The sequence below is a fragment of the Chitinophaga sp. 01L420 genome, from assembly GCF_056399985.1.
In genome coordinates, this window is the sequence record NZ_JBFTSK010000057.1 from 1 (window position 1) to 53,087 (window position 53,087).

Annotated in this window: 41 protein-coding genes and 1 pseudogene; 27 read left to right on the forward strand and 15 right to left on the reverse strand. The window is 43.5% G+C overall.

Going from position 1 to position 53,087, the window contains the following annotated elements; all coding sequences use genetic code 11:
* Window positions 1-24: 24 nt before the first annotated feature.
* The 5 genes and pseudogenes from AC1DP6_RS32425 to AC1DP6_RS32445 all read left to right on the forward strand — a co-directional run.
* A pseudogene (locus AC1DP6_RS32425) lies at window positions 25-153 on the forward strand (DUF4974 domain-containing protein); the annotation flags it as partial.
* Between the two features lie 142 nt (window positions 154-295).
* Entirely contained in the window at window positions 296-3,700 is a 3,405-nt protein-coding gene (locus AC1DP6_RS32430) for a SusC/RagA family TonB-linked outer membrane protein (protein WP_477058577.1), read from the forward strand.
* 10 nt (window positions 3,701-3,710) lie between these two features.
* Window positions 3,711-5,660 (forward strand): RagB/SusD family nutrient uptake outer membrane protein, encoded by a 1,950-nt coding sequence (locus AC1DP6_RS32435; protein ID WP_477058578.1) that lies wholly within the window; start codon window positions 3,711-3,713, stop codon window positions 5,658-5,660.
* 20 nt (window positions 5,661-5,680) lie between these two features.
* Entirely contained in the window at window positions 5,681-6,844 is a 1,164-nt protein-coding gene (locus AC1DP6_RS32440) for a BT_3987 domain-containing protein (protein ID WP_477058579.1), read from the forward strand.
* A gap of 47 nt (window positions 6,845-6,891) precedes the next feature.
* Window positions 6,892-9,573, forward strand: coding sequence for a GH116 family glycosyl hydrolase (locus tag AC1DP6_RS32445; protein ID WP_477058580.1), 2,682 nt, complete (start codon window positions 6,892-6,894; stop codon window positions 9,571-9,573).
* Between the two features lie 104 nt (window positions 9,574-9,677).
* On the opposite strand, the gene AC1DP6_RS32450 is transcribed toward AC1DP6_RS32445, so the two are convergent.
* Window positions 9,678-10,574 carry a DMT family transporter gene (locus AC1DP6_RS32450; RefSeq protein ID WP_477058581.1) on the reverse strand — a complete coding sequence of 299 codons (897 nt, stop codon included), beginning with the start codon at window positions 10,572-10,574 and terminating at the stop codon, window positions 9,678-9,680.
* Window positions 10,575-10,677: 103 nt separating this feature from the next.
* Here AC1DP6_RS32450 and AC1DP6_RS32455 point away from each other — a divergent pair, with 103 nt between their 5' ends.
* The 3 genes from AC1DP6_RS32455 (at window position 10,678) to AC1DP6_RS32465 (ending at window position 13,595) form a co-directional block, all read left to right on the forward strand.
* The gene (locus AC1DP6_RS32455; RefSeq protein WP_477058582.1) at window positions 10,678-12,090 is read left to right on the forward strand and encodes an aminotransferase-like domain-containing protein; all 1,413 of its coding nucleotides are present in this window, start codon (window positions 10,678-10,680) and stop codon (window positions 12,088-12,090) included.
* 56 nt (window positions 12,091-12,146) lie between these two features.
* Window positions 12,147-12,686: a dihydrofolate reductase family protein gene (locus AC1DP6_RS32460; RefSeq protein WP_477058583.1), complete on the forward strand. Its 540-nt coding sequence runs from the start codon at window positions 12,147-12,149 to the stop codon at window positions 12,684-12,686.
* A 99-nt stretch (window positions 12,687-12,785) separates the two neighbouring features.
* Complete coding sequence (locus AC1DP6_RS32465) at window positions 12,786-13,595, forward strand: DUF4274 domain-containing protein (protein ID WP_477058584.1); 810 nt, start codon at window positions 12,786-12,788, stop codon at window positions 13,593-13,595.
* A gap of 13 nt (window positions 13,596-13,608) precedes the next feature.
* On the opposite strand, the gene AC1DP6_RS32470 is transcribed toward AC1DP6_RS32465, so the two are convergent.
* Complete coding sequence (locus AC1DP6_RS32470; RefSeq protein WP_477058585.1) at window positions 13,609-14,109, reverse strand: GNAT family N-acetyltransferase; 501 nt, start codon at window positions 14,107-14,109, stop codon at window positions 13,609-13,611.
* 179 nt (window positions 14,110-14,288) lie between these two features.
* Between AC1DP6_RS32470 and AC1DP6_RS32475 the strand changes: the two genes are divergently transcribed.
* The gene (locus AC1DP6_RS32475) at window positions 14,289-14,933 is read left to right on the forward strand and encodes an ankyrin repeat domain-containing protein (protein ID WP_477058586.1); all 645 of its coding nucleotides are present in this window, start codon (window positions 14,289-14,291) and stop codon (window positions 14,931-14,933) included.
* Here AC1DP6_RS32475 and AC1DP6_RS32480 read toward each other — a convergent pair.
* Window positions 14,930-16,180, reverse strand: coding sequence for an MFS transporter (locus AC1DP6_RS32480; protein ID WP_477058587.1), 1,251 nt, complete (start codon window positions 16,178-16,180; stop codon window positions 14,930-14,932). The two genes, AC1DP6_RS32475 and AC1DP6_RS32480, sit on opposite strands and share 4 nt — an antisense overlap.
* A 164-nt stretch (window positions 16,181-16,344) precedes the next feature.
* Between AC1DP6_RS32480 and AC1DP6_RS32485 the strand changes: the two genes are divergently transcribed.
* Both AC1DP6_RS32485 and AC1DP6_RS32490 read left to right on the forward strand, forming a co-directional pair.
* Complete coding sequence (locus AC1DP6_RS32485; protein ID WP_477058588.1) at window positions 16,345-16,950, forward strand: helix-turn-helix domain-containing protein; 606 nt, start codon at window positions 16,345-16,347, stop codon at window positions 16,948-16,950.
* A 68-nt stretch (window positions 16,951-17,018) separates the two neighbouring features.
* Window positions 17,019-17,912, forward strand: a complete 894-nt coding sequence (locus AC1DP6_RS32490) for an alkaline phosphatase family protein (protein WP_477058589.1) — start codon at window positions 17,019-17,021, stop codon at window positions 17,910-17,912.
* Between the two features lie 123 nt (window positions 17,913-18,035).
* Here AC1DP6_RS32490 and AC1DP6_RS32495 read toward each other — a convergent pair whose 3' ends face one another.
* The 3 genes from AC1DP6_RS32495 to AC1DP6_RS32505 all read right to left on the reverse strand — a co-directional run bounded on the left by AC1DP6_RS32495 (window position 18,036) and on the right by AC1DP6_RS32505 (window position 20,004).
* Window positions 18,036-19,163, reverse strand: coding sequence for a zinc-binding dehydrogenase (locus AC1DP6_RS32495; protein ID WP_477058590.1), 1,128 nt, complete (start codon window positions 19,161-19,163; stop codon window positions 18,036-18,038).
* Window positions 19,164-19,593: 430 nt separating this feature from the next.
* Window positions 19,594-19,797, reverse strand: a complete 204-nt coding sequence (locus AC1DP6_RS32500) for a class I lanthipeptide (protein WP_477058591.1) — start codon at window positions 19,795-19,797, stop codon at window positions 19,594-19,596.
* A 57-nt stretch (window positions 19,798-19,854) separates the two neighbouring features.
* Entirely contained in the window at window positions 19,855-20,004 is a 150-nt protein-coding gene (locus AC1DP6_RS32505; RefSeq protein ID WP_477058592.1) for a hypothetical protein, read from the reverse strand.
* Between the two features lie 387 nt (window positions 20,005-20,391).
* Between AC1DP6_RS32505 and AC1DP6_RS32510 the strand changes: the two genes are divergently transcribed.
* From AC1DP6_RS32510 to AC1DP6_RS32525, 4 genes are all read left to right on the forward strand, one after another.
* Window positions 20,392-21,186: an SDR family oxidoreductase gene (locus AC1DP6_RS32510; protein ID WP_477058593.1), complete on the forward strand. Its 795-nt coding sequence runs from the start codon at window positions 20,392-20,394 to the stop codon at window positions 21,184-21,186.
* A 17-nt stretch (window positions 21,187-21,203) separates the two neighbouring features.
* A complete protein-coding gene (locus AC1DP6_RS32515) occupies window positions 21,204-22,118 on the forward strand; it encodes a helix-turn-helix domain-containing protein (RefSeq protein WP_477058594.1) in 915 nt (304 codons plus the stop codon).
* 228 nt (window positions 22,119-22,346) lie between these two features.
* Window positions 22,347-24,716 carry an ABC transporter permease gene (locus AC1DP6_RS32520; RefSeq protein WP_477058595.1) on the forward strand — a complete coding sequence of 790 codons (2,370 nt, stop codon included), beginning with the start codon at window positions 22,347-22,349 and terminating at the stop codon, window positions 24,714-24,716.
* A gap of 184 nt (window positions 24,717-24,900) precedes the next feature.
* Window positions 24,901-25,467 (forward strand): DUF4256 domain-containing protein, encoded by a 567-nt coding sequence (locus AC1DP6_RS32525; RefSeq protein WP_477058596.1) that lies wholly within the window; start codon window positions 24,901-24,903, stop codon window positions 25,465-25,467.
* Between the two features lie 37 nt (window positions 25,468-25,504).
* On the opposite strand, the gene AC1DP6_RS32530 is transcribed toward AC1DP6_RS32525, so the two are convergent.
* From AC1DP6_RS32530 to AC1DP6_RS32565, 8 genes are all read right to left on the reverse strand, one after another.
* A complete protein-coding gene (locus AC1DP6_RS32530) occupies window positions 25,505-26,182 on the reverse strand; it encodes an ABC transporter ATP-binding protein (protein WP_477058597.1) in 678 nt (225 codons plus the stop codon).
* 3 nt (window positions 26,183-26,185) lie between these two features.
* Window positions 26,186-27,448, reverse strand: coding sequence for an ABC transporter permease (locus AC1DP6_RS32535; protein WP_477058598.1), 1,263 nt, complete (start codon window positions 27,446-27,448; stop codon window positions 26,186-26,188).
* Window positions 27,449-27,451: 3 nt separating this feature from the next.
* Window positions 27,452-28,543: an efflux RND transporter periplasmic adaptor subunit gene (locus tag AC1DP6_RS32540; RefSeq protein ID WP_477058599.1), complete on the reverse strand. Its 1,092-nt coding sequence runs from the start codon at window positions 28,541-28,543 to the stop codon at window positions 27,452-27,454.
* Window positions 28,544-28,549: 6 nt separating this feature from the next.
* The gene (locus AC1DP6_RS32545; RefSeq protein WP_477058600.1) at window positions 28,550-29,872 is read right to left on the reverse strand and encodes a TolC family protein; all 1,323 of its coding nucleotides are present in this window, start codon (window positions 29,870-29,872) and stop codon (window positions 28,550-28,552) included.
* A gap of 87 nt (window positions 29,873-29,959) precedes the next feature.
* Complete coding sequence (locus AC1DP6_RS32550) at window positions 29,960-30,727, reverse strand: ABC transporter permease (RefSeq protein ID WP_477058601.1); 768 nt, start codon at window positions 30,725-30,727, stop codon at window positions 29,960-29,962.
* Entirely contained in the window at window positions 30,728-31,513 is a 786-nt protein-coding gene (locus AC1DP6_RS32555) for an ABC transporter ATP-binding protein (RefSeq protein WP_477058602.1), read from the reverse strand. It abuts the gene before it with no gap.
* Complete coding sequence (locus tag AC1DP6_RS32560) at window positions 31,510-32,415, reverse strand: pentapeptide repeat-containing protein (protein WP_477058603.1); 906 nt, start codon at window positions 32,413-32,415, stop codon at window positions 31,510-31,512. The genes AC1DP6_RS32555 and AC1DP6_RS32560 overlap by 4 nt, the downstream gene beginning before the upstream one ends.
* A gap of 233 nt (window positions 32,416-32,648) precedes the next feature.
* Window positions 32,649-33,953, reverse strand: a complete 1,305-nt coding sequence (locus tag AC1DP6_RS32565) for a DUF3108 domain-containing protein (RefSeq protein WP_477058604.1) — start codon at window positions 33,951-33,953, stop codon at window positions 32,649-32,651.
* A gap of 229 nt (window positions 33,954-34,182) precedes the next feature.
* Here AC1DP6_RS32565 and AC1DP6_RS32570 point away from each other — a divergent pair, with 229 nt between their 5' ends.
* From AC1DP6_RS32570 to AC1DP6_RS32620, 11 genes are all read left to right on the forward strand, one after another.
* Entirely contained in the window at window positions 34,183-34,755 is a 573-nt protein-coding gene (locus AC1DP6_RS32570) for a DUF6273 domain-containing protein (RefSeq protein ID WP_477058605.1), read from the forward strand.
* 78 nt (window positions 34,756-34,833) lie between these two features.
* Window positions 34,834-35,337 carry a DinB family protein gene (locus tag AC1DP6_RS32575; protein ID WP_477058606.1) on the forward strand — a complete coding sequence of 168 codons (504 nt, stop codon included), beginning with the start codon at window positions 34,834-34,836 and terminating at the stop codon, window positions 35,335-35,337.
* Window positions 35,338-35,359: 22 nt separating this feature from the next.
* Window positions 35,360-36,259 carry an AraC family transcriptional regulator gene (locus AC1DP6_RS32580; protein ID WP_477058607.1) on the forward strand — a complete coding sequence of 300 codons (900 nt, stop codon included), beginning with the start codon at window positions 35,360-35,362 and terminating at the stop codon, window positions 36,257-36,259.
* 781 nt (window positions 36,260-37,040) lie between these two features.
* Window positions 37,041-38,024 (forward strand): hypothetical protein, encoded by a 984-nt coding sequence (locus tag AC1DP6_RS32585; RefSeq protein ID WP_477058608.1) that lies wholly within the window; start codon window positions 37,041-37,043, stop codon window positions 38,022-38,024.
* Between the two features lie 633 nt (window positions 38,025-38,657).
* Window positions 38,658-39,485 carry a sigma-70 family RNA polymerase sigma factor gene (locus AC1DP6_RS32590; RefSeq protein WP_477058609.1) on the forward strand — a complete coding sequence of 276 codons (828 nt, stop codon included), beginning with the start codon at window positions 38,658-38,660 and terminating at the stop codon, window positions 39,483-39,485.
* Between the two features lie 82 nt (window positions 39,486-39,567).
* The gene (locus AC1DP6_RS32595; RefSeq protein WP_477058610.1) at window positions 39,568-41,886 is read left to right on the forward strand and encodes a DUF262 domain-containing protein; all 2,319 of its coding nucleotides are present in this window, start codon (window positions 39,568-39,570) and stop codon (window positions 41,884-41,886) included.
* 250 nt (window positions 41,887-42,136) lie between these two features.
* The gene (locus AC1DP6_RS32600) at window positions 42,137-43,009 is read left to right on the forward strand and encodes a hypothetical protein (RefSeq protein WP_477058611.1); all 873 of its coding nucleotides are present in this window, start codon (window positions 42,137-42,139) and stop codon (window positions 43,007-43,009) included.
* Window positions 43,010-43,217: 208 nt separating this feature from the next.
* Complete coding sequence (locus AC1DP6_RS32605) at window positions 43,218-44,087, forward strand: isocitrate lyase/PEP mutase family protein (protein ID WP_477058612.1); 870 nt, start codon at window positions 43,218-43,220, stop codon at window positions 44,085-44,087.
* Window positions 44,088-44,301: 214 nt separating this feature from the next.
* Window positions 44,302-44,634: a PadR family transcriptional regulator gene (locus tag AC1DP6_RS32610; RefSeq protein WP_477058613.1), complete on the forward strand. Its 333-nt coding sequence runs from the start codon at window positions 44,302-44,304 to the stop codon at window positions 44,632-44,634.
* A 1-nt stretch (window position 44,635) separates the two neighbouring features.
* A complete protein-coding gene (locus AC1DP6_RS32615) occupies window positions 44,636-47,284 on the forward strand; it encodes an ABC transporter permease (RefSeq protein ID WP_477058614.1) in 2,649 nt (882 codons plus the stop codon).
* A gap of 49 nt (window positions 47,285-47,333) precedes the next feature.
* Window positions 47,334-48,236 carry an aminoglycoside 6-adenylyltransferase gene (locus tag AC1DP6_RS32620; protein ID WP_477058615.1) on the forward strand — a complete coding sequence of 301 codons (903 nt, stop codon included), beginning with the start codon at window positions 47,334-47,336 and terminating at the stop codon, window positions 48,234-48,236.
* Between the two features lie 161 nt (window positions 48,237-48,397).
* Here AC1DP6_RS32620 and AC1DP6_RS32625 read toward each other — a convergent pair whose 3' ends face one another.
* Window positions 48,398-51,547, reverse strand: a complete 3,150-nt coding sequence (locus tag AC1DP6_RS32625) for a TonB-dependent receptor (protein ID WP_477058616.1) — start codon at window positions 51,545-51,547, stop codon at window positions 48,398-48,400.
* A 359-nt stretch (window positions 51,548-51,906) separates the two neighbouring features.
* Here AC1DP6_RS32625 and AC1DP6_RS32630 point away from each other — a divergent pair, with 359 nt between their 5' ends.
* Window positions 51,907-52,812, forward strand: coding sequence for a hypothetical protein (locus tag AC1DP6_RS32630; protein WP_477058617.1), 906 nt, complete (start codon window positions 51,907-51,909; stop codon window positions 52,810-52,812).
* Window positions 52,813-53,087 lie beyond the last annotated feature (275 nt).

The window sequence follows — 53,087 nt, forward strand, 5'->3', positions numbered from 1 at the left end:
TTTTAGTGACATTTTAGTGACACGGTATTCCAGAATATACGCATCAACGGAACATTCTCAGATGAATCGATTCAGGAGATCATTCCTGCATTACAACAAACTATTCCATTTCATTATACAAGTTCGGGTAATAAAATTTATATCAGCCAATAGATCACTGCTGTAGGTAATCATACAGCGCAAAGACTAACATTTAAACTACAACAACTTTTCATAAAAGAGATATTGTGGACGTCATAACGTCCGCTGGTACCTGCTTTTGCCTGGAATCTTCATTTTATAAACCAAAATTTACATGAACGTGAAAAAATGCTGCAAGCTACTGCTGTATCTTACCATCATACTATGCCTGAGCCCATGCTTTGGGGCGTATTCACAACAGGTGAGCATTCCTGCGGGTAAAAAACCGATCCGGGAAGTACTTGAATACATTGAAAAAACCACCCCATACAGATTTCTTTATACGGAAGATCCGATGTTTGACCGGCTTGCTGCAAACTATGACGGTAAAGTTGCCGACATCTCCACCGTATTAACTGCCATCCTGAAAGAAACGGATATCTCCTTCCGTGTCAATTCAAATAAACTGGTAACACTCCACACACCTCGTTCTGCACTGCTGGCAGCAAGAGATACCACAGGAGCAAACATTACCATTTCAGGTAACATTGGCAATCTTCAGCAACAACCATTAAGCAGTGTCAGTATTTACCTGAAAGCAAATCCACTGGTGGGTACAGTTTCCGATAAGAATGGATACTTTATCCTCAGTAATATTCCACGGTATTCCACACTGGTAGTATCATCTGTCGGATATAAATCCCAGGAGATTGATATCAAAACAATCCCGAATGGTAGTCTACGCAAATTCCCCATTTTAATGGAATCAGAAAGTCTTACCAAAGACGAAGTTGTGGTAACAGCCATGGGCGTACAAAAGAAAGTCAGCGTGGTAGGCGCCATTACTACTGTCAATCCCAGCGAGCTAAAAGGACCTACCCGTTCTCTTACCACACAACTCGCGGGCAGAGTAGCAGGCGTCACATTCGTACAACAATCAGGACAGCCGGGGCAAGACGGCGCCTCATTCATCATCAGGGGCATCAACTCCGTTACCGGTAATACGGCGCCACTGATATTGATTGATGGGCTGAGGAGAAATATTGATGATGTAGATCCAAACGACATCGCAACTTTTTCGATATTGAAAGATGCATCCGCCACGGCGGTGTATGGACTGGAAGGATCCAACGGGATCATCGTCATCACTACTAAAACCGGTAAAATCGCCTCACGGCCAACCATCCGTGTTTCTGCTTCCCACTCCATTAACAACGCATCCTACAAACCTCAATGGATAGATGCACCGACCTATGCAAAGATGAAGAACGAGGCCCTTGTGGTACGGGGTAAGCGTCCCTATTATTCTGATGCAGAAATTGCAAAATTTTCTGACAGCGACATGGATTTCTATCCGAATGTAGACTGGTATAAAACCATGGTGAAGCAGAACAACCCCTCCACCAAAGCCAATTTTAACATCAGCGGTGGTGGCAACGCCGTAACATATTATATGTCTGGTGGCTTTTACAACGAGAAAGGCATGTTCAACAGTACAAGTGCATCTAATGCCAACTACAACCAGTTCAACTTCCGCTCTAACCTGAAAGCAGATCTTACCTCCACCACAACGCTGGGAATTGGATTCGATGGCCGGTACAACACCACCACAGAGCCCGGCCAGGGTGTAGACAGGTTGCTCGACATCATGAATATGATTAATCCCACACTATTCCCTGCAGAATATTCCAATGGTACTGCACCGGAAGAACCGATCGGGATTGTTAATCCATATTCACTGCTGAACAAAACCGGTTTCATTAAGCGGTACGCCAACTACATGTCTACCAACTTAAACCTGACACAGAAACTGGACTGGATTACCAAGGGACTATTTCTCAACGGCATTGCCTCTTTTACAAAAAGCAATTTCTACGCTCACCAATATATCAAAGACTATCAGCGTAACGCACCTGATTTTGCGAACAGCTACATGGGTTCCGGCAGAGATGAAAAAGGTAACCTCGTTACCATCAACAAAACGCCGGATCTCGATGATAAAATGCGCTTCAACTACATATCTCCCACCGGCAACCGGGTGATAGAACTGCAGGGTAGTCTGAATTATGTTCAAACATTTTTTAAAGACCTGTCTGTAACAGGCTTACTATTATACAAACAACGCGAATTTCTCACAGATGCTCCTGACGGAAGTGGCGCCACATTGCTGATCAATGCGCTGCCTGCACGTGAGCAATCTGTTGCAGGAAGATTGACATTAGGCTGGGCCAACAAATATTTCACAGATGTCAACTTCGGTGCCTCCGGCTCACAGATGTTTACACCGGATAAACGATGGTCTACTTTTCCCTCCATCGGATTTGGCTGGGTGCCTTCATCAGAAAAATTCTGGGGCAGCATTTCAGAAGTGGTGGACTTCCTCAAGTTCAGGGTATCGTATGGTACAGTAGGCGCTCCCGGCGCCGCCACCCGCTTCGGCTACATGGCTACCACGGGCCCTGTTCGTGGTTACACTTTCGGATTCGGACAGGCGGCCGGCAGCGGCACTTACATCCCGGGTGTAGGAGAATCGAGGCTGGAGCAATTGAACCTCACCTGGGAACGTAACCAGAAACTGAACTTAGGTGCGGAGATAGGTTTTTTCAGAGAAGTAAAACTGGTGATCGATGCCTACCAATATGTGAACAACGATCAGCTCATCGATCTTAACAGGTTGCCAGCTACACTGGGCCTGCCCGCCGCTCCAAAGGCTAACCTGGGTAGAACAAAATCCAGGGGTATTGACTTCGATCTTACCTATACCAAATCATGGAATAATTTCAAGATCAATTATATCAAAGGAATCATCAGCTACAATGCAAATACCATCCTGGAAAACGGACAACTGGATCCTAAAGTGGCCTACCAGAGCGGTATCGGTCTCGACTGGGGACGCGACCTGAATTATATCGCGTTAGGACTGTTTAAAGACCAGAAAGATATTGATAACAGTCCGGTGCAAACCTGGAATAAGGTGATGCCCGGCGACATCAAATACAAAGATATCGATGGTGATGGTGTGATCACACCTAACGACAGAATCTGGACCGGGAATATATATCCGAAATGGAGCTACTCGCTGGCCATTGACCTGCGATACAAAAAATGGACGTTTGCCACCCGCGTCATTGGCAAGTTAAACATGTACAGAAGCATCAGCGGAGGAAGAATTCCATTCAATCCCTATAACTCCGGAGGGAATGAAAATGGCGCCGTTTACATGGCAGCTGTCAAAAATCACTGGACACCAGCTTCTTATTCCGGTAATGCCGCTACTGAAAATTTTGATGCCACCTATCCACGACTGGGCTTCGGTACCGACAACCAGAACAACGCTCAAACTTCCACCTTCTGGTTAAGAGAAGCATCTTACCTCAGAATCGCAGATGCTGAATTAGGTTACAACTGGACACCCAGATCGAAAAAGTCACCGTTCAGAAGTATTTACTACTATGGAAGATGCGACAATGTGATCACCTTCTCCAAATTTAAGGACTGGAATCCCGAGCAATATTCGTCGTATGCCTATCCCTTAAAAAGAACCATATCACTGGGATTGGAAATTGGATTTGACCTTTAAAAAGACGTTCATGAAAAATAGTATATCAAAATTACTTGTAGTCCTGTTATTCCTCCTTCCATCTTTCAGTTGTCATTACCTGGAAGCAGATGAATATCTGCACGAAGTGAATAATCTCAACAATATCTGGACGCAGCGAATAGATATCCGTAAAGCCTGGGCAGCCTGTTATGGCAATATCCCCAACTATACCGATATGATTAATTCGTGGCCGTTTAATACCAACTACGATGAAGGCCATGCAGGATTGGATAATTACTCCAATCTCATTTTTGCCCAGGGCAAATTCAGTTCCGATAATCCTATCTATGGCTTCTGGGGAAGTTATTACAGAGCTATCCGAACCTGCAATCTTTTCCTGGAGAATTACCACAAAGCAAGCGACAAACTGCTGGTAACGGGCGAAGTGGAAGGATATGCCGCCGATGCCAGGTTCCTGCGCGCATTTTACTACTCGCAAATGCTGGAGTTATACGGGCCTTTTCCCATTGTCAGCAAAACAGTAGATTATTCCAACACAGAGCTGTTGCCCACTAACAGAAATACCGAGGAAGAATGTGTCAACTTCATTGTGTCAGAACTGGACTCCTGTATTAAATTGTTGCCGGTGAAAGAAGATGTGCTGACCTCTGAAATGGGCCGTCCCTCCCGTGAAGCAGCCATGGCCATCAAAGCCAGGGTATTGTTATGGGACGCCAGTCCACTGGTCAATGGTAACCCGGATTACAGCAACTTCAAGGATCCCAAAGGGAAAGCATACTTCTCTACTACTACTGACCCACTGAAATGGAAGAAAGCAGCTGATGCCGCCAAAGCAATTATTGACCTGGGAAAATTCGAGCTGTACACCGTTCCCGCCAACAGTGGTAATATTACCGTTCCTCTTGGCAACTTCCCCGGAAACAATGTAGCATGGCCTAATGGACCAGCCGGCATTGATCCCTATCGCTCCTTTAAAGGACTGTTTAGTGGTGGCAAATCATACTGGAATAAAGAAGCGATCTGGATGGTTAACTTACCCGACCAAACCTTCAATCTTTCTGTTCTTGGATTCCCCAGGAATTATAATAATGGCGAAGGTGCGCAGTACACAGCCAGGGTAGCCGCTACACAAAAACTGGTAGATGCCTTCTTCATGAACAACGGTGCTACTATTGATGAGGAAAACAGGAAATTGTATAACGACATCGGCGTTGCTGAAAGCGGTGATAATTTGTATATCACCGGGTCTGGCAAAGATGCCAATACCCCCATCATTACCGGCTTTAATCTGTCAAATACAAATGCGAAAGTGCCTAACCGCTGCCTGAACCGGGAAGCGCGTTTTTATGCTACCATCGGATTTATCGGACGCGGATACCAACAGAATAATGGCACCTTATACTACGCCGATTACAAAGCCAATGCACTGGATGGCTTCCTGCAATCAGACAGGCCTTCTACCCGATCCGGTTATCCGATCGTAAAATGGGTATCGGATGATGACCAGAAAGCAGGTGGCAGCTATGACAAACCTTATCATGTAGTACGTCTGGCTGAAATCTATCTTTCCTACGCAGAAGCACTGAACGAATTCACTCCCGGAGATGCAGATGTGATAAAATACCTGAACCTGGTAAGGTTCCGCGCCGGATTGCCAGGATATGCTCCTGCCAGCCGCGAAGTGATGCGGGAACGGATTAAACGGGAAAGGTATGTAGAACTTGCATTTGAAGCGAAACGGTATTTTGATTCACGCCGTTGGAAGGATGCAGGTAAAACAACCCGTGACTCCTGGGGCAATAGTCTGGGTATGAGCGGACTTGTTTACGGATGCAATTTTATGGCTGCAGATGGCAGCTTCTACGACAGGGCAGTAATCGATGGATATGTCTTCAGACCCAAAAACTATTTTTTACCCATTCCTTTCCAGGAGGTGGCAAACTATTGGGGTACACTTTCACAAAATCCGGGATGGTAGGTCATTTAAAATCAAATATCATGAAACGCAATTATAGTATATTTTTCATCACACTTGCTATTACAGCATTGGGCAGCTGCGGTAAACCAGACTACGAAAACAAAGAGTTCTACAGGCAGGAAGCCTACATCATTTCTGCTGCGTCCACATCCGCTACAGAAAGGGAAATATCCGATCTGCCGGCACATACCTTCGTAGATACTCTAAAGTATAAAAATGCCCAGTATGATTCAGATACCATCATTGACACAAAAACTTTTGTTGCACAGGTAAAATTCAAAGTGGGCATTGGCGGATCACTGCCTGCCTCCCAGGATTACCAGATTGTCGTTGATTTTGATCAGGAAATATTGGAAGACTATAATATCCTGAAAAATACAACGAAGAAGATTCCTGATCCTTCCGCCTTTACACCCAACATTCCTTATAACGAAAAAGAAAAAGGCTTTGTAGTCGATATCAAAAAAGGGACTTCTTCTGCCTCCCTGATTTTTGATGTACCCATCGAAAGAGCGAAAATGAAAGACTACGAGGACTTTGCCTTTCCGTTGAAGATAGTGCGCGCCGACAAGATACCACTGAGCAGACAATATACGCAGTTCATGATTGCAGGTCTCCTGGTTACACAAGACAAAACCGTTAACTGGTCAGGATTTCCAATTCCCAAAATCCCTATGGGAAGATACTTCTCTGTACAGCTGGCCAGCAATGTGGCAGAGAACAATCCGGATGGAAGAACCAGGAAATATAAATTCATTACACCGATGAGCATCACAGATGATCCCCTGCTCAAAGATAAATACATCATCTGGGGCACAAGTGCCTGGAGCTTTGAGGTGTTCGGTTTGCACGGCGCCGGCTGGATGTATAATGTGCTCAGTCTTGTTGACAAGGACTTCGGAATTTACAGGGTGGAACCTGTCCTCTCCGGTAACACCAACTTCCCCTCACAAACATTTGCGTATTCAACAGTGCAACAGGCAAGTGACGATAATTTTTATGATCCCCGGCTCAAAACGTTGACGGTTCATTATAAGAATGTAATCGGTCAGGACTATACAGATGTACTGACCTTTGAAAGCGCTGATTTCACACTGGATGTAGTACGTGGCGGACAATTCTCTCCGCTCAGCTGGGCCCAGGTAAAGAGTAAAGGATTTAATTACTGGCTACCTAAAGATTAATTACGAATGACGGAAGCCAATATGGATTCCGCTAATATTTATACATTATGGAAAGGAGGCAATTTATTCGCCAAACAGGTCTGGTGGCCGCGGGCATATTCAGTCTGCGGTTATCCGGGCTGGCCGGAGACAAGAAAACGTATTCCGGTGTACTGCTGCCACAACACAATATTCCGGCAGACAAGCAACTCGATCCCTCCTTGGTTCAGACCCTTTATGAACGCGGCCAGCCTACGTTATATACCAAGGCGAAGAATGAGCTGCGTTACATCGGTATGCCCGCAGGCGGATTGCATACCGGTACGGTGTACCTCGGCGGCGATGGCCGCTTATGGCTCTGGAGCATCTTCAACGATGAACGGGAAGGCATTGATCCGAAAACAGTTCTCTGGAATGATGGAGTTTCTGAAAGACAGATACACAACAGAGATGGCGCCAGCTACGTAGAGCCCGCACTGGCAGCCAATCACCGGGTGCTGGACCAGGGCTTTGCTATTCTCGTGGAAACCGGGGGTAAAACGCAGGTGCTTCAGCTGAAGGAAGATGATTGGGAAGAAGTGAGTTTTGAGGCCACCTATCCGGTAGCCACTGTGCGTTATCGTCACCACAGTTTTCCGGTGGAAGTAACGCTACGGGCAGGCGGCATTTTCATTCCACTGGATGCGGATAACAGCGGTATGCCTGCCACCGTATTCGATATCAGTATAAAGAATATTTCCGGACAACCCGTTGTTGCCGCGGTTGCTGGCTGGTTAGAAAACGGCGCCAGGAAAATCACTGCAAAAAAAGGCGAAGGCGAAAAGTTGAATACCGCATATAACGGCATAGGTTATACGAAGATTCTTTCCTCCTTCCAGCCTGTTGATGAAAAAGTTGACCACCCGGACCAAGGCAGCACGGGTATTTTATACCTTGGCAACGGTGCCATCGCCAATGCCAACGCAAGCCCCTGGCCCGTACAGAAGCCTTTCTTCACTGCGCGCAACGAAAACGCAACAGCGAAGGCAGAAGAAAAGCTGGTGGCCTCCCTGGCAAGTCCTCAACAACAACTGGCTGCAGGCGAAACATTACAGGCGCAATTTGTATTGACCTGGCATTTTAACCATCCGTTAAAGAAAGTAGGAAGGCTGAAAGAAGCTGCTGCCGGTTATCATTACGCCAGCCGCTTCGCTGATGCTGCAGCCGTAGCAGATTACATTGCACCTCAATTTAAAGCACTCTGGGGGCATACGCTACGCTGGCATGAAACCTATTATGACGCTTCTCTTCCCTATTGGTTCCTGGAGCGTACGTTCCTGAATATCGGCACACTCGCTACCGCCAATACCTACCGTTTTGCAAACGGTCGTTTCTGGGGATGGGAAGGCGTTAATGCCTGCGAAGGTACCTGCACACATGTGTGGCAATATGCACAGGCAATGGGCCGCATATTCCCCTCACTGGAAAGCGATACGCGACAACGCACCGATCTCGGTATCGCCATGCAGGAAGATGGCGGCATCATTTTCCGCGCCGAATATGAATCCCGCCCCGCCATTGACGGACAGGCTGGCACCATCCTCCGGATCTACCGCGAACACCAGATGAGCGCGAACGATCAGTTTCTTCGCCAAAACTGGACACAGATAAAAAAAGCAGTAACCTTTATGCTGGCACAGGATAAAAATGGTGATGGCATGACGGATACCCCAATGGAAAATACACTCGACGCAGTATGGGAAGGAGAAATCGCCTGGATCGTTGGTCTGTGTATCGCTGCCGCACGCGCCGGAGAATATATGGCCAGGGAAATGAAAGATAACGACTTCGCCGCACGCTGTAAGGAATACGTAGCAAAGGGATGCAGCAACATGTCAAAACATCTTTTCAACGGCGAATATTTTATTCACCGTCCCGATCAGATACAGGGCCGGACAAAACTGGGCTCCTATAACACTTGCCATATTGACCAGGTATATGGACAAAGCTGGGCATTCCAGGCAGGACTCGGCAGACTATGGGACCAGGAGCAGACACGCACAGCACTGTGCTCCTTGTGGAAATATAATTTCACCACAGATGTAGGCCCGTATATCAAAACGCACCTTGGCGGCCGTCCTTATGCATTGGAAGGAGAAGGGGGCATGATCATGAACTCTAACCCCCACAACGAACCGAAACCATATGGAGAAAATGCTTCCTGGCAATTGGGATATTTCCATGAGTGCATGTCGGGATTCGAACACCAGGTGGCCAGTCATATGATGGCAGAAGAAATGACAGATGAGGCACTGGTACTCACTCATGCCATCCACGACCGCTACCACGCCGCTAAACGAAATCCTTTTAATGAAATAGAATGCAGTGACCACTATGCGCGTGCTATGGCCAGTTACGGCACATTCATCACCGCATGTGGTTTTGAATATCATGGACCCAAAGGCTACCTGCGATTTGCCCCTGCCTGGGGAAGAGCGCAGTTCAAAGCACCTTTCACTGCGGCAGAAGGCTGGGGCACCTTTCAGCAACAAGCAGATAAAGGTGGTACCCGTTGTAGTATTACGCTGCGTTATGGATCATTACAGCTTAAGACACTGAGTCTCGCTGCCGTGGGTACTACCCTCACCGCTACGCTTGCCGGAAAGAAGCTCAAAGCCTCACTACAATCATCCGGCAAAGACATCAGCATCATCTTCTCCCAACCTATACGTTTGCAGGAAGGAGAAACCTTAGAAATTCAACTCGTATGATCATGATAAATAATTAACGCTTCATTGTTTCTTTGTACTTCTCTCCCGGGAGCCAGCAGCGCGAAAGCGCTGCCAGGCACCGGCAAAAAGCAATATTATTCCTGTTACCTCGCAAATTTCTTTGACCCGGCCACACATAGAATAACACCCACCGTAACACCCAGCATCCCAATGCTTACCTGTTCATGAAGTAAAGTAGCCGCCAGGGTTAATCCAAAAAATGGTTGCAATAGTTGTAACTGGCTCACAGCAGCAATGCCACCCTGTACCAGCCCGCGATACCAGAATATAAAACCAATCAGCATACTGAATACAGAAATATATCCCATACAAATCCAGATCGGCACACCAATTCCAGCGAATGACAATGGAAGAAAGTAATACGTTAATGGAGCCATAAAAGGCAACGACAGCACCAAGGCCCAGCAGATCACCTGCCATCCTCCCAATGTTTTTGAAAGCTTTGCTCCTTCTGCATAGCCAAGGCCCGCCATGATAACAGCCATCAACATCAGGATATCACCAACAGGCGATGCGGAAAGCCCCTGGGCAATCGCGTAACCAATAACAAGCAGACTTCCTAAAATGGAAAACAACCAGAATGCCGGACGAGGACGTTCTCCTCCACGTATTACCCCAAATATGGCAGTGCAAAGTGGTAACATGCCGAGAAACACGATGGAATGTGCAGATGTTACATATCGCAGGGCCAGCGCTGTCAGCAGCGGGAATCCCACTACTACTCCCATTGCTACGGTAACCAAGGGAAAAATTTGTCTTCTGCCCGGTCGCTTTTCTTTTAAAATCAGTAGCATGCAAAGCGCAATCAAGCCCGCAATAGCAGCCCGGGCTACTGTTACAAATACCGGGGAAAGTACGAGTACCGCCATTCTTGTAGCTGGCAAAGAACCACTGAATATCAGTACCCCTATGAATCCATTTATCCAACCACTACGACTGTTTCCCGTTGATTTATCCGGGAATGATTGATGCCTGCCCATTATGTTGTGATGCCTTTTAATTTATATGCAAAAGAAGCGCAAAAGACCCAATAAGCACAGTCCCAGTTTTATGTATTTCGATGGACACAGTTATATTTGCAACATGGGTAAAGATTTTCTGTATAATGAAATAGCAAACGGAATTGCCGGCCAGATCAGAAGAGGTGTTTTAAAATCCGGTGACAGGCTGCCTTCTGTAAGAATGCTATGCGATAAACATGCTATCAGCATGAACACCGCCAGGAGAGTATTCCRGGAACTGGAAGCGCAATCACTCATTGACGCAAAACCGCAGTCGGGCTATTTTGTAAGCCGGCTACCCTACCTGAAACTGCCCCTCCCGGAAGTCAGCCGGCCATCATCGTCAGCTAAAAACAATGAACCGGATGAATTAATCAGTAAGGTGTATGCTAATATGGGAAACAATGACCTCACCCTTTTTTCCGTTGGAGTTGCCTCCGGAGATTTACTCCCCCTGGCAAAATTGAAAAAAGAAATCATACAGGCTACACGGGAGCTCAGAGATGGTGGCACTGCATATGAGCCTTTGCAGGGCAATGCAAAATTGCGGAGAATGATTGCTGTCCGCTCCCTGACATGGGGAGGCAACCTCCATGAAAACGATCTGGTCACTACCAACGGAGGAATGAATGCACTCTCTTTTTGCCTGATGGCAGTGGGCAAGCCGGGAGACACCATTGCAGTAGAAAGTCCTGCTTATCCCGGCACACTCCGGCTGGCCATAAGCCTCGGATTTAAAGTACTGGAATTACCCACACACCCGATTACAGGCATAGAGATAGATGCCTTAAAAAAAGCGATTCCAAAAATCAATCTTTGCCTATTGGTCCCCAACTTCAATACTCCGCTGGGGGGCTGTATTCCAGACGAAAGCAAAAAAGAGATAGTTGCGCTTTTGTCGAAACATAATATTCCGCTCATTGAAGATGATATATATGGCGACCTCTATTTCGGTCCGCTACGTCCGAAATGCTGTAAATCATTTGACGAAGAAGGAAATGTTTTATGGTGCAGTTCTATCTCCAAAACCCTGGCACCAGGCTATCGTGTAGGATGGACAGCTCCCGGCAAATACAAGGAAAAGTTGCTGAAACTAAAACTGATGCATTCCATATCCTCCCCTTCCATCATGCAGGAAGCAGTAGCCAATTTCCTTGCCACAGGTAAGTATGACAATCATCTCCGTCACCTTCGGCGAACTTTACAGGATAATTATCAAAATTATGTTCATACAATAGCCCAGTATTTTCCGGAAGGAACCAAAACAAGCAGACCTCAGGGCGGCCTTTCTATCTGGGTGGAATTTAACAAGGGAATTGATACGGCAGAACTATACGATCTGGCCATTAAACAACGTATCAGCATTTCACCCGGACGAATGTTTACCCTGCAAAATCAATTTGAGAATTGTATGCGACTCTGCATCGGCCTACCCTGGTCAACAGAAATAAAGTCGAAATTAAAACAACTTGGAAACCTGGTAAAGATGCTTTGATTTTTTTTAAATAATTTGAAAAGCGAAAGATATCTTTACTTTTCTAAAACCCGGATATGAGACGAATAATTTTAGACCTCGCCACCACCCTTGACGGATTTATCGAAGGACCAAACGGCGAAATTGATTGGTGCATCATGGATGATGATATGGACTTGGCAGGATTCATTGAAACAGTTGATACTATATTCTATGGGAGAATAAGCTACGATGCATGGGGCAATTTCCAACCCGATGCAGGCGCAGACGAAACAGAAAAAGCGATTTGGAAAGGTGTTCATTCAAAGAGAAAAGTTGTTTTTTCCGGCCAGCACAGACAAGATAACAATGCTGAATTCATTAGTACAGATATTATCAATAGCATTCATAACATCAGGCAACAGGCAGGAAAAGATATCTGGCTGTATGGCGGCGCCAGACTGATTGAAACATTCATCCAATTTGATCTGATTGATATTTACAGGATATCTGTACATCCTGTCGCCCTGGGAAAAGGAAAGCCACTATTTGAAAATCTGCAAGATCGGCTTCAGCTGAAATTAACAGCAACAAATGTATTTAAGTCCGGCGTGGTACAGCTTATTTATGAAAAATAAGTGGTAGTGCTTCCTCCCTGCATCATCTCATCTTCCCATCAATGTAACGCATATATGAATATTTGCACATTCATGCACCGCTAATCCAATCAAACTGGTATGAATAGCTTATCACCAACCCGGAAACAATTTATTGACGAAAATTTCTATGAGGGAATTGGGAATCAAATCAGTAAAGAAAAATTCAACCAGCTTACAACACCGGAAGAGCTTCACTACTTAGCGGAACAGCATAACTGGGATGATGGCGTGGACGTGCTGCAATGGGTGGCTGAAAGTGAACAATGCAGCGAAGCAACTGCCTTAATGCTTTTCTGGTTGGCACAACCCCGCGAGTTTACCAGGTATAAATTAACGTTCACATTTGGAAATATACACGAAAATCAGGCGTTCCAATTAATCAAAACAATCCTCGAATATTTCACAAAGGGTGTTTACAAAAAGACTGATATACATTTTGACCCGGTAACGGTCAATGGATTTCCTGCACTTCAGGTACCTGCATTCATGAAGCTGGCAACAAAAGGTGAAGAAACTTATATTTACTACGAGAAGAAGGAAGTAGATAGTTGGTTGCTTCAGCAGCTGGAAAATAAGATTAAACGATGCGATAATACTTTAGAACTATTCAATATTGCATCATTCATTAAAACCCCTGACAAAGCAAAACTAATACTTAACAGCCGGCTATGTGACAAAGGAATTGCGGTAATGCTTTTTTGGAAACTTATGACCTACGCCTATATGTGGTATGAAACAAGTGATCTGCTTGCAGAAATTATTGAAAAAGTAAACACTAATGAGTACCCCGAAGTATTAAGCTATGACCCAACAACAGATACCCAAATTACGATGAACATCCCTAAACCCAGGTGGGCAATACCGGAAATGATGACACGTCCGGTTTAAGCCAGCATGCCGGCTAGCCTAACACTTTCTCAAAAGCCTTTCGGGCAGCACCCCTGAAATATACTTCACCACAATAGGTGTAATTCAGTTTGTCCAATATTCGTAGCATGGGAACATTATCAAAATTGGTATCTACCTTAATACTATACACATTTTGCTCCATGCTCAAAGTTTCTATCATTTCAAATAACTTTGTAGCAATCCCTTTTCCCTTTGCCAAACCCGATGTAGCTACCCGGTGTACTACAACGTAATCACCGTCCGTCAGCCATTTCCCTTCAATATCCTGGTAGGCGGGTTCTATATCAAAAATAATAGCTGCGTAGGCGAGAATAGAGTCATTATCAACCACCACATAACCATAGCCATTTTTTATATCATCTCTTACGGTTTGTTCATTAGGGTAACCATCCTGCCATTGGGTACTACCGTCTTCCTTTCTTTGTGCTATTGCCTGCTGTAAAATATCCCAGATAACAGGAACTTCTGAAATGTCTGCCTTTCTTAAAATCATTTACTAAAATTTGGGGGATTTCATAAGAAATCACCGTGTGAAGAGGTAAAGGTATAAATTTGTCTCATTCAAATATACTAAAACAACCACGCAAACATCATCAATATACTTACCACATCTTTATCAGGAAATGAAAATTACATACCTTTATTTTACCTGAAAATTGAAACCCAAAAGAAATGAAAAATCTCATAGACAATAAAGACTACAAAGGCATTGAAGCCGCACTGTCAAACAATCCACAGCTTGCCAATGAAGGTATTCCTTATGATGAGGTGAACACCACAAAAGCTCATCCTTTGCACCGGCTTTGTGACGGCGTTTTTTCCGGAAAATTTTCAGACGAAGAAGCCATTGAAATGGCTAAAATATTTTTAAAATATGGCGCAAACATTAATGGGGATGGCCTGATAGAAAAAAACGATACACCACTTACTGCCGCAGCGAGCCTGAATGCCGACCAGGTGGCCATTTTTTATATAGATAACGGAGCCAATATACATCATGCAGGCTGTCATGGAGGCACTGCATTACATTGGGCAGCATGGTGCGGAAGAAGTAAAGTTGTCAGGAAATTAATAGACCAGGGCGCAGAAGCAGAAATTAATAAGAAATGTATAGACTTTAAATCGACACCTCTCTTCTGGGCCGTTCATGGACTAAAAAATGGCGGCTCCAATAGTATACCTGCCACTTTGGAATGCATCAACATCTTACTTCAATCTGGCGCAGACAAAAATATTCCAAATGGTGATGGAACAACAGTTTTTGATTTGCTGACAAAAGAAGATGTGGAATTAAAAAAAGCATTACAGGAAGACTAAATTGCCAGTTGATCTTCTTCCACCTTTGTGGGTGCAAAGGCGGAGGTAAATAATATCGTTAATGCACTCAGCAAAGCAATAACGGTGACGATGATAAAAATCACGGCTTTGTTACCTGTTGCGTCAATAAATTTCCCCATAAGAGGCTCTCCTACGGCAGCAAATACATATGCTACCATGTTCATGATACCAGTACCAGTGCCTACATATGCCTGACCCAGTAACTCCGGCGCCAGCGGCCAGAAATTAGCCTGCGGACCATATGCAAAGAAGCCTGCAAGAAACACCAGTAGGGCTATCGTGATACCGCTTTTTACATTGACGAAATAAATAGCGGCAGACAGCACACTGCAGACGGCCATACCAAAGCTGATGGACACAACACGGTTGGACCGGAACAACCAGTCAGACAGGAAGCCAAATGAAATAGCGCCGGTAGCCATGCCAATAGGTAGTAACAGGCTTATCCAAACCTGGGAATTGGCGGTTTCAACTCCGGTGCCCAGGAAGTAAAGCGGTAACCAGAATATAAGTGCATACCTGGCCATGCTTTGAAATCCAAGTGCGAGACATACTACCAGGAATCGCCGGTTACTCAATACTTTACGGTAAGCTTCTTTCCAGCCTGGCTTTTGCGTTGATACGTTTCCGGGAGAACTTACGGTATCAGGTCCATTTTTCACTATCAGAAAAAATATGATCACGGCTACTGCAAGAAAAAGTACCGGGATACGGAACAGGTTACGCCAACTTTCGTGTACCAGTAAAATGGACATCAGGTAGGTGAGCACGGAAGATAGTCCTGCTGCCATGGTGTAAAGACCAAAGGCCAGGCCTCTGTTACCACTACTCCACCAGTTTGAAATAATCCTGCTGCCGGAAGCCCAGGCCATAGACTGAAAATACCCGTTCAGGCTCCATAAAATCAGGATCACCACAAAAGAGTTCGACCAGCTGATCAGCACATTGGCGGCCACAGACAATAATCCTCCTGCAGTAATCATGTGTTTGGGACTAAACCGGTCGGCCAGGTTGCCGTTTATCAATTGTCCCAGCGCATAGCTCACCAACATGGCGAAACTGATCCAACCTACCCTTTCGTAGGAAATATGGAGGGTATCCGCGAGCTGGTGGGCTGCCCAGCCGAAATTGTGCCGGCCCGTATAAAAGAAAAGATAACAGAACATGGTAACCAGCAACATTTTCCAACGCTGCCTTTTTATTTCCTGAGCAACACCTGTAATCATTATCTGAGCAGATTTAAAGCACCCCCTACAATTTAAGCGGGCTTAATGAGGAATTATCTAACTTTCGTTTTTCGTTTATGTAGGGAATAATTTATTTCCTTACACGAAATTAAATTTCTTATTAGTTAATTTACAGTATCTAGTTTTAATAAATCGTTAAGTTCATGAACCAGGAACCAGTTAGTGGCGGCCAGTTGGTTTACCATAGAATCGGAGGCCTTATCAGAAAGTATCGCAAGGAAAAAGGCTTGAAATTACTGGACCTTTCCGGTGTTACTGGCATAAAATCGGCATTGTTGTCCAAAATCGAGAATGGGCGTATGTTGCCAACCATCCCTACCCTGTTTACGATCATCCAGAAGCTCGGCATTACCCCCGAAATTTTCTTTTCCGAGCTGAGTGCAGAAAGCGACTTTCCCGGATACGTATACCTGCCGAAAGATGGTTTCTCTACTTATGAAAAAGAGGAAGGCGCCATTGGATTTCAGTACCAGTCGGTATTGGAATCTACTTTTGACGGCGGTGCTTTTCAAATTTCATTGCTCACTTTAAGTCCGGGTTCCCAGCGTGGCCCGGTAACCACGGCAGCCTATGAGTTTGTGTATGTACTCAACGGCCCCCTGCAGTACCAGCTGGAAGATAAAACGTTTGACCTGTCGGAAGGAGATGCCCTGTTTTTTGACGGTAGTATCGGCCATGTCCCCATCAATCAGCAAAACATTACCTGCAGGTTGCTGGTGATGTACTTCTTTGGAGAACTCCGGAAATAATTTCAAATATATTTACTTTAAGGAAATTATTTTTCCTTAAAGTAAATATATTTGAAGAAACTTTGCAGATGTCTCTTCTTCGTATCAGTAAAACAATGATGCTTTTATGTGCTTTACTCTTTATCCAGTATGCACAGGCGCAAAAAAAGCCGCAACACATCATTTTAATCGGCACAGATGGATTTGGTGCCTATGCCTTTCAGCAAGCTAAAGTGCCAACGCTCAGGGCCCTGATGCAGCAAGGATCCTGGAGTTTACATGCCAGAACCGTATTACCATCCTCCAGTGCCCCCAACTGGGCCTCTATGGTAATGGGCGCGGGACCTGAATTACATGGCTACACCACCTGGGGCAGCAAAAAACCCGACTTACCCGCACGCATACTGGATGAATACAATATGTTTCCCAGTGTTTACAGTCTTTTAAGAAAAGCCCAGCCTCACAGTGAAATAGGCGTGATCTACGAATGGGAAGGCATCGGTTACCTTTTCCCAAAGGCAGCCGTGAACAAAGATCAAAACTGCGATGGAGATTCCGCGGTAAGCGCTGCTGCCACTTCCTATATCAAACAGGCAAAACCTGACTTTCTGTTTATCCACTTTCATGACGTAGACAGTGTAGGCCATACTGTAGGGCATGGCACCCCCGCCTATTACGCAGCTATAGAACGTACAGATGCACATGTGGCAGAAATCCTGCAAAGCATCCGGGAGGCAGGCATGGAAAAGAACACCGTAGTGATCTTTACTGCTGACCATGGAGGCATCAATAAAGGACACGGCTCCATATCCATGAATGAAATGGAGATCCCCTGGATCGTGAAAGGCCCGGGCATCCGGCAAAACCATGAAGTAAAGAGCAGCATTATGACATTCGATACAGCAGCCACTATTGCACGTTTATTCAGACTCGTTATTCCGCAGGTATGGATCGGCAAACCTGTTACGGAGATTTTTAAATAATGATGATTCAGGTAAAAGCCGCATGACCTGCAAGCAGGCCAGCGGCTTTTTTTCATGGAATAGGTTAAGAGTTGATGACAGGCATTAGTGCTTTCAGATGAGCATTTTGTAATGGCCGCTATGCTATAATTTAATACCTACCCTTAAAGGCTTTTGTACAATGGCATATTCGAATGCTTCCTCTACCTTTTCAAGGGAAAACTCTTTTTCTACGACTGTACTGAAAGGATATTTTTCCCAGTTACGTTCCATAAAATCAAAAGCGTATTTGAAATCGTCAAAGTTATAATTATGCAATCCTTTAATCGTGAGCAGATGCCGGATCACTCTTTCCGGATCAATGTGTAGAGGCCTGGTGTTAAATACCGCGCCTATTAATACGGCACACCCGCCTATTCCAAGACTGTTAATACCAAACTCCATGGCAGCCGGAGAGCCACTCATATCAAACACCACATCAATACCTTTCCCGTTTGTTCTTTCCTGCAGTACCGACAGCAGCTTTGAATTATCACCGTTCATATTAAATACTTCATCGGCGCCAAAGCCCAATGCTTCATCCAGTCTTCTTGCAGCAATATCGGCAGCGCCGATCCATTCTGCTCCTGCCTCACGACACATGGCAGCGCAGGTAATACCCAGATGCCCCATGCCCGTAATCAGCACATGTTTATCCTTGATATCGCCGGCCATTCTCAACGCACCGGCCACTGTGGACACCGAACAGTTCAATGTAGCGGCAATTGACAAAGGAATGCTCTCCGGTAGCTTAATAATGCCGGTATTTGCCTTAATAATACAATAGGTCCCTAATCCTCCGTGAAATACTTCCGGTTCTTCCACCAGCACATGCCCGTATTTAAAAAGGTCATCCCCTTTTTGCGGGATCCCCCGTAACGAGTTGGTAGATTGAGGATTACTTGAGAAAACAGTCCAGGTAATACGATCACCCCGCTGTATTTGTTTACCACGCAGGTCAAAACCGGCATGCGCCGGATGCAGCGCTATTACTTCCCCCACTATTTCATGTCCGAGTACAGTAGGAGAAGGCTCATTTCTTAAGCCGCAAAAGGTATGCAGGTCGCTACCACAAATAGTGGTATATACATTCTTTACTAACAACTCCCCGGGTTGCAATGGCCTCACCTTAAACTCCTTCAGCTCGAATGCCTGTCCCGGGCCATTAAATAAAGCCAATTGCCCTTTAAATATTTCTCCTTTGATATCCGTATCTATTCGTTTTCCTTCCATAAATATGGCAATTAAATTTCCCTAAACGAAATTAATGTTTCCTTAAAGGAAATTTAAAGGTATTTAAAAGAAATAATATTTCCTTAACAGAAAGTAAATTATCCATCAGATAAACATTATTTCTTATATCAAATACTGTAGGAGAGATCTGAGCACATAACTTTCGATAGTCTGGCTTTTGGATTGAATCTGGAATATAAATACAAGTGAAAGAGTGACTACGCCCCAATAAACAGTCAGTTCATTGATGCCGAAAATCTTCTATCAGTAAAAAGTTTCAATATTGCCGTAAAAGTGCACCTATCGTATTGTATGCATCTTTCTCCCTGGCTCAATAATATAAAAACAAGCACATACACCGCACTGAAATGTGCGGCGTATGTGCTTGCCTGTGAGAACATAAAGCATATCTCTGATGTACAGAATCAATTTAACCGCAAATATTGCAAGGCTGGCGTGGAGACGGGCTGGTAGCCAGGCAGTCTGTGATCAACCGCGTTCCTCCGGGGCAATTTGTTCCGGTAGCGCCGCCGGCACCACCTCTTAACTGATGTTGCTCCATTCCATTTAACTCAACGATAGAAGATTTTTGAAGGAAGAGCTTTCTGTCTAAATTGATTTTTTTTCTTTTCATAATGAGGAGTTTTAGATGAGATACAGATTATAACGTTTTCATTTAAAAACAGGGAGGCTAACAGCACCCGCTGATGTTACAGGCCGTAATTTGTTTTGTACACAACAAAGTAGCCATCGCTCCTTTCGCCTCCAGTTGTACTGGCTGTTGAAGGGTGGCAATTCTGATGGCGGAAAGATTTAATCTTTTGGGAATTCTCTTTTTCATAAATAGTAATATTGGGTTATCAAAAGAGCAGCACCTGCTCCTGTTTCATTGACGTGGATGATGAAATTAACTGATGTCACTGCCATACATCAGCACCACATCAGTAAACATCTAACGATCAGGAAACGCTTTCAAACTGACCAATACACTGCCGGGTTACACTGATTACAAAATAATGAATTGTTCCCCATTGCACCAATACCTTGAAACAGGTTATTTTTTATACCTGCAAACAGGTAGACGTTGGTCTCATTCAATAAAATCTTATAAAACAGCTACTATTAAGCGGGATAATTGGCTTCGTCATTTTGGCTACAACTATCTGCATTATGGCAACGTGGCATAGTTATATCCGGCCGACTTTTGTATTGTAAAACATGAAACAATATGAAGACAATTTTTATAACCGGTGCCTCTACCGGTTTAGGCAAAGCCACCGCTAAATTATTCCAGGAAAAAGGTTGGGCAGTAATTGCCACTATGCGTAATCCGGAAAAAGAAACAGAACTCTCGCAACTGAAGAATGTCACCTTGTTACCATTGGATGTTACCAATCCGGAGCAGATCGGCACTACCGTGCAACAAGCCATTCAGCAAGGCGTGGATGTAGTATTCAACAATGCCGGTTATGGTCTCGTAGGGGCTATGGAAGCCATTAATGATGAACAACTTGTAAAGCAATTAAATACGAACCTGTTGGGAGTACTTCGGGTAACCCAGGCGTTCATCCCTTATTTCAGACAAAGAAAAAGCGGTATGTTTATTACCACCACCTCCATGGGCGGCTTATTTGCCTTCCCGCTCGGTTCGGTATATCACGCTACAAAGTTTGCCCTGGAAGGCTGGAGTGAAAGCCTCTCCTTTGAAATGGGCCTGTTTAATGTTGCGGTAAAAACAGTAGCGCCAGGAGGCATTGCGACCGACTTCATGGGCAGATCTATTGATGCACCTTCCCACCCTGCGTATGAAGACGCTAATAAGAAACTTTGGGCAGTTTTTAAACCGGAGGAATTTTCATCGGCAGCACAAATAGCAGCCGTAGTGTACGAAGCTGCCACCGATGGTAAAAACCAGGTCCGTTATGTGGCCGGTGAAGATGCCAAATCCCTGTATACAAGACGGCTCGAAGTAGGAAGTGAAGCTTTCAGAATAGAGATGGGTCAAAATGTATTAGGTTTGTAAACACATAAATCCGGAAGATGAAAAAAACCACACCTCCTCCATTTAAAATTGATGCTATCAGCACGCTACACCGGATGTTAGGTTTGCCCAGCCCGCTGCATCCGTTGATCAGTATCGTTGACAATACAAAAATAGCCGTGGAGATACAACAGTTGCCGGAAACGTTTTTACTCAGTTTTTTCAAAATATCATTTAAAAAATTATTGAAGGGCAGAATCGGATATGGACAAGGTTATTACGACTACGATGAGGGCGGTCTGGTGTTCACTGCCCCTCATCAGGTTATTTCCATTGTAAGCGATACCGAATTTTATGGCGTTACCCTGCTCATCCATCCCGATTTTATTCGTAATTATCCGTTAGGAAAAAACATCAAAAACTACGGCTTCTTTTCTTACGAAGCCAATGAAGCCCTTCACCTTTCTGAAAAGGAGAAAGTCTCCATCCTGGCTATACTTGGGCATATCTCTGCGGAACTCGAAAATCCGATTGATGATTTTAGCCAGGACGTAATCATATCTTACATTGAGGTGTTGCTCAATTATAGCAATCGTTTTTACAAGCGACAATTTATTACCAGGAAAGCCGTGAACAGTGATTTGCTGGCAAAAATGGAAGATTTGCTGAATAATTATTTCGAAACGGCCCATGCGTTAAAAAATGGACTTCCCACAGTGGAATATCTTGCGGAACAACTCCATCTTTCTCCCCGTTACTTAAGTGACATGCTCCGCTCACTTACAGGTCAGAATGCACAGCAACACATCCATGAAAAATTAATTGAAAAAGCAAAGGAAATGCTTTCCACAACTGGTTTACCTGTAAGTCAGATCGCTTATGAGCTGGGCTTTGAGCATCCGCAATCTTTCAGTAAATTATTTAAAATAAAAACCAGCCAATCTCCGTTGGAATTCCGACAGTCATTTAACTGAGCTAACCGCGAAGTGGATCAATAAATATATCAATGACGAAGCCTTCAAATCCTGCGGTTGGAAGGCTTCGTCATTTCCTACAGGCATCATAAAATCGCACACCTGGTGTAACGTTTCCGTACAGTATACATAAATAATAAAACCATAATACATTAATTATCAGTAACTAATTTATATGGCATGACTTTTAAATCATATGCTAACATCTATCAATAAAAATAGCAAAACGTGTTAAAAACATATTTTAAACTGGCTTACAGAAATATAATAAAGGATAAAGCCTATTCTGCTATTAACATAACAGGTTTAGCGATTGGCCTGGCATCAAGTATCCTCATTTTACTTTGGGTACAAAATGAATTAAGCTATGACCGGTTCCATAAAAATGCCAACCAGATATATCGCATCACTTGTGATTTTGATGGTTCCAAAAGTGCGGCAAGTTCGGCAGGCATGCCCGCCGGATTAAAAGCAGTAATGCCGGTCGTTAAAAATACGGTTCGCTTAGCCCCTACCATCTCTGCTACCTTACTGGAAACAAAAGACAAAAAATTTGAAGAAAAACGTGTGTTTTACGCCGACCCCAGTTTCATGGATGTATTTTCCTTTCCCCTGCTGCAAGGCGATCGTACCACAGCGTTAAATCAGGTAGATGGCGTTTTAATCACGCGGGAAATGGCAGCCAAATACTTTGGAAACGAAGATCCTGTTGGTAAAGTAATACGAAAAGACAATAAAGAAAATGTAGTAGTAACGGGCGTGCTGGCTAATATTCCTGCTAACTCCGACCTGCAGTTTGACTTTATTTTTCCAATGGCGGCTTTAGCCAGAACAAATAATGATTTAAAAAATAATACCTGGAACAACTATAGTTTTTACGACTATGTTCAATTAGATAAAAGTTTTGACCCTTCTGCTCCCAATTTATTAAGGCTGGAAAAACAAATTGATCAAATTGCACTGCAGCATAGCCCCGACGTCAAGGCCTCGTTTCAGTTACAGTCCTTCACCGCCATCCATTTGGCACCTGAACGACTGGGGGATTTGCCAGGACACGGTAATGCGCAATATGTAAACATCTTCTTTATTATCGCTATTTTAATATTGGTAGTAGCCTGTATCAATTTTATGAATCTGGCTACCGCACGTTCAGCCCGGAGAGCCAAAGAAATTGGCTTACGTAAAGTGGCGGGTGCTGTACGTGGACAACTGATCCTTCAATTCTTAAGTGAGTCTGTCTTAATCTCGCTTATTTCACTGGCCATTGCACTCGGGATCGTCTTTTTATTCCTTCCGGTATTTAATGAAATAGCCGATAGAAAACTGGCCATTGCTGCGGTGAGTGCTAAATTCTGGTTAAGCCTTTTTGGCATTGCATTGTTGACGGGATTAATCTCCGGCAGCTATCCGGCTTTATTTCTTTCCGGCTTCAATCCTATTAAAGTACTCAAGGGAAATGTAAAATCAATGGGCAGCAATTTGTTATTCCGCAATGCTTTGGTAGTAACTCAATTCACTGTTTCTATCGTTTTGCTGGTAGGTACAGTTGTCATTTACAATCAGCTTAAATTCATCAAAGACCGGAACCCCGGCTTCGAGAAGACCGATCTCTTATATGTGCAGATGAAAGGGGATATATGGAACAAGCAGGAGGCCTTTAAAAATGAATTAAAACAAAACCCGCTTACCAGCGATTTTGCCATTACCTCCGACCTGCCTGCCAACCCGGGAGGCTGGACACTTGACGTAGACTGGCAGGGCAAAGATCCCCACTCGCAAATGGCTATCCCGGTAATGGCTGTCAATGAAGATTTTATCCATACATTCAGGATGCCACTATTGGCAGGCCGGAGTTTCTCAAGTGCATTTAAAACTGATTCCAGCAACTATATAGTGAACGAAAAAATGCTGAGTCTAATGGGCCTAAATGCCAGTACAGCAGTAGGTAAGCCATTAACGCTATGGGATAGCAAAGGGACAATTATTGGTGTTGTAAAAGACTTTAACTTTAAAACGATTCATCAGGCCATAGAACCATTGGTACTGTTCTATAATAAGTTTGGCGGGTATGTGGTGATAAGAACACTACCCGGTAAAACCAACGCAACCATACAGGCATTGGCAACAATAAGCAAAGAGCTCAACCCTGCCTATCCCTTCAAATTTGAATTTCTTGATCAGGATATAGCTAACCTCTATAAAGGTGAACAACAGATGGGCAACATTTTCAATCTTTTTGCTATCCTGGGCCTCTTTATATCCTGCCTGGGCCTGTATGGCTTATCCGCTTTCATGGCTGAGCAGCGTACCAAAGAAATTGGTGTACGTAAAGTATTAGGAGCATCCGTTCTTAACCTGGTTTATTTATTGTCCATTAATATTACATGGCTCATTCTCATCGCCATAGTGATTGCCGTACCGCTTTCCTGGTACGCGGTGAACAGTTGGTTGGCTAACTTTGCCTATCATATACATGTTAGCTGGCTGGTATTCTTCACAGCGTCCCTGACGGCTTTGAGTATTGCATGGCTTACGGTTAGTTATGAATCTGTAAAAGCAGCGATTGTTAATCCTATAAAGAGCCTGAGAACGGAATGATGATTTATCCGGTACGAAACATCATCTTATAGCTCCCATAAAACAATGTAAATTTAGACCAGCCTTCCAATCGCAGGATTTGAAGGCTGCTTCATTTTTGTATGATCCCCAGACAAATAAGTCCCTTTTATTCCTTTCTTTTGTAGAAATCTTTAACCAGATTCAATATAAAAGTATCCACAACATGAAAAGCAATAAAAAGAAGTTGTCACCTGAACAAAGTCAAGCACTACTCAACGTGTTGAAGACCCGCTTTGAGAAAAACACGAACCGTCATAAAGGTATTGACTGGTCTAAAGTACAGGCAAAGCTGGAAGCGCATCCGGAAAAACTGTGGTCACTCGATGAAATGGAAATAACCGGTGGTGAACCAGATGTAGTGGGTTATGATAAAAAGACAGATGAATACATTTTTTACGATTGTTCTGCCGAAAGTCCAAAAGGCCGCAGAAGTGTTTGTTACGACCATGAAGCACTGGAGTCAAGAAAAGAACATAAACCGGAAAATAGTGCTGTTGAGATGGCAGCCGATATGGGCATTGAACTTTTAACAGAAGTACAATACCAGGAATTGCAGCAATTAGGAAAATTCGATACAAAAACCTCCAGCTGGATAATAACACCTCCTGCCATTAGAAAACTCGGGGGCGCCCTGTTCTCGGATCGCCGCTATGACCACGTTTTTGTGTATCATAACGGAGCAGAATCTTACTATGCCGCCCGAGGTTTCCGTGGCTGGCTAAGGGTGTAGTGACCAACATCCCGAAAAATGGTTTGATAGCACGACGCTAGTTCACATGATCAATCTTCCCATCCACCAGGTGAATGATCTGATCTGATCTGCCGGCAATATCTTCATCGTGTGTTACCATCAGAACAGTTTGTCCTTTCTCTGCCGACAGTTTTTTAAACAAGTCAAATACTACGGCCGAATTATAGCTGTCGAGATTACCGGTAGGTTCATCACCCATAATAATCAGCGGCTCATTGATGAGCGCCCGGGCAATGGCTACCCGTTGCTGCTGACCACCGGAAAGCAGCGAGGCCCGTTTATGCCCCTGATCTGCTACTCCCAGCAGCTTCAGCAAATCATTGGCATGATCTGCTATTTCCTCCCGGCTGTATTTAGCCAGTTTAAGTGCCGGGAGCATCACATTCTTTAGTACGGTAAACTCAGGCAACAGGTAATGAAACTGGAATACAAAGCCAATATGATGGTTCCTGAAATCGGCCAGCCAGGGATTGCTTTTTCCGCGCATCTCATCCTGGTTGATCCGGATACTTCCTTCGAAATCTGTATCCATAGTAGATAACAGGTATAGTAAGGTAGATTTCCCACTGCCTGATTTGCCGGTGATGGTAATCAATTTTCCTTTTTCAATATCAAAACTTACATCGTTCAGCACCTGCATTTTTGCCGGTTGCTGAAAATATTTATTAATATTTCTTACTTCTATCAGGTTCATGGTTTAGCCTCTTAAAATGGTGATTGGATCCAGGCGGGATGCTTTGCGGGAGGGCAGGTAGCCAGCGAGTGTGGTGGTGATGATCCCGAAAGAAAAACCGCTAATGTAGTAAACAATAGAATAGTTGACCGGGAAATGATCCATCGTAATCATCACATCACTTTTGTAGGGCATTTGTGAGATGGCATAAGTGGCCAGAAAGCCGGATACAAGTCCCAGCAATGCACCGATAGTGCCAATAATGACTGCCTGGATCAGGAAAACCCGGCGGATATCTCCATTGGAAAAACCCATGGCTTTGAGGATGGCAATATCTTTCATCTTCTCATAGATCATCATCGTAAGAATATTGAAGATGCCAAACCCAGCTACCAGCAGTATGGTGATAGAAACGCCATATACCATAAAGTTGCGGAACCCTTCTCCATCAACGATTGCCGCGTTGTCCTGTCTCCAGTCAGACCCCTGAAATCCGTATTTCGTTTGCAGTTCCTGGCAGAAGGCCGGCGCCAGCTCCATATCATGCAACTTGATTTTGATGTCCGTGATATACGCGGCGGGTACTTCCATGAAACGCTGCACGGTATTGATACTGGCATAGCTTTCCTGTTTATCAATGTCCGACATACCGGTTTTAAAAATGCCCGCAACGGTGACATAAAAGTTGTTGCCTTTTTCGGTGGTGAGTAATAGTTGATCCCCTGTTTTGACGTTGAGTCTTTTAGCAAGATTAACACCCATTACAATGCTATTGGGCGTAGTGGCGAGTTCCTGAAAACTGCCTTCCAGCAGTTTGGCCTGAAGATTAAACAATGCATTTTCGTTTTCAAATACAATCCCGTTAATCGTGCCGTTGATAGTACTCGATCCCAGCCGGTAAAATACCTGGGATTTGACAGAGCCGGACACGGCCAGCACGCGTGGATCGTCCTGCAGCAACTGAATCACCTGTTTACCGTCTTTCAGGTTGAGTGAAACATCTTTAGGCTTGGTGTGGTCCACGATGTTAACGGCACTGGATTGTACTTTGTCCAGTATGGTAGCCGAGGCGGCCTGCATTTCGTTGTACAATCGCAGGTGGGGCGATTGCTCGAAGGCAATATTTCTCAGGAAATCATTGATGCCCTGGATCATGCTCACCATAAATACAAACATGGTAATGCCGAAGGTAACCCCTACAGTAGCAATGATGGTTTGTTTAAGGCGGGTGCGCATATGCGTTAGCGCAATGGATCCCGCCAGCTGTATGTTGGTGAATATTTTCATGGCTTATTCTTTTTTAGCGATGATATCTCCGGCATGTAAACCGGATTTTATTTCAATCCAGTTGCCATTTTTAGCGCCGCTAACGATGCCTGTCTTCTGCAACGCTTTACCTTGCTGCAGGTACACACTATCGCCTTTCAGCAGGAAGTCAGAAGGGATCATCAGGGCGCTTACATTTTCCCGGATAATGATATTGGCTTCTACAGACGACTGTGGATAAAAGGTATCATTGTCTGTGACGGCGGCTTCTACCTGGAAACTTCTGCTTTCTTTCTGTAGCAGCGGTACAATTTTGTTGATAGTAGCAGTGAATTGTTTGCCGGCATATACATCTGTTTCAAAGTATACTTTCTGCCCTATATTGACTTTACTGATATCGCGTTCATCTACCAGCAGCTCCAGTTTAAATTTTCCGGGCTGACCTATCATAACTACCGGATCATTGAGTTGGGCCAGTTCTCCTTCTTTGAGGTATACTTTAAAAATGTTACCATTTACCGGGCTTCTCAGCACCTTTCCTTCCCGGACCTGGCTGGTGGCAGCGTATTGCTGACGGGTTTGCAGCAACTGGCCGGTGAGTTCATTTTGTTGTGCGAGGTATTGTTGTTGTAAAGATTTGTAAGCAGTGAGACTATTAGATGCATCGAGTCTTTTTTGTTCTGCATCTTTTTCTGAAACGGCTTTATCTTTTGCCAGATCGGTATACCGGGATGCATTCCGCGCATCAACATCATATTTTTGTTTGGACTGTTCAATCTTTTCCTGCAGTTCGCGTAAGATGGCGGAACCATCGCCTGCATTTTTACCGGCCAATGTTACCTGGCTGTGGAGTATATCCAGTTGTGTAAGCTGGCTGGGAGTGCCCAGAACTGCCAATACCTGATTTCTGCTGACGGAGTCACCTTCCTTTACATTCATTTGCAGGAGGAGGTCTGTGCTGTTGGATTTCAGGAAATAGTAAGCTTGCGGCATCACTGCACCGGAGGCATATACGGCCTCGTTCATATTGCGTGACTGTACCGTCCAGGTGATATTTTTTTTCTTACAGGCAATAGCCAGTAAAGCTATTGTTGCTATGATTAAAAGCTTTTTCATGCAGGGCTATTTATTTTGTAAGTAATTTATTTCCGTATAATGTCTGAAGAAGTCCATCCTGGCTTCATTCAGCTTTTCCTGTGCTTCATACAGGTCTTTCTGCACTTCTTTCAGCTGGATCATATCAATGATGCCTTTATCGATTTTCTTCGTGCTGAGTAGTTCGTTTTCTTCTGAGAGCCGGATATTATCCTGTTGCAGGCGAATGTTTTGAGTTGACTGTTCCAGTGCTGCTTTTTCCTGCTGGTACTTTTTCTCCTGTTCAGCGGTGTAGCTTTTGAACTGTTGATCAGCAGCCTGCCAGCGGGCTTTCTGTGCACGCGGCTTATACGCGATCCTGCTAAGTGATAGCGGCATGGAAAGTTGTATCCCCACGAAACCTACGCTGAACCAGGGCGAGCGGGTGATGAAATCAGGCTTTTCTCCGAAGCCCAGTTGTTCCCAGGTACTTTTCAGATGCAGGCTGGGATACCCTTCTGCCCGGGAAAGCTGGTACTCCTGTTTGGCGAGGGTTACTTTTGATTGTTCCGCCTCGTAGCCAGGAAGAAGGGCGTTATTGAAACCGGCGACAGCCAGTGCCGGCAATTCCCCGCTGGGCGACAGCGGCAGGGAATCCGCCAGCGGATACCCCATCCAGAATTTCAGGTCCAGGTAACCCTGTTGCAAATCGGTAGCCGCTTTAATAGCGTCTATTTCACGGTTTTTCAGCAGGGTAGCCGACTGATTGAGTGTTATTTTATCAGCGAGTCCTTTTTCGAACTGGAGAATAATAAGCTCATGGATATGCTGGTAGTTCCCGTATAGTTTGGCAGTAACGGCCACGTATTCCTGTTGTTGCTGCACGCTGTAATAAGCGATGCGCGTATTTTTCAGTAATGTTTGCAACAGGGAGTTGTATTCGTTTTTTTCTGCCTGTTGTTGCAGCCGGGCAAGTTTAATCTGTTGCCAGGTTTGTACATCTATGAGGGGAAGGTCCGCTTCCACGCCATAGTTGCCCATCCAGGGAGTACCCATTCTTACCGGAACAGAGCCGCTGGAAGATGGGTTCAATAGTTGTCCGGGAAAAATCTGCACCGGAATTTTCCAGTAATGATTTATTTCCGCTTTCACTGTGAAGGAGGGCGCCAGGCTGGAAGCCGCTGCTTTGCTGCTTTGTGTGGCTGCCTGCAGCGACTGGTTTTTTGACAGCAGATCATGATTATGCGTGGTAGTATATTCCAGGCATTTCGCGATTGTCCACGGCTGGCTATTGTTATTTTCGGGCATAGATTGCCCGCCTGCTGTACGGGCATAGATTGCCAGTAACAGCAGTAGGATAGCTGTTTTCATCTTTTGTAGTTAARTTCCTTAAGTTCTGTGTTAATTATACCGGGGAATTTTGCTGACATTTTGCACTAATGCAGCAAAGACAATTGCTTACACCCGTTTTTTATACACGCTCATCGCGAGGATATAAGCCACCAGCATAATTCCAATACACCAGGCAAGTGCAATCCATATTTCATTGCCTACCGGCTGGTTGGAAAGTAGTGCGCGGAGGGTTTCCACGATAGAGGTCACGGGCTGATTGTCTGCAAAGGCACGAACAGGCCCCGGCATGGACTTCGTAGGCACAAACGCCGAGCTGATAAATGGCAGAAAGATGATGGGATAGGAAAAGGCGCTTACACCATCCACAGATTTCGCGGATAATCCGGCAATCACCGCAATCCAGGTTAACGCCAGCGTAAACAACGCCAGTATGCCAGCTACGGCAAGCCATGACAGTACTCCCGCCGATGAGCGAAAGCCCATGAGGAGCGCTACGAGAATGATTACCGCAACAGAAATGGCGTTGGATACCAGTGAAGTCAGCACGTGTCCCCACAGCACCGTTGAACGTGCAATCGGCATGGAGTGGAATCGCTCTAATATGCCCCGTTGCAGATCCAGAAACAGGCGGTAAGCCGTATAAGATATACCACTTCCAATGGTAATCAGCAGAATGCCCGGCAGCAGGTAATTCACGTATTTGTCCGTGCCGGTTTGAATGGCGCCGCCAAACACATATACGAACAGCAGCAACATTGCTATTGGCATAATAGTCACCGTGATAATGGTATCCATGCTGCGAAGAATATGACGCATGGAACGTCCAAGCATAACACCCATATCCCTGAAAAAATAGTGTTTTATCGTTTCCATTTATTTTTCCATTTTTTCGCCGATGATGGCAAGAAATATCTCTTCCAACGTAGGCTGTTTTTCAATATATTCTACTTTCGCGGGCGGGAACAGCTCTTTCAGCTCTGCAAGCGTGCCGCTCACGATAATTTTACCCTTATGAAGAATCGCTATTCTGTCGGCCAGCTGTTCCGCCTCGTCCAGGTACTGGGTGGTCAGGAAAACCGTTGTGCCATTATCAGCAAGTTCTTTGACGATCTTCCAAACCTCGATCCGTGCTTCCGGGTCAAGCCCGGTGGTCGGTTCGTCCAGGAAAATGAGCTGCGGGTTTCCCACAAGACTCATGGCGATGTCGAGCCTGCGACGCATACCTCCCGAGTAAGTAGATGCCCTGCGATCGGCTGCATCGGTTAAACCGAAACGTTTCAGCAAATTGTCCGCAATAGGATGCGGATCTTTCAGGTGCCGCAGCCTGGCAATCATGACAAGATTTTCACGCCCGGTTAAAATCTCATCCACCGCGGCAAACTGTCCGGTCAGACTGATCGACTCCCGCACATTGCCGGGCTTTGACGCCACATCGAATCCGTTTACTGAAACCGTTCCGCTGTCTTGCTTCAGCAGCGTACTGAGGATTTTAACAATCGTTGTCTTGCCTGAACCATTGGAGCCGAGCAGGGCGAAAATACTGCCTGCCTCTACCTGAAAATCTACTCCTGTCAGCACCGGTATGTTTTTATAGGACTTTTCGAGTCCCCGCACCGAGATGGCGATGTCATGATGTATCATATCTATTTCCTCCTTCATGATGTTAATAATGTGATACCAGTTAAATCCGCTTTTCCGTTTTTCAAAAAAGCATAGGTCAGATTATCCGCTTTGCAGTCAATAAACCGAAGCCCCTTCAGGCTTTTACTCCTACCCTTGAAGAAAGTGTTCGTAAGCGTTACATGCTGGAATGTCACCCTGGTAAATGCACAATTTTCAAAAGAGCAGTCCTCCAATGTGCCATCGAAAACCATATCATCAATCGACGTGTCATTAAAAGAAGTACGGCTCAACACGGCATTTACCATGCTGCCTTTCACGAGGGCACAGGTCTTAAACACCGCATCAGTAAAATCTGCCCCGGAGAAATCACAACCTTTGAAGTAGCTCCCCGTAAATTCGGTTTCCTGCAGGGAACAGTCCTTGTATATATTGCTGATTAAATGAGAATTCTGCATGTGGCTGCCACTGATGTCAGAACCGGAGAAGTCACAGTTCTCTACATTATTACCTTTTAGCAGAAGCCCCGACATATCTGAACCCACAAACAGGCAATGCTGCATGTTGGCGCCGCTGAACTTCTCATGCAGATTTTTCAACCCTGAAAAGTCTGCGTCTACCCAGCTCCCGCCCGACATATTCCAGCTAAGCTTTTTCTCGGACTTTCCGGATGGCAATTCCACGGATTGTTTCACCAAAGGCTCAACAGGTACCACCTCAGTAGTCTCTGACGGGAAGCTTTCTGAAAAATAATTAAGATCAACACCCAGAATTTCCGCGAGACGGTTAAAAGTAGTGATGTCTGGCATTGATTCTCCCCGCTCCCACTTTCCGACTGCCTGGGAACTAATAAATAACCGCTGGGCGAGCTGGGCTTGGGAAATATCTATTCTCTTTCGTGCTTCGGCTATTTTGTTACCGATCGTCTTCGTGTTTAACATAAGTCACTGTTTTTTTTTGACACTACAAAGATATTCAGATTCATTCCTGGAATCAGCAAAGAAGCCAGCACTCTTAGTTGTAATCCCACAACTTGTAGTTGTATTCAACAACTACGGGTGGTATATGGCTGTTAGATATTACACATTTCTATAACTTAACATCAATCTTACAATAGACTCCAATAAAAAAGCCGCATACATTCCTGTATGCGGCTCCATTTAATTATTTATCCTCAGGCGCGGGTTTTCTTGAGTTTTACTTCCACCTTTTCGCCGGGTTTGCTCACCCTTACTACCTTTTTCACCACAGCACCAGCGCCGGTACTGTAGTCCCTGTTAACCGTATTTGTACTGGTATTCTGGAACATGCCATTGATATAGTGGTCGGTATAACCTACCACTTCTGTCTGAGTATAGGAATGATCGTATCCGAATTCTGTATATAACAGGTATTCGCCGGGCATGAGGTTTACAAATTCGAAATGTCCCTGCTCATCGTACACCTGGGTAGTTTTGATGCACTGGGCAGCTTCGTCCAGCAATGCAATACCTTCCCGGCCTTTTTTACGTTGGGATTCGTTTGTTTTGATCCATTCTTTGAAATAATCGTTGTAAGGGATGAGGACCACCTTTGTACCACGGGGCGCTACCTGCTTGGCCTGGATATTCATCACCTGCATTTTGGCGAAGATAGTACCGTTGTCATTGAAATCGCGGGCAAACACCTGTCCGCTAATAATGGAGTTGCCGCCTTTCACCATTTTCATAGTTTCATCTTTATCGAAAGGGGCCTTCACAGAGTTGAAATCTGTTTCTATATCCACCATCCTGATCTGCTGGCCATTGGCCCAGCTGTCTATCTGCCACAGCCGGCGGGTCTTCTTATCGATGTAAGAAATAGATTTTTCATTGGTAGACGGCTCCACCACAGTTACTTCCCATACATCGTGCTTACCGGTGTATTTACTAACCCAGGTGCTGTTCTTCACTTCTTCCACAACGGCTTTTTTCAGATTATCACCATTGGCGGGTTTGTATTCATACACGGGTAAATCAGTGCTGTAGCCGGAAGTCAGCGGCAGCAGCGACAGGATAAACGGATAGGTATAACTGTCTATGAAATACTTGTCGCCTGCTTCTTTGACCAGGGTCTTCTTACCCGTTTTCTTATCAATATGATACCCTGTAACGTTGTTTCCGAAGTGCAGCACCATATCTTTCAGGGTGCTGTGCGACGCACGGTAAATGGGTTTGAAATCGTTCAGGTTGGATATGGAAGTATCTTTCCACTCTTCCAGTCCCACAAGGGCAGTGATAGTCGTTAATGCCAGTTTATCATTGGAGGCATTGATACCAATGGTAAAGGTACCGATCGCCGACTCGTCACTGCCATTTACGGCATAACAGGCAAGCGTATATTTACCGTTCTTCAGCAGTTTGCTGTCGAATTTTTCCTGGGCCTGACTCTCGCCTCCTATGGCTGTTAGGAGCACCGAAGCGGAAGAGATCAGGATCGATTTACGAAATTGAGAAAGCATGGTTCTGATAGTTTATCTGACAATACAAAAATAGGTAATTCAACAGGCTCAGTATATACCCGAATAAAGGGAGGCAAATATACCTGTTTTCAGGTATACACAATTGGCGTAAGGCAGATGACTAAATAACCTATATTTATTCAGATACTGGATTTAACTGCTTTAGACAAAACCTCAAGCGGATAAATTGGAAGCCAGCATCTTTTAACCGTAGAAAGATTATATAAAAATGATCAAAGACGACATAATAGCTTTCGGCAAGTACAACTGGCAGGTGCTTAGTGTTAAAGACGACAGGGCACTGATTATTACGGAACATATCATAGCGCTGCGTTGGTATCACACAAAGTTTACAGACATCACCTGGGCAGATTGTGATGTAAGAAAATATCTTAACAACGAATTTTATAATGAATTCAGCCAGGATGAAAAGGAAAAAATCAGTACCGTCACAAACAAAAATACCGACAACCAATGGTTTAAAACAAAAGGCGGTAAAGATACCGTCGACAGAATATTTTTGCTAAGTCTTGAAGAGGTTTGCGAGTACTTCGGCGACAGCAAAGAAAAATTGCATCATAAAGGTAGTCAGACATGGTTTACAGATGACGAAAACAATGCAAAAAGACAAGCAAAATATGGTAATGATTATCACTGGTGGCGGCTTCGTTCGCCCGGCTATTATGGCCGCACTGGTGCAAGCGTAAGCTATAACGGCTATGTTTACGTGCGCGGCAATGGCGTCCATGGCAGGCCCAGAGATGGCGGTGGTCTTCGGCCCGCTTTGTGGCTTAAGCGGTAAGATCAGACCTTTAGCAAAATCAATCTGACGTAGTCAATTTTTGTTATTAAATTATTTAACTTCATTTAAAACTATGCTATGATACTTCAATACCTGACAGGAGAATTCGAACATGAAGTAGAGAACACGCGTAAGTTATTACAGGCGGTACCCGAAAAAGACCTTAGTTATAAACCGTCAGAGATTTCGTGGACAATGGGGGAACTCGCCCAGCATATTGCTACCATTTACTATTGGTACGTGGGTGCGCTTACTAAAGAGGTGTACGACCTGGCCGCTGATCATCTTGAACGGGGAGATACAAATGACATCAAGGCTACGCTGGCCCTTTTTGAAAGCAATGTTGAAAAAGCCAGAGCTGCATTAAAATCGCTCACCGAGGAAAAACTGAAAGACAACTGGACAATGAAAGCCGGTGAAAAGGTTATCCTTGGGCCCATGCCAAGGGGCATTGTATCACGTGGACTTCTTTTTAATCATATTTACCACCACCGCGGCGAATTGATTGTTTATCTTCGCGCTACAGGAAATAAAGTACCTGGTTTGTATGGCCCAACCTATGAAGAAAAACGGAAAAGCTAACTCAAATGACAAACCCACCCGTATGAAGCCACTTATAGAGAAACTAACGCTGGCTGAAAACAACTCTTTTGTAGCCAGAACCTATCGTACGCCTTTGTTTGAAGTTCCCTGGCACCAGCACATAGAATACGAATTAATCCTGTTTACAGAAGGAGAAGGAAAAAGCTTTATCGGTAATTATATCGGCGAATTTCAAACCGATGACGTTTTTCTTCTTGGCAGTAATCTTCCACATACCTTTCAAAAAGCACAAAGTAATCTTGTTACAAGTGCAGTAGTAGTACAGTTCAAAGAAGACTTCTGGGGACCCGCATTTCTGCAACKTCCTGAATCCCGGAACATCTATCGGCTTCTCCACCTGTCAGCCGGTGGGCTGAAAATCCGGTCCGAATGTCGGGCGAGTCTTGGGCCGCTTATCAGGGAGCTGGAACATCTCACCGGATTTTCCCGTATCATACGGCTCTGTGAATGCCTTGAACTAATCGCACAAAGAGAAGAATATGAAATACTATCCACGCAGGAAATAAAAGAACAGGACATTAAAAGTAAGGAACGCCTTGATGCGATCTTTCAGTTCACCCATCAAAATTTCCATGCTCCCATCCAGTTAACTGATGTAGCAAAACTGGTCAATATGAGCGTACCCGCCTTCTGTAGCTATTTCCGGCGCAGTACAAAAAAGACCTATGTTGGTTATCTGAATGAAATACGGATCGGGCATGCCTGCAAACTGCTTAAAGATACACATCAACATGTGGCGGCTATTTGCTACGAAAGTGGTTTCAGTACATTGGCTAATTTCAACAACCGTTTTTTGATCGTTACCGGAACAACGCCCTCTCAATACAGGAAAAAGTTCTCCATGGCTGCTGACAGCAACAATGCTGTCCAGCAAATTAACCGCACCACCAGTATTGCCTGAAGTAAGACGCAAACGGGGTATTGGCATCATCATGCCGGCAATTGAAATTCAGGAGATCTAGATAGTATCATCTTCCGTACAGGCCTGTGCAGGTAACAAAAAATCATCTTTCGCCACATAGTAGCACCTGATTGCCCCTAATTAAGCAGGTAGCCACACGGGTTACAACGAAAGATGATTCACTTTACTGTAATTGATCTTGTGGAATTTTAGCACTAATGCTATTATTTACTATAAACCGAGGCAAGTTACTACTAACAATACGATTAAGCTTCCACTATATTATTCATTTAGTAAATAATATTAATCAGCCAGTGAGCGCATATTCACGCACACTTGTCTGTCAAATTATGGCAATCGCTGATTGCAATAATTTTTATTTAAAACCTCTAATGGTGTCAGTACTTTGATCAGATATTTGTTCCGCCACTTATGCAGCGCTTGCATCTCAAAGGCAAAACCATAGTCAGGAGTAATGATGGACAAGTATAAAAATAAGTTTATGGCTCCCTTTATAAATTTTCTTAATTTATTAGACATCTCTAATTAACTAATACATARAACCTCAATGCCTGGTACTATTTCCATCCAAACGATTGTTTGTTATTAACTGGTTAATCTCATTTCTATAAGATAGTCAATGCAAGAGCCATTATTATTCTTCCGTCATTTGCCCCCGGCTAATCACAGCATTACATAACAACTATCAATATGATATCACCTGCAGTGCTATCCAGGTTCGTTATTGCCAAATGTGTAAAAAACAAAAAAATACATTTAAATGATTTCAGTTATTATTATCCACCTCATACTAGCTATTATTCTTTTCTTTACCATTAACCTGCTGGGACAGTATACACCCTCCTCGTTAGGTTATTGCCAGCTCAGCATCTTTCGGGAAACAAATGAGGCCCCGGCATTTAATTTTGTCATCCGAGTGCTTACTCCAGCTATCTACATTACTATATTAAGTACAATATTCTATACGCTTGGGTTGGATTACCTTACTAAAAATATTTACCTGATAGGCGTATATTATGTATTGTTCAGAGGCATATTTAACATAGTTATCAACCGCGCGAAGTTAATAAACTGGCCCAAATACTTCCTTTATGCGCTCTCAATTGTGTTGCTAAGCTACTTTGTATATACAAAGTTCATCGTAACAAAAACTAACATTCTTCCTGATTTCAACAATATGGCCAATGAACTGTGGATTATCATTATACTCTTCCTTTACAATTTGCTCAATAAAGTTGAACTATCAGACAAAAGATTTGAAAAAAGGAAAAATAATTACCTAAAAATACAATTTGAAAGAGTAGACAGTAAATACAGCAGCATTATAAATAAAGAAACCGAGCACCCACGGCTCAGACAGTTAGCATTGGCTATCATCATTTATGAGGACTTTAACAGACCTAAACTATTTAGAATAATTGAGTACGTAAATTATTTTCTTACCAGAAAACCTCACACATTAGGGATAATGCAGGTGAACACTTCAAGATACATTGACGATAAAAAAAGTGTCACACTTGGAACAAGAAAACTTGTCCGGGACTATCAGACCTTAAAACCCGATTATCAGACAAGTGTCTCTTCTCTTAATTTCTATCAATATGGAGATGAATTATTTCAACAAAAATTAATTGAAAAATACAATCCAGATATGTCTTATGTCTATGAAATACTACAACTGACTAATGAAATAAACAGTAAATATGGAAATAATGGCCCAATATATCTATTTCATGAAAACTAATGGTCATCCTTAAATGCGAATGAAACCAGCCCACCAACAAACGTTTCAACAAAATTACTAAAAGGATACACGATATCGCTATCGTGTCACGCTAATGCACAATCTATAAAAAAAACTCTGACAGAGATTGTTAACAGCTCGTTATTACATTTCCTTTATGTTGTAACCTGGTCGAACAACATCTGCTGTTATCGTTATAATATTGACAATTAAGATTAAAAATCAAAAACTCATCAACGACATGTTAACTTCAATAATCATTTTGCATGACCAACAATTAAAGTTTACCCATTTCCATTTGTAAAAAACCATTGGTATTCACATCCAATTAAACCATTCAATTTAAATTATGAATAATTAACAGCAGTATTGATATTTTTTGTACAAGCATGCATAACCCTTTTCATAATTAGAAGAGGATAGAATTAAAATTCATACACCAAAATATGATAAAAGACATATACTTGGTCCTCAACCGGCCGCCCACCTCGTAATTTCCGGCACTTAACAGCCACTCCATACCTGCGTATCAATTCAAGCCTGTTTTCAAATCTATTGATAACTGACGGGGAAATTATGCTCCTACTGGTTATCGGCAAAAGCTCCATTTAATTATTAATTAATTTAAAAATTATGTCTAAGCTCCGTTCTGAAACATCCGCATCTGAAAATCGCCTCTCTGACTACTTTCAACTATTCACACAAGGCAATCAAAGAGCTTTTGCTCACATACACCAGGCATTATACAAATCAATTTTCACCTTTGCCCGCAGAATAATGCGGAATGAATTTGAAATTGAAAGTATTATTCAGGATGCATTCGTGTTCATCTGGGATCACCGGAAGAGGATGAAAAATGTAAATCACCTCAAAGGATACATCCGTCGCCGGGTGCGTTGGGATTGCCTGAGCTATCTCAAGAATGGAACAGGGCGCACCATATCGCTGGATCTTTATGATGATATGGGTACTACACTCGCTGTTTATGATCCGGAAAAAGAAAGAGCAATGCAGGAAGTAGCAAGAGCAGAGGAAGAAAAGCGACAACTGATTGAGCAGGCCATTGCCTATCTGTCTCCAACCAAAAAAACGATAATGGAATTACGCATTCGTGGATTCAAGTACAAAATGATTGCCGAAAAAACAGGTATGTCCTACCAAAAAATCTCCGGGCAAGAAAAGGCTGCCATCAAGAAATTGAAAGCGGATACCACCCGGTTGATAGTATTGACTGCCGCCTCTAAACAAAGAAAGATAATATCAGTCGCTGATTATGAAATATACCTGACCCCTCGGCAAATCGAGATATTCAGACTTCAGTACGAAAAGGGGCTGACCCTAATCCAGATCAGTGAGGCATTAGGGCTTACACAATGGCAGGTATTGCAACACCACATTGAAGGTCGCCAGAAACTCAAAAAAGTTAACAAACCAGGATGGAGAGGCTTTCCCGCCAACTAAACTATCCTTCATATCAACCCCTACAATAGGCCTGATATACCACCTAGATCATACCAAACAATTCACTTCTTAAATTAATATAATGAAAAAAATCTCTCTTGCCGTTGAGACACTTGAACTGTTCAAAAACATTATCATCAACAACAGCCTAAGATCTATCCGCTCTATTTTTCAATTAAACAATGAACAAGGACATTACCTCGATTATAAACCACCTTATCAACGCAAATATGTTTGGACCGATGTAAAAGCCACCTACCTTATTGAAACACTCTTGTTACATGGGGAAATCCCACCCATCGTTATCTATGTAAAGGGAAAGACCTGGGAAGTAATTGATGGCAGGCAACGGTGCGAAACAATTCACCGGTTTATTAAGGATGAATTCTCTCTAAAACCACGCGGGCTGGACAAATTATGGAACCTGGCGGGGAAAAAATGCTCACAGATAGAAGAAAAATTAAGAGATCGTATTCTCGATACCCCTCTCCGGCTCATCATTATAACGGCTGCTGGTGATAATGTCAATTCCCGCACCGAGGAGCTGGTGAAGCGTGAAATATTCAAACGGTATAATTCGGGTATATCGCCGTTAAAGAAGGAAGAAGTATTTAAAGCACAATACATACAGGATGATATCAACATCTATTTTAAAGACCAGTTTGAAAAAGATGTGCCACTATATCATCAAATAATGGATCTATTTGACCATAGACGAAAAAATCTGGAAACGATGATGCAACATATCCGGCAAGTGCTGGTATTGCATAATATTCCCATCAACAAATTCATATATGAGCGGGACGATATCGTCAACAAGTATTATGACTATCTTTCCTACAACATGATTACCAAAGGAGTCCAGGAAAATGTTGCGCTCATTTTCGATGACTTTAAGAAAAAATGTGCCTTTCTGATGGAAATTAAGGTGCAACTGAGTAAGCATGGTGTCCCTTCAAAAGGCATGATTTACGAATCCCTGTTTTGGGCGCTATCCGTGTGCGAAAAGGAAAAAGTGATGTCTGAGACCCTCAATACGGTCGCTTTCAAAGATAAATTGGTGGATCATTTCGTAAAACAGATGCAAAATTATCCTATTGAGCAATACAACCACTCTTCAAAATTGATGAAAAGATATGAACTGATTGCTTTCTTCTTTGCTTCTCATACAGACATTTATTTTTTACCATATCTGAAAAGTAACGAAGAATTCCTGGTCGCACATAAAGAAAGAATGGACAAATATATGGCGGAACGATTCATGCCAGGGAGTGAAGAAAAACATTTCTCCAAAACACTACCAACGTCGAATYCTGTCAGCGATATCTTCGATAAAATGAAAAGAGGGAAGTTCAACCTTAAACCAGCCTACCAGCGTACCGAAGTAATGGACGTCGCAAAAGCTTCCTCATTAATAGAAAGTATCCTGTTAGGGCTTAAAATTCACCCCTTATATATTTACCTGACAAAAGACAGCATCTCAGAGGTTATCGATGGTCAACAGCGGCTGTTGGCGATAATTGGCTTCCTGGGAGAAGAGTACAAAAATGAACATGGCAATATGGTAACTTCCAGGAAAAATAACTTTTCACTCAACTTGCAGTCAGGACTATTACCACATTTGCATGGAAAGAAGTTCAGCCAGCTTTCAGAAGAGGAGCAACTAGCTATAAAAAATTATGATCTGGAAATTATAGAGATCAGGGAGGAAAATAATAAACATTTTATTCCGGAAGAATTATTCAAGCGGCTTAACCATAAACCGATTCCTATCGATGAGCATACTTTTGAATTCTGGAATGCTTATGTTGATAGCGACATCGTTCATGCCATCAAAGGTGTTTGTCAAAGAAACAGTTGGCTGTATTTGAGAATCATAGACAGGAGAATGGTTAACGAAGAACTTGTTACCTGCTTATCCTATATACACTATATGACGAAAGGCCCAGCCAACATGAAAAACATTAAAGAAATTCTCTTCATCAACAGACTCTCCTCCACAATCGCTATCAGGTTTAAGAATAGACCATGCATTACCCATATACTAGAAAGCCAAACTTTTAAGGCGGAATTCTTACTAGCAATTAATGACTTTGAATTGGACTTTATCGAAAAAGCTAAGCTACTTATAGCCTGTTCCACCGGCAAAAAAACCGCGTTTTTAAGCAACCGTCAAATGGACAGCATTCTTCAAACCAATTGTGTAAGAGTTCCCATGCGCCTTTATCTATTATGGATCATATTAAAAGGCATTCCCATCGAATATATAGAAGATTCAAGATCAACTGTTTTACAAAAAATCAGTAAAATATTCTCGATGCTAAGGACATCCCATTCAGAGAAGGCAATCGAAAAGGCTATTATGGAGACGTGGATGCTACCAATAGCTACAGGGGAGTAAAAGACATGGAACGGAGATGATGTGAGTAACTATTCTGCCAATAATCACAATCCAAGGGAACGACCGGTATAGGTAATGTATCCTATCTGGCAAGTAGATGTTTTACACATTTAACCATTGATTAATATTATCATAAAAAATGGAAAGATCTGAGGAACGCAAGCGTAGCATAAAAGGTCCCATTTATTGCAATAGAAGCAAAGACAACTTTACCGTTAATTTTTAACTTTTATAAACTTCGGTCAAAATTATGTCGGATAACAGAACTCCTTCGAATTTTATCACACCAAAATCAATTGACAATCTATCCATCGCCGGTATATGTGTTTGGATACTTTGTTTAACAGCGTCTAGTTTCAGTACTGATCTTAATTCCTTTTGCATTAGAATCATCGCATTCAGCTTCTCCTTTCTTTGGTCAATATCTTTATTCATCCGGAAAAAGGATTTTAAATCTATTCCAAACTATATCATCCTTTTTGTCAATGCAGCGCTTATTTATGTAAATGCAGCAGGCATGAACACCGTCACAAGACAATCCCCTTTTGAGGGCTTCGGTGTAAAACCCAATCCGAATGAACATTCCGAGGCCCTAAAGCAAGTTAATGCCGGCGTCTTGGATTTATCATCCCAAAAAAACTGGTACCCAGATTATAAAATGCTAAGGCAAATCGATACCTTAAAGGAGGAGGTTATAGTATTAAATGATCAAAAGCAAAGACTATTAAACGAGTTCTCCTATATTAAAGATAAAATATACAACGTATCAAAAGATTCACTTACATCCTCCCAAATTAAAAGCTTCCTGAAAGATTTTGGGCATTACGTAGATGACACTACTAGTTACGCAATTATGAAGTCGGAGTATATATTTCTAATCGACTCAATCAAATCAGCTCTGGATTTCAGAGAAAAACATCCTATCACGCAAACAACATACTATACAATTGGAGGTCGACAAATATCAGCGGAACAATATGTAAAACTTCTTCTGGATGAAAATGTCAACACAACAAACGCATTGAATGTCTTGTTAAACAACAGTAGGTATTCTAATCAACAGGTTGATTCCATTGCGCGGGTATATAACTTGAAACTCGAACGACCAACAAATCCCAGATAAATTGGGAATAAAAAAGTTCAGGTTCGTGAAAAACAATTAGACAATATAATCAGAATTACACATGATAGATAAGATAGTTTTAAGTTTGAAAGTAATTCAGATCTACCAAAACTGGAATTATAATACTTTTTAAATACCAGTAAAATATATTTAACTTACTATACCCACACATTAGTACGAGACTACATTTTTTTAAAATGCCCCAATTATGGTTTCAGATACGCAAAAAGAAAAAGCCGGGATGCTTCTAAAATATCACCATGACGAAGAAATTTTGGTACTCTTAAATTCATGGGATAGTGGAAGCTCTAAATTAATAGAAGCATGTGGCTATAAAGCGATCGCCACAACAAGTATGGGAATAGCCGCCTCTTTAGGTTATCCTGACTGCCAGGTAATACAATTGCCGGAGATGATTGAAGTGATTACGAGGATTGTAAAGAGCGTGCAAGTTCCTGTAACGGTAGACATAGAAGCCGGCTATGGAAACAATCTGAATGAAATAATTGACGCCGTTAAAAAGATAATTGCTACAGGAATTGCAGGAATAAATATTGAGGACAGCATTGATTTAAATCCGGTATTAATTGATGAGATGGAATTTTGTGAAAGAATATCCGCTATTCGCGCTTTGTCAGATTCACTGGGTTTTCATTTAGTAATTAATGCAAGAACTGATTCATTTTATACTTCATCAGGTTCATCACAGGAGAAATTATCGGAATCAATAAAGCGTGGCAACAAATACCGTGAAGCCGGTGCAGACTGCATATTTGTTCAGCCCGTATGGGAAAAAGAAACTATCGCAACTTTAGTTAAAGAAATTAATGCGCCGATTAATATTCTTTCCAATCCTACAATTGCAGCGGGCCTATCACCATCTGTCCGTGAATTGCAGGATTTAGGCGTTGCCCGTTTAAGCCTGGGTTCAAGTTTAATGAAGGCTACTTTAGCCTTAATTAAAAAAGTGGCCGACGAATTATCTGAACAAGGAACCTCCAATATTCTATTAGATACAATGACACCACTTCCCGACGCTGCGTCCGCCTACAAAATGGCGATAGGATTAAATAAATAGCGCGGAGCCGATTACAACTAAAGCGATGGATGTATTACAGCAAAAAAGTTCGGGTGTCTCAATAAGCTATACAATAAAAGCCGCTATAATAGCGGCTTTTTTTATGCAGAAATGACGCGCCTACCCAAACTCGGATAGTTGAACAAATTAATTATTCACCTTTTGTATGTATAATAAAGTCTTTTTACATACATTTACGTAATTAATATCAGAGATGAAAGGTACAAACCTCGGAGAATTCGAAGAACTGGTGCTACTCACCGTTGCAGCGTTGATGAACGAAGCATATAGCGTAGCGATATGCGACGAACTCTCGAACCATACCGGCCGTTCAGCGAAACTCGGCGTGGTACATGCGGTGCTCAACCGTCTTGAAGAAAAGGGACTTGTGAAAAGTGAGCTCGGCGAAGCAACGAAGGCTCGTGGCGGTAAACGCAAAAGGTTCTATCAACTCACTATGCTGGGAAAGGCGTCATTGGTCAGCGCCAAATCAATGCGTGATGAACTGTGGGCCAGGATACCGTCGCTTGTCTGGCAAAAAATGTAGCATGAAAGAACAACGGCAACACCATCCGCCCGCCTGGGCGCAGCGATTTGTAGAATGGTATTGTAAACCCGGACTCGTAGAGGACCTTACAGGAGACCTCAGCGAATGCTTCGAACGGAATGTACAATCCATGGGGCCACGCCGTGCAAAGCTGATCTACATCATTGATACCTTCAAATTCTTCAGAAGTTATACGGTACGAAGTTCAATATTTGTCAACCTTTTTATGAACCGGATCATGATTGGAAGCTACGTCAAAACATCGGGGCGCAACATCATGCGCAACAAGCTGTTCTCATTCATCAATATCCTTGGCCTTGCCATCAGCATGTCTGTTGGGTTACTGTTGATCGCATTTCTACTCGACCTCCGTTCGTACGACAGGTTCAACAAAAATGGCGAGCGGATATATCGCATCACCAACATATTGACCTCCAACAGCGAAGAAAACGGCAAGTTTGCCTCCACATCCGTAAAGACAGGAAAGCTTATCCGCGAGAAGGTGGCCGGCATTGAAGAAGTGACTACTATGCGCAACAACTTCTCAGGCGACGCGAAGGTAGGCGACAATACTCTCCCCATTAAGGGCTTCTGGGCGGAGCCATCGCTGTTCAGGGTCTTTACATTCCCGATGGTGGAAGGCAACCCTGAAACGGCGCTTAAAGATCCTTATTCGGTTGTTCTCACGGAAACGGCAGCAAAGAAGCTGTTCGGCAACCAGGCGGCACTCGGCAAGGCAATCAAAATCGATACACTCGTTTACCAGGTGACCGGCATCATGAAGGACGTTCCCTTCTTTTCGCACATCAGCTTCGAAGCGCTGATATCATTGTCCACCGCTGAACAAACCAATAAAGGCGATAAAAATTATAACGCATGGACAAACATGTGGTCCAACTCCGTCTACCTCCTGCCCTCGAAAAATGCCGACATGACGGCCATCCGGTCGCAGCTCAATGCGCTTGCCAGAACGGAAAACCTTGCCGACGAAAATACCAAGATCCAACTCGAACTGCTTCCCTTATATAATATCGTGGTTGGAGAAAGCCTCCATCAATCCGAGGGTGGCCCTGGCCTCGTTGGCCCACACATCCCTCCTATTGTGCTTTGGATCCTCTGCGGGCTGGCATTAGTGGTGATATTGTCTGCATGTTTCAATTATACCAACCTCTCGATAGCACGCGCTATGCGCCGCATTAAGGAAATAGGTCTTCGCAAAGCTATCGGCGCCGAAAAGAACCAGGTACGGCTACAATTCCTGGCCGAGGCGGTCATGATCTCGCTGGCAGCGCTGCTGCTTTCATTCCTCCTGTTTCTCATATTGCGGCCGTTACTGATCAACATGGCGCCTGAGATGCAGCACACGGTGAAGCTCGATCTAACACCATCCATGGTGGCAGCCTTCATCATCTTTTCGGTCACGGTAGGTGTGATTGCCGGCTTCATGCCCGCTATATACTTTTCAAAAATCAGTCCCCTCAATGCGTTCGGGAATGCTTCATCGGTGAAAATGTTCAAACACCTGACACTCAGGCGTACGCTGGTGGTGATTCAATACACGGTTACACTGATCTTTATCACCACTACCGCCGTCGGCTATGTGCAGTATAAAAACATACTGGCATTCGACCTGGGATTCAGCACAACAAATATCCTGAACATTAATATGCAGGATAATAAGCCCGACGTACTGCTCAGGGAACTCAGTGAGATGCCGGAAGTAACTGCACTTTCCCGGTCGCTGATTACCACCGGCGTAGGAAACGCCTGGGGCGGCAATATGAAATACAAAGATTCGCGGGATTCTGTGCTGATTATGACCAATCACATCGACGAAAACTATTTACCACTGCATGACTATAAACTCGTTGCCGGTGGAAACTTTATTGCCCGACCCGCCACAGCCCAGGCCGTTGGAGAGGTGATCGTCAACCAGCAGGTTTTAAAGCGATTCAACATAGGCGCCAACAACCCCCAGAAAGCAATCGGGGAACAGATCACATTGAACGGACGCAAAATGACCATTGTTGGCGTAATGCAGGACTTTCACTATGGCAAAGTGGAGAACCTCATCGGCCCCGTAGCATTCACCTTCTGGACACCCGAAGACAGGGCCATCATCAGCGCCAAAATACAAAGCGCCGACATGCCGGCCACAGTAGCCAAGATCGAGTCCATATGGAAGAAGATCGATCGTGTACATCCGTTTATGGCTGAATTCTACGACAAAGCAATAGAAGATGCATACAGCGAATTTTCCACCATGATCAAGATCATTGGCTTCCTTTCATTTTTGGCCATTTCCATCGCATCAATGGGATTGTTCGGAATGGTGGTATTCACCACCGAAACAAGACTAAAGGAGATCGGCATCCGAAAAGTAATGGGTGCCAGCGCCGGCAACCTGATATACTTGCTGAGCCGCGGTTTTCTATTCCTCCTGTCAGTATCGGCACTCATTGCCTTGCCGGCAACTTACGTCTTCTTCCAAACCGTTGTACTCCCCAATTTTCCTTATCATGCCCCCGTGCAAATCACCGAGCTATTCGCAGGCTTACTGGCGGTATTGCTGATCGCGTTCATTATGATCGGGTCACAAACGTTAAAGGCAGCGAGGACCAATCCGGTGGCGGTCCTGAAAAGCGAATAATTATGGATACTTATCAACTCACCCAACAACAAAAAAGAGAGCATCCAATATGGTTAGCAGAAGTGAAACAGAAATGATGCAGTTAATACTGGAAGTGGCAGAGAGAGAGCCACGGGTACTGGCTGTATTACAAGATGGATCACGATCCAATCCCAATGTAACAAAAGATATATTCCAGGATTACGATATTATCTTCGTAGTAGAAAACCTGGAACCGTTCCTGCAGGATCATAGTTGGGTAGATGTTTTTGGCGAAAGAATGATCATGCAGATGCCGGAAGACATGGAACTGTATCCTCCTTCGCCGGAACTGGCAGGCGCATTCTCCTACCTGTTGCAGTTTAAGGATGGAAACCGTATCGATCTGATGATGGTCCCACTGGAAACACTGGATCACTTCACCAGTGATAGTCTTTGTAAAGTGATATGGGATAAAAGCGGGGTATTAAATGCCAATCCTCTTCCTCCTGCAAGTGACGCAAGTTATATAGTACAAAAGCCATCAGAACGTTCGTTCAATGATTGCTGTAACGAATTCTGGTATACGAATGCCGCCCTGGCAAAAGGATTGTGGCGTGAAGAAGTGATACTGGTCAAGGAATTAATAAATCAGGTGATCCGTGGCGCATTGATACAAATGATGGATTGGTACATCGGCTGCCGTCATGGATTTACAGTAAACCCCGGCAAGTTTGGAAAGTTTTACCAGCGTTACTTAGAACCGGAGATGTACGAAAAAATGCTGGCCACTTATTCAGATGCTAACCTGCAACATATATGGCAGGCAGTGTATGTTACGATGGACCTCTTCAGGAATTCTGCCAGGTTTGTTGCAGCGCAGTTAGGCTATGAGTATCCGGAAAGTTGGGATAAAAATGTAACGACCTATATGTTGCATGTACAGCAGTTACCGAAGGATGCGGCAATGATTTATGCGCCGGAAATAAAGTGATGAACGAAGTGAAACCCTTCCTGTTTGATCTTCGAAAACTACCAACATAGCAATGCCTTAAAATGACTGTCGCCAGACCGAAGTTCAACTTCAGCCTGGCGACAGACGATATATATTTCGCGGATGATTTCAATTAATCTCTTCATCCTGCTTAGCAGATATTAGAAGAAGAATCTTGCTCCCACCTGCACCTGGTACGGATCTCCACCTGGATTAGCAATTCCGCTGGTGTTAACAGAATAGTTATACGTGCTGGTTTCTTTACTGAATGCAGAAGCACGGTACAGGGAGGTATTACCAAAGTTATGGCTTGCTCCCCATTTCTTATTGAGCATATTCGCGAAGTTGAAAACATCTACAGAAAGCTCAAAACCGCTCTTTTTGGAAACCTTGAATGTTTTAGCCAGTCTTAAGTCTATTGTACCATAGAAACCATTGATGCCACCATTTCTTTCAGCAATCTTACCTTCTGATTTCTCCACATATTTTTTGAAGCTGCTACCTGCGGCTGAATTCAAAAGCTTATTCAAACCGTCTCTAACTGCTGCAGATGTACCCGGATCACTCGGATTAAATACATATGCCAGGTCGTTGGTACCACTTACAAAATCCTGGTTGCTGTTTACACCAGACAACAGGCTGTAACGGGTGCCACCAATACCAGAAAAGCGCACACCAAACACAAATCCTGCAAAGGAGGGTGATGTACCATAGAATACTACCTTATGACGGAACTGTAAATCAGAGTAAGTCATTTTACTCAAATCACGTGGATCATATGCCACCGGTAAACCTAAAGTAGCACTATTGGCAACGTTACCGTTGTAGGAGGTATTATCTTTGGAATCGTTCCAGGTATAGCTGGCGGTGATGCTACCATCTTTATAATAACGATAGTTAACATCATACACAAAAGTATAGGTATTGTTTTTACCCTTGCTGGTCAGTTCCAGTACCCTGCCAAACGCCTTGCTGATTCTACCATCCAGGTAGTTACCACTACCACCGCTGGTATTCATCTTATCTAAAGGAATATATACTCCCCTGTTGGCCTCATTAGACAAAGTGAAGTAGGGAGTTTGGACCATGTTTTTGTCTATATAGAAGTAGTTATTACGGCCGTAAGTCAGGTAAGCAGAAACACCCATTCTCAGGCGGCTGGTAATATATTTGGTATAGTTGATATTAGCTTTGTAAACGACAGGTATTTTAGCATCCGGACCTGTGTAATTGATGAGCGGCAACTGGTACTGTGCAAAAGCAGGCACTGTAGAAAGATCTTTCCTGTATGCTGCAAAATCAGGAGAAGGTATACTTACAGAACTGGTGTTCAGGTTAGCGGTCCCGAAATGTTTGCCATCAAATGTCAGGTTGTTGATGAGCATATAGTTATTAATATCGGAGCTAAACACACCTGCACCCACTTTGATATAATCTGTATGCTTTTGGTTAACATCCCATGTCAGTTGAACTCTTGGCTGCGGCACAAAAGACTTAATGCTGTTATTGGTGCTTAAGCCCAGTGCATTATACAGATCCTGGTTAAATGGCGCTTTAGGATAAGTAGCCATATCCAAACGTATACCGGCAGTAAGGCTTACTCCACTACCCAGGTCTGTTTGCAACTGACCGTAAATACCACCATTAAAAATACTGGAAGTTACGCTTGGGTCAGCCACCAATGGCACTTCACGATAGAATGCATAGGGTGTATTATTGCGGAAAGCATCCATACCTCTGTACACATATCTACCGTTTACTTCACTACCATACAATGATTTAGCGTGTGTATACATCAGATCGATACCGAAGGTATAGTTAACTTTTTCCGTGTTGTAATACAGGTTATCAGTCAGCTGGATAACGTTGTTGGTAAATCCTTCCTGACCAAAGCGGTGACCACCGATCTGAACATTGGTAGACTTGGTAGTTCCGTCAGACACTACAGAAGTTACGTTTTCAACGATCGCTCTTGGCAGCGCGCCTGGCAGCTCATCATTTTGTCTGCTGGCTTGCCAGGTATACAAATGCTGCACCTTCAATTCGTTGGTAACTTTAGTGCTGATAGTAGATCTCAGTGTTACCAACAGGCTGTTATCCTTGTTAAAGTCATTACCGGTTGACTCATACAGGTCAATGGCCGTATTATCAATCAAACCCAGTTTGTTGACATCATTGGTATAGTTATCTCTGATGGTCAACAGGTTCTTATCGTTAATCTGCCAATCTAAGCGCAGGAAGCCGGCATCAGACTGACGTGTTTTTCCAAAAGAGCCATATTGCGCATGGTTGGAAACACCATACTTTGCTCTGGCAATATTCACAAATGTATCTAATACATTCCTGGTGATGTTATATACCAACTCATCTGAAGGAGATTGTATGTCTGCAATTACCAGGGAACGGTTATCTGTCTGGTGATCCCATGCAAAGAAGTAGTGAAGTTTATCTTTGATGATCGGGCCGCCGATAGATCCTCCGAACTGATAAGTGGAATAGTCGTTATTTCTTTTGTTACCACGGATATCATAAGGGCTGGATAACCAGTTAGCACGACCAAAGCCGAATACAGAACCGGAAACCGTATTGGTACCCGATTTGGTAACAGCACTCACGGTACCACCACCTGATCTGCCGAGTGTAACATCGTACTGGTTGGTAACAACTTTAAACTCACGAACAGCTTCAATAGAGATAGAATAAGGAGCACCGCTTCTGGAGGTGGTAGGACCGGCAGAAGTAGGGTTCTTTGCAGTCATACCATCGATTGTATAGTTGGTACCAGATCCCAGCTGACCGCTGATACTGTTACCATTACCGGTAAGCGGCGACAGCGCTGCCAGGTTAGAGAAGTTTCTTCCATTAACCGGCAACCTGTTCATGTCAGTAGGGGTAATGGTGGTAGCAGCACCTGCATTCACAATCGCTTTCTTGTTGGAAGTAGATACGATGGTAACGGCATCAAGATTTGAAACAGATTGCTCCAGATCAAAGTTTACCTGGAGAGCATCCCCCTGGTTAAAATTATAGTCCTGCTTTTTCTGAGAACCAAAACCTATTGCCGATACAGTAATCGTGTAAGGACCACCGAGTGGCAATTGTTTAAAGGTGTAAAAACCTTTGGTATTTGACTGGGTCCGGTTGGTAAAACCAGTCGATTCATTTCTCACTGTAATGGATGCCCCGGGAATCATTGTACCATCCTTCCCTTTGACCTGACCATTCAGATCAGCCAGGGTGGACTGTGCAAATACTTCGGAACACATTAGCATACCTAACGTAATAAAAAGGAGACAGATTGAGCGCTTCATCGATTTAGATGGTTTAAATTCAGGCAGCGAAGTTATCTAAGCAGTATTTATCAAATATTAACGCGGCGTTAACAAAATATTATATTTGATTTTCACACCGCATTACAAATGAGTCGTATCTGATATTTATATGCTCATTAGTCGGACTATCAGGATATCTCAGGCAAACAGGTCTCATACATTTGTCGGATCCGAACTAACAGTAAAGCAGAAAAGAATTCAAGATGAATTTTATCGGTTACTTAAATATAAACAACATATTATAAATTGCCTAAAAATGAACAATATTTATATTATTATGTTGTGAGAAAGAACCGGTAATTTTTTTAACGAGTACCTACTAATCCATACCAGTCCTGATGAAACGAATAAGGAAACTAATAACTGTTTTATACCATTCTTTATACGCTACCCGGAAAACTCAACAAACGGACATCCTGCTCCTGGGAAAACTGCTTGCCAGGCAGAACAAACAACTACCTATCCTGGATGATCTTGCGGAGGCAGAATTTAAGGTATTTTCCCAATCGGGAGATGATGGTATTATTCAGTACCTGATTCATAAAGTGGAGATCCCCAATAAAACATTTATAGAATTTGGCGTGGAAAATTATGTGGAATCGAATACCAGGTTCCTGCTCAAAAATGACAACTGGAGCGGTCTGCTCATCGATGGTGGCCGGAAAAGTATTGACTACATCAAAGCCGACGACATCTACTATCAGCACAAACTGGAGGTGGTACATTCGTTTATTACAGCGGAAAATATCAACGAGCTGATCACCAGGGGTGGATTGTCGGGAGAGATTGGCCTGCTATCAATTGATATAGATGGCAATGACTACTGGATCTGGAAAGCAATCCAGGTAGTACAGCCCGTTATTGTGGTTGTTGAATACAACAGCGTCATGGGAAAAGAGCGGGCAGTTACAGTGCCTTATAAGGCCGATTTTGTAAGAGAAAAAGAACACTACAGTCACCTTTATTTTGGCGCTTCACTAAAGGCGCTATGCATGCTGGCACAAGAAAAAGGCTATTATTTTGTAGGCTCAAATTCCTATGGCAACAATGCTTACTTCGTTAAAAAAGAAAGACTGGGAGCCCTGAAAGCCCTCAGTGCTGAAGAAGGCTATGTAATGTCGCATTTCAGGGAAAGCAGGGACAAACAGGGGAATATGAACTATCTGTCGGGCGCTGACAGATACTCCTGTATAAAAGGACTGCAGGTATACAATGTCGTAAACAATGCCATAGAAGCCCTGTAGCAGATCTTAATGCTACAGAAACGGGGTGCCTGTTTCCCAAAAAGCCCCCTGATTTATTGCTCCGAAATTAATGCTGTCTTCATGAAGACAAGTCAACCCCAATAAAACCAGGGAAGGGATCAGGTTTTCAATATTSKCTAAATGCCCATACACTCGCGTTTGTCATTCTCAAATCCCTACTACACTAGCTTTGAATATTATACAATACACCATACACTCCCTTTAGATAATCTTCAATCTGCCCAAAAACTGGTTCCCCGGATTATGTTATATTT

Coding starts and splice junctions, on each gene's coding strand:
- AC1DP6_RS32430 (WP_477058577.1), top strand. CDS start 296: ATGAACGTGAAAAAATGCTGCAAGCTACTGCTGTATCTTACCATCATA.
- AC1DP6_RS32435 (WP_477058578.1), top strand. CDS start 3,711: ATGAAAAATAGTATATCAAAATTACTTGTAGTCCTGTTATTCCTCCTT.
- AC1DP6_RS32440 (WP_477058579.1), top strand. CDS start 5,681: ATGAAACGCAATTATAGTATATTTTTCATCACACTTGCTATTACAGCA.
- AC1DP6_RS32445 (WP_477058580.1), top strand. CDS start 6,892: ATGGAAAGGAGGCAATTTATTCGCCAAACAGGTCTGGTGGCCGCGGGC.
- AC1DP6_RS32450 (WP_477058581.1), bottom strand. CDS start 10,574: ATGGGCAGGCATCAATCATTCCCGGATAAATCAACGGGAAACAGTCGT.
- AC1DP6_RS32460 (WP_477058583.1), top strand. CDS start 12,147: ATGAGACGAATAATTTTAGACCTCGCCACCACCCTTGACGGATTTATC.
- AC1DP6_RS32465 (WP_477058584.1), top strand. CDS start 12,786: ATGAATAGCTTATCACCAACCCGGAAACAATTTATTGACGAAAATTTC.
- AC1DP6_RS32470 (WP_477058585.1), bottom strand. CDS start 14,109: ATGATTTTAAGAAAGGCAGACATTTCAGAAGTTCCTGTTATCTGGGAT.
- AC1DP6_RS32475 (WP_477058586.1), top strand. CDS start 14,289: ATGAAAAATCTCATAGACAATAAAGACTACAAAGGCATTGAAGCCGCA.
- AC1DP6_RS32480 (WP_477058587.1), bottom strand. CDS start 16,180: ATGATTACAGGTGTTGCTCAGGAAATAAAAAGGCAGCGTTGGAAAATG.
- AC1DP6_RS32485 (WP_477058588.1), top strand. CDS start 16,345: ATGAACCAGGAACCAGTTAGTGGCGGCCAGTTGGTTTACCATAGAATC.
- AC1DP6_RS32490 (WP_477058589.1), top strand. CDS start 17,019: ATGTCTCTTCTTCGTATCAGTAAAACAATGATGCTTTTATGTGCTTTA.
- AC1DP6_RS32495 (WP_477058590.1), bottom strand. CDS start 19,163: ATGGAAGGAAAACGAATAGATACGGATATCAAAGGAGAAATATTTAAA.
- AC1DP6_RS32500 (WP_477058591.1), bottom strand. CDS start 19,797: ATGAAAAGAAAAAAAATCAATTTAGACAGAAAGCTCTTCCTTCAAAAA.
- AC1DP6_RS32505 (WP_477058592.1), bottom strand. CDS start 20,004: ATGAAAAAGAGAATTCCCAAAAGATTAAATCTTTCCGCCATCAGAATT.
- AC1DP6_RS32510 (WP_477058593.1), top strand. CDS start 20,392: ATGAAGACAATTTTTATAACCGGTGCCTCTACCGGTTTAGGCAAAGCC.
- AC1DP6_RS32515 (WP_477058594.1), top strand. CDS start 21,204: ATGAAAAAAACCACACCTCCTCCATTTAAAATTGATGCTATCAGCACG.
- AC1DP6_RS32525 (WP_477058596.1), top strand. CDS start 24,901: ATGAAAAGCAATAAAAAGAAGTTGTCACCTGAACAAAGTCAAGCACTA.
- AC1DP6_RS32530 (WP_477058597.1), bottom strand. CDS start 26,182: ATGAACCTGATAGAAGTAAGAAATATTAATAAATATTTTCAGCAACCG.
- AC1DP6_RS32535 (WP_477058598.1), bottom strand. CDS start 27,448: ATGAAAATATTCACCAACATACAGCTGGCGGGATCCATTGCGCTAACG.
- AC1DP6_RS32540 (WP_477058599.1), bottom strand. CDS start 28,543: ATGAAAAAGCTTTTAATCATAGCAACAATAGCTTTACTGGCTATTGCC.
- AC1DP6_RS32545 (WP_477058600.1), bottom strand. CDS start 29,872: ATGAAAACAGCTATCCTACTGCTGTTACTGGCAATCTATGCCCGTACA.
- AC1DP6_RS32550 (WP_477058601.1), bottom strand. CDS start 30,727: ATGGAAACGATAAAACACTATTTTTTCAGGGATATGGGTGTTATGCTT.
- AC1DP6_RS32555 (WP_477058602.1), bottom strand. CDS start 31,513: ATGAAGGAGGAAATAGATATGATACATCATGACATCGCCATCTCGGTG.
- AC1DP6_RS32560 (WP_477058603.1), bottom strand. CDS start 32,415: ATGTTAAACACGAAGACGATCGGTAACAAAATAGCCGAAGCACGAAAG.
- AC1DP6_RS32565 (WP_477058604.1), bottom strand. CDS start 33,953: ATGCTTTCTCAATTTCGTAAATCGATCCTGATCTCTTCCGCTTCGGTG.
- AC1DP6_RS32570 (WP_477058605.1), top strand. CDS start 34,183: ATGATCAAAGACGACATAATAGCTTTCGGCAAGTACAACTGGCAGGTG.
- AC1DP6_RS32575 (WP_477058606.1), top strand. CDS start 34,834: ATGATACTTCAATACCTGACAGGAGAATTCGAACATGAAGTAGAGAAC.
- AC1DP6_RS32585 (WP_477058608.1), top strand. CDS start 37,041: ATGATTTCAGTTATTATTATCCACCTCATACTAGCTATTATTCTTTTC.
- AC1DP6_RS32590 (WP_477058609.1), top strand. CDS start 38,658: ATGTCTAAGCTCCGTTCTGAAACATCCGCATCTGAAAATCGCCTCTCT.
- AC1DP6_RS32600 (WP_477058611.1), top strand. CDS start 42,137: ATGTCGGATAACAGAACTCCTTCGAATTTTATCACACCAAAATCAATT.
- AC1DP6_RS32605 (WP_477058612.1), top strand. CDS start 43,218: ATGGTTTCAGATACGCAAAAAGAAAAAGCCGGGATGCTTCTAAAATAT.
- AC1DP6_RS32610 (WP_477058613.1), top strand. CDS start 44,302: ATGAAAGGTACAAACCTCGGAGAATTCGAAGAACTGGTGCTACTCACC.
- AC1DP6_RS32615 (WP_477058614.1), top strand. CDS start 44,636: ATGAAAGAACAACGGCAACACCATCCGCCCGCCTGGGCGCAGCGATTT.
- AC1DP6_RS32620 (WP_477058615.1), top strand. CDS start 47,334: ATGGTTAGCAGAAGTGAAACAGAAATGATGCAGTTAATACTGGAAGTG.
- AC1DP6_RS32625 (WP_477058616.1), bottom strand. CDS start 51,547: ATGAAGCGCTCAATCTGTCTCCTTTTTATTACGTTAGGTATGCTAATG.
- AC1DP6_RS32630 (WP_477058617.1), top strand. CDS start 51,907: ATGAAACGAATAAGGAAACTAATAACTGTTTTATACCATTCTTTATAC.